This is a genomic window from Paenibacillus sp. LPE1-1-1.1, from assembly GCF_040676435.1.
GTDB lineage: Bacteria > Bacillota > Bacilli > Paenibacillales > Paenibacillaceae > Pristimantibacillus.
In genome coordinates this window covers 288,358-346,028 of sequence record NZ_JBEGHY010000012.1, presented here as the reverse complement: position 1 = coordinate 346,028, position 57,671 = coordinate 288,358, and the positions used below count along the sequence as shown (strand labels likewise).

The following is a 57,671-nucleotide window of genomic DNA, read 5'->3' as shown; positions in this document are numbered from 1 at the left end:
TGCGCTTACAGCGAACAACTATTTCCGATTTCAATAAATCGGGTGGCGCGCTGAGTTAAATCGTTTTCTTAGCGCTCCCCCCCTCTCAGCAGCCGAAACAATTGGCGAACTGCCAGCTCCAACAGCGCTTCTGCTTGATTTATGCACGCCTCCAAAGAGGCAGGCTCTTTCACGATCGAGAAGCAGCCGTGAAACCTCTTCTCCAGCTCTTCCATCTGCTCTCCCAAGCTTCCAGACAGGAGAATACAGCGCGAACCCGCTTCTTCGGTTACAGCCGCTACATGAATCGGCAGCTTGCCGTATAGCGTCTGGCTGTCGCTTCGCCCCTCGCCCGTCAAGACCCAATCGGCGCCGCGAACCCGCTCCCGAAGCTCTGCGACACTCATCAGCCAGTCCGCGCCGGATTCCAGTACTCCGCCGATCGCCAGCATGGCGAAACCAAGTCCTCCGGCTGCTCCCGCACCCGGCTTCGATTGCCATGAGGCACCGGCAGCCGCTTCGATAAGCGCAGCGTAACTGCCCATTCCCTTGTCGAGCATGGCCTGTTGTTCGGGACTTGCGCCTTTCTGCTTGCCGTATATCATCGTAGCTCCGTCAAGCCCGCAAAGCGGATTGCCTACATCCGTCGCAACCGTGATGGCGCTGTCCGCCAACCGAGGATCGAGACTGCTCAGCCGGACTGAGACCGCTCGTTGCAATTCGCCGCCGCAACCGGACAAGCTTCGGCCTTCGCTATCACGAAAAACAGCGCCAAGCGCGGCCAGCATGCCCATGCCCCCGTCGTTCGTCGCGCTGCCGCCGAGACCAACGACGAACCGGCGGATGCCGCAGTCAAGCAGTTGCATGATCGCTTCGCCGACGCCGCGCGTGCTGGCACCAATCGGATCAAGCCGGCCGGCCGGCACCATCGTAATTCCGCATATCGATGCGACCTCCAGCACCGCAGTCAGTTCGGCTGACTGCCTCTCCCGAATCAAGCCGATTACTGCCGAAGCCGGTTCTCCTAAAGGCCCGGTAACTTGCAGCGTCTCGTAGGTTCCGGAAGCTGCATCCACCGCAGCGACGACCGTTCCTTCACCGCCGTCTGCCAGCGGGATAACGTCACATATTGCATCCTCGAAGACGGAGCCGATCGCCCTAGCGGCCGCGGCGCCCGCCTTGGCCGAGCTAAGACTGCCTTTAAATGAATCGAATGCCAGCACAACCTTCATACGGTATAATCTCCTTTACGCATAAATCCCTGTCTAAGGTTGCCTTAAATACTGGCTACATCGAGTAAAGTTCTGACAGCTTTACCCTTGCCCCGCGCCTTGAGCTTTCGATGGCGCCCAGCATCATCGCAACGCTGTGAATATTGTCATGAATATCCGTCTCCGATCTTGTGCCGTTACGATAGGAATCGAACATTTCGTCTAGGCAAGCATCGCGCCGCTCAGCCCCACTCCAGCGGAGATCACCGTTTATACTTGCAAGGCCGCCTCCGGCTCCTTCATTCGCCGTTTGAAAATGCGGCATGTTGTCGCCGTCCCAGATAGCTGTTCCTTTGGAACCGCTGAGCCGCCAAGAACCCTCCCACGAGGTGGGAAACCCTTGCGCGCTCCAACTCCCGTTATATGAGAAAGCGGCTCCGTTCTCGAATTCGAAAAAGCATGCTGCGGACGATGCACCCCGATACCAGGAACCCTCCGGATTGAATTCATGACAATAAACGGCAGTTGGTCTCGCGTCAATCAAATATCTAGCCGCATCGAATGTATGAATAGCCATATCAAGAATAAGCGGATGCTCCATCGTTTCCCGAAAGCCGCCGAAGCGCGGACCGAGGAAGAAGTCGGCTGCAACATAACCCGGCTTGCCGATTATTCCTTCATCTAGCATCGCCTTAAGCGAACGGATTTCCTTCGTAAACCGCCGGTTCTGCATCACAGCGCAAAACGCGCCTGTACGCTTCGAAATGTCAATCAATCGCTGCGCATCCACCATTGTCGTAGCCATCGGTTTCTCCATCATGACGCCGGCGCCCATCTCCATTGCGACGCACGCATTACTGGCATGGGCATCCGGAATCGTGGTATCAAGCAGCAACACGGCTCTCGTCTCCCGAATGGCCTCCTCTACCGTAGAGTAGACCGGAAGCTTCAAGCCAAATCGATCATTCATAGCCGCAGCGCTTGCCGGCGCAACGTCGACAAGTGCGACCGGCTCTGCGTCCTTTCGCTGGAGCGCATAATCCAGCCATCTCCCGCCCATTTGTCCGCAACCAGCCAGCACTAGCTTAATGGTATCCATTCCTCGCAGCCCCCCTTCGCGCTATAGCTTCCCGTTTCCGTAGCGTATACGGGGATTCGACACATACTCTCCGCCGCGGCATCGCTTCAAATATTGCAGCGCATAGACCTGCCCGCTCATCTCTAGTTCGTCGCGGTACACCGGATCATGCCGCCCTTCAATGTCGATGCTGCCTTGATACCCGTGTTGCATCAAAATCGTAATAACGTCGGCCCAATTCGTATCCCCGAACCCCGGAGTCCGATGCCAGACGAATGGTTGCGGACCGTGAATGCCGTGCTCCCGCACCACATCCCAGGCGATCGTCGCATCCTTGCCATGGACATGAAAAATTTTCGTCGCCCATTTGCGTAGCTGCGGAATCGGATCGATTAAGCTAACCATCTGATGACAAGGCTCCCATTGCAGGCCGATATTGTCATTTGGCAGCGCGTCGAACATCATTTCCCAAGCTATCGAATTATGCGCGATGTTCCAGTCCCCTTTATCCCATGTCCCGTTCATATCGCAGTTTTCGAAGGCAAGTCTAACGCCTCTAGCTTCGGCACGCTTGGACAGCTCGCCGAATACCTCCTTATACTTAGGCAGCGACGCGGTGATCGGTTCATCCGTCAGCCTGCCGGTAAAGCCTGTAACCAAATCCGTGCCGAACAGATGGGCGTGATCGATTAACCGCTCCCAGCTCTTCAAAGTGTCCTCGTTATCTCCTTTACCCGTTAACGGATTTCCGAACACAGTCAAGCTGGATATTGAAGCGTTGCTTCCCTCCAGCAGCGCGCTGACACGCTTCGCCTGCTCGGCCAGATCGATTGCCCCTGTCGTCTGCCAGTGCGTAAGACCGAAGCTTTCGAAGCCATGAGCCAAATAATGCGGAATCACTTCTTCGGCGTATACCGCCTTTAGAAGTGCGCCGATCGGTAAATGCATCATCCTTTTCACCTCTCCCTGTATGTTTCTTTGCTAATCCCATGCTTGGAATAACGCATGGGTCCCTTTATCGGCAAGACCCGCGGCCGCGATACGCTCGTACAGCCCTTTGGCAAGCGTCAATCCCGGCAGCTCAATGTCCATTTCTTCAGCAGCGTCAAGCGCGATCCCCATGTCCTTAATAAAATGCTTCACGAAGAAGCCCGGCTCGAAGTTGCCCGCTATAATACGCGGCGCCAGGTTGCTTAATGACCAACTGCCCGCCGCACCGGACTCGATGCTGGCCAGTACGCTGATCAGATCGAGACCGGCATGTTTCGCGTATACCAAAGCTTCGCAGACGCCTACCATATTGGAAGCGATAGCTATTTGGTTGACCATCTTCGTATGTTGACCGGCGCCTGGTCCGCCCTGAAGCACGATGTTTTTGCCCAGCAACCGCAGCAGCGGCTCTACCGACTGGAACGCTGCCGAGTCGCCGCCGACCATGATTGACAACGCTGCGTTGCGCGCTCCCACGTCGCCCCCCGACACCGGAGCGTCGAGCGCGTGCAGACCTCTTAAAGCAGCTGCTTTCTCAATCCGCTCAGCAAGCTTTGGGCTGGACGTCGTCATATCGAGCAAATACGCGCCCGGCTTCGCGGAATCCACGATGCCGCCTGCTTCCAAATAAAGCTTCTCCACGTCTTTCGGATAGCCAACGATCGAGAGGATGACATCGCACGATGAAGCCAGATCACCAGGCGTATCATGCCAGATCATGCCAAGCGCAAGCAGTTCTTCAGCCTTGGCTTTCGTTCTCGTAAAGATATGAACCTCGCAGCCGCCGTTCAACAAATTTTTAGCCATGCTGCTCCCCATTACGCCGGTGCCAATAAAACCGATTTTCAACCCTTTCACATCCAGCATGCTCTTATCCGCTCCTCGCACTTTATTTTTATTGTTCGACTATTTTGACAACTTCCCACACTTCGAGCTTTGGAACGGTGAAGCGCAGCTCCCCGCTCTCTATGCGAAACGGAATATCGCCGCACTCAAGCAGCCCTTTTACGGCCGAAACACTCTCTCCCTGCAGCGCTGTGAGCGGAATGGCTGCTTCGATGTGATACAAAGGAATCGTCGAAGTAAGCGGCCTTCTGCCTGTTCCATTCACGAAATGAATAAGCAAACCTTCTTCGTTACGGTATAGCGTGGCCTGCAAGCCCGTTATAGACGTAACATGCAGCAGCCGCTGCTCGCCAAGAACGAAATCCAATGCATTGTCCAGCAGTTGGTAATGCTCGCCAAGCTTAAATTCATTAATGAGCTGACTTAACGAAAACGGAATATAGAGTACGCTTCCGTTTCCTCTCGTATGGTGAATCGCCAGCGGAATGTCGGTGTGCTCCACAGAAAGCGACGCCCTTTCAGGAGGCGCTCCGACGCTTTCGAGCGGCGAGAACGGCGGCACAAGCGTTGCATACACAACGGCTCCTTCCACCGGCTTGCAATACGCGACGCGTCCGCGGTGCGGAATGAGCTCGGTTTCTTCCAACCCTCTCTGCAGCGGATTGCCTGCGCCGCCTTCAAACCGAAGGTAGCTGGCGACGAGCGATTCGCTGATCGTGACGGAAGGTCCGATGCCAAGCAGCTCATGCAGTTCTACGCGTACGGCTGCGCTTGCATTCACGGCGCCTTCGACAATAAGATTCCCGCCCTCTTCCACATAGGTCCGCCAGCGGGCAACTTCCGCTTCGCCGACCGGATAATGCTCCGGAACGATTAGGGCACGGTAACGTCGTAGCGTGTTCAACTCCGCCTGCTCTTCTGGAATAATGTCGAACGGAATTTGGCGATTGATTAGTCCGTCCGCCCAGCCCTCCGTAGAAGGCCGCGCGCTCCACAGCAGCGCCGCTCCTGCAAGCGATTCCGCGCCATTCATTTCGTTTTCGATTTTTGCCGCTTGGCTGTTAAAGCGAGTAACCGTTTGTATAATCCTTTTATCACGAATCGTATCCGGAATACCTGTAAGCGAGTGCCAGATTTGACCGCCGTATGCTGGAATTTGAGTCAGCCAAAACGCGTAATCAGCCGGAGGAAGGCCTGTGTGCCGCCAATCCATGCCGGGGCAGGAATGCACGATGCCAAGCGGCGCCGCGCCGCCCGATCTGGAACGGCCGAGCTTAATGCTGAGGGCCGGCTTCCAAAACTCAGGAATATTTTTACTGCCTTGGGACAGTACATTCTGCGGCTCGGTGCACAGCAGATCCGCTGCCGCTTTACGATCCTCCAGCCGTTCGTTAAATAGATTGTAATAGCTGATGACCGGCACATCCGGACGAATCGACTTGATCGTTCCGCCCAGCAGCTCCATGTTATGCTTCAAGCAGATCGAACCCCATGAGCGGTCAAAGTCCGCGGATTTCGCAGGCATCGGAACATCGAACAAGTCCATGTACTTGTCGCGGCAACGCCCGCATTGGCATGGGATTGTACCTGGATTGTTGAAGAAAACTCCGTCGATATCGTATTGGCTCAGCATCTCAGTGAGTACGGGCGCCGCCACGTCCTCGTTGCGGTAACCCGCGTTAATGCAAGTCGACATCAGCAGCGACCAATTGCCAGGTCGATTCGCGCCGATTATCTCCGGCTCGCCTTCGCTGTTTCTGACGAACCATTCAGGCCGCATCTGGTAAACCGAATCGTCCGCTTTACTGAAATCGACGCGCGCGACGAATTTCAAATTGTCATGATGGAAAGCTCGGATAACCTCATCCAGCAAATCCATATGTTGCGGCAAATATTCATTAACATGGTGAAATGGAACATGCGACGGATACCAGCCGTATATACCACCGACATTGAATACGATTGTGTTGGCTCCCATCTCCTTCAATTGCCTCGCTAAACGCTCGGGATCGATAAGTGCCGTATCCTTAACCTGCAAATTTGGTTGAATAATGCGAAGCGGCTGCTGCCACCATACTTGAGAACTCATGCTTCCAACCTCCGTTTCAAAATAAATAAGCAACATTTTACATGAAATGATAAGCTCCGTAAGCGTGCAACTCAGCGATACGAACAACGACGCGCTGCTCTCCTCGAATGTCCAGACTTGCTTCGGCTGACTCGCCAAGTCTCTTAACAAGGCTTATGTTAGGTGATCCATAAATTTCCACTTCAATGCCGGTCATAGGAATCGGAGCATCGTAAGTGACTCCGTTAAATCCGGATAAATTAATCAATTGCAGTAAACTCGTGCCGTCAGGCAGTTGATTATAAGTGATTTCCACACTGGAATGCGCATTTGTTCTCAACCGTCTATCACCGCTAAGCAAATGATCCAGTATGCCCGTAACGAGCTCCTTATGATCCGCAAAGCCGTGCAGACAGTACAGTTCGCCTGCATTGAAGCCAAGGTAGGCTCCTCGTCCCTTTCCACAATCTGAACACGGATTTGTAATACCCAGACCATAGCTTTCGGTCACCTCATGTCCGTAAGCGCGCTCAGGCGGACCAAAGGAAGCCGGCGCTATAAGCGGCAAATTCTTTATCGTATCACCGCTATAATTAATTAAAGTAAATGCGCCGTTTACGATGACCCAATCGCGCTTTCGCAGCTTTGGAAACATCGATTTATTATCGACGAGCACATAACCGGCTGTCGTATCATGCATTACGCCGGCCAGCTTCGCCTCGAACAGCGCCAGCAGCGCCTCTGGCTGCTCCGCCAGAGAGCCTCCGGTCGCCGCAATATGGATGCCGCGATCGCGCAGTACCTCCAGCGCTCTCAGCTCATCGTCTGCAAGCTCCGCGATTCCTGGTAAAATGACGACCTTTGCCTCCGTATCGGCAACAATATGCTCCAGCCTTTCTTGATGGACGACATCAAAGAGCAGATGCGATTCCTTCAGCATTTTAAACACACCAAGGTATTCCTGCCTGGAATTCCGCTTCATGGACGACGACGGCTTCACCAATACGATGTCCGCGACGGAACGGAATTGTCCGAACAGCTCTTCATTCTCCCGATGGAAGCGAAATACCTGCTTCACTTTCTCTATATTCGCTTGATCCGGATACCCCTTAAACGCTCCGATAATGCAAAAGTCGAGCCCCGAGCCGTTCGCGATATTTTCATACAGCCGAATTTCCGTTTCATAATCCGACACTCCTGTGAAGCGATAGGTCAGGTCGATTGCGTTTATGGAGCAATTGCTTGACAGCTTATCGCTGTAACTGCCCGCAATCGGCATGACATTCTCGGCTGATGAATACAGCCACTTTGGATGCGGGCGAGATAGCGCTGTATTCGACTCATGTCTGACGATATCAACCTTGTTAGGATGATAGGTGCAGATCGCCGCCTCCGGTTTCAGCCTCTTGACAAGCCCGTGTATTTGATCCAATATAGCGACGGATGTCTTCTCCTGGAACTCACGGTACTTTTGATACACGGCCGAGTCTTTATCCTCGTTATCTGGAAGCTCCAAGCCGTACATCTCCATGAACCGTCTGCGGCAGCTGGCGCAATGGCAAATACCGTAGTAGTTGCCGCTGTAATCCCAGTTCTGATAACCGAACATATTGAAAAACACGCCGTCGACATCGTAATCCCGCAGTACCTCCTCCAGTATTTCGAGCGAATAATGCTGCTGATAATATCCGTTCAAGCAGGTATGCACGATGCCGTTGTAGTTGACCTCTCTTCCTTCCTTGTTACGATAGAACCAATCCGGCTGCTGCAGGAAAATCGATTCATGCGCCTTACTAAAGTCGAATCTTGCAATGAATCGGATGCCGTTCGCGTGGGCCTTCTCAATCGCCTCCCCGAGCAGGTCCTTCGTCAAATAAGGGGTAACGTACTGGTATTGTAGTTTGGAAGGGTAGAAAGCGAACATGCCGCCGGCGTTCATCATCAGAACATTTGCTTGAAAAGCTTTAAGCTCCGCGATGAGTAAATCTACGTCCAAATCGGCGTCGACTTCACGCAAATTGTTTTGCACAAGCCGGAGATTATTTCTTGACCACCATGTCATCGTCATGCTCCTTCGGTTTATTATTCGTAAGCGGCAGGTTCTATCGACTAGTTCCGTCCGATATCCCTGTTGCGGTATTGCTGAGGGGTAACTCCGAAAATTTTTTTAAATTGCTTAATAAAATAATGCGTCGTCTGATAGCCTGCCTTCTCCGCGATTTCATAGATTTTCCCGTCGGTTTGCTTCAGCAGTTCGGCTGCGTGCTCCATGCGCTGCTTAAGCAAATAATCGCTTAACGTCTGGCCTGTCTCGACCTTGAACGCATTCGACAAATACGCCGGATGAAATCTTAGCTCCTCCGAAATCATCTGTAGAGACAGATCTTGGTCCAGATTGCGCTCAACATATTGCTGGATTCGACTGGACAGCGACTGCGAACGGTTCATATTCGAAGCCATTTGATCGGCGATTATACTGTCTAGCGACTGGAAAGCCCATGCGCGGAACGTTCCCAGATCCCAGCTTTCATGCTTTTCAAGCATCTGTTTATATAACGGCCCGATCACGTCAATCAGCTGTTTGCCTTGCTTGTGCGAGACGAATTGGTAGGTGCCTGCAATGACAAAAAACACTTCTTGGGCATACTCGGTCGAATCGCTCCACTTGCTCTCCAGTTCGAGGAATATTTCCGACAGCCTCGCCTTCGCCTCATCCCATCTGGCCGTCTCCATGAAGCTTGCAAATGTCGGAGTCTTATAAAGCGAATGGATCGATCCCGTTAGCTTAGGAATTGGCAGATCCGTTATCGTAGCGAATAAACCAGCCACCTTATCCTCGCGGTTGCGGAACAACAGCATGCTCTTCTGATATGCCTCCTGCAGTCCGCTTGGAAACAGCACCGTACTGCTCACGATCGCAACCGATATCATATGCTTCAAATAACGATATACACTGCGCTGCAGCTCCTTCGCCCTCCGCTCCAGCCGATCGGGCGCATGCTCCCGCTTCCGCTCTTGCGGCTTCAGTACGAATACGAGCTGCCGGTTAGATACAGTCGCATGAAGCATAAAGAACGAATCGCGAAACAGCTCTTCAGCGATATTGCCAACTGCATAACAGATCAGTGACTTGTCATTCTCGTTATAACCCGACAGGTCATCTTCCAGTTGGACGGCGAAGAACAACGCCTCATCCCCGTAAACGAACGGCAGCTCCATGGACTCCATACGCTGTTCAAGCTCTCTTCTTGTAACGGATCTGCCTAGAATGAGATCGAGTACCAGGTTGTTCTTCATGATCGGCATATTCTTCCGCATTACATGAACAGCCTTATCGTGCTGCTGCATATTTTGACGTTCTTCGGCAATTTCATCGCGCAGCATTTCTAGCGTGCCAATGAGATCGGCCTCGACAACCGGCTTCATTAAATATTTGGACGTCTGGAGCTCAAGCGCCTTCTGGGCATATTCGAACTCCGCATAGCCTGACAACAGAACGCATTTCACCTTCCGCGACGCTTGCCGAAGCTTGCCGATCAGCTCAATCCCGCTTATCTCCGGCATACGGATATCGGTGATAACGATGTCCACTTTATGTTCGTTAAAGCATTCTAATGCCTTTTTAGCGGAATATGCCTTATAAATCGATGAGATAAAAGGCAGCTTCGCCTCTGTCACGACATGTTCAATGCTGTTCGCCTGATAGGGATGATCGTCTACGATTAGCAAAGTTAACATCATAATCCCTCCATGATATCCTTGTCCATGCGCGTACCGGCCTCTTCATATCCGATTCGGAAGCGCAGCTCCACCTGCAGCCCGCCAAGCGGCGACGCTTTGAATTTAAGTCCTGTTACATCACCGTTGTATAACATAAGCCGCTGATGAATGTTCCACAACCCAAAGCCGTTCTCGTCCTCTATCGGAACAGACATCTTTCGTTGCAGCTTCTCCAGCTCGTCCTCTGCCAGTCCAGCGCCGTTATCTTCGACGGTGACGACCATATAGCCATCTGATTGCTGGCCCGATACACGTATGAAGCCATCCTCCAGCATCGTTTCTATGCCGTGAACGATCGCATTTTCAACCACCGGCTGAATAATGAGCTTTGGAATTGTCAGATTCAGTAGATCCTCCGGCACTGTCATTTCATAGGTGAGACGAACGATTTGCATTTTATGAATCTCTAAATAGTTTTGCACTAGCTGAAGCTCTTCTGCTATCGCCGTCATGGAAGATTCGGTTCTGGTCGTATAGCGGTAGTATTGGCTCAAATGCTGAGTGAACACAATAACAGCTTCCTTGTTACCCATTTGTGTCATGCCCTGGATAAACGCAAAGTTGTTATATAAAAAATGCGGATTAATTTGTGATTGCAGCTGTTTCAGCGTCGCATCCCTCACCCTAAGCTTGCCGACATATACCTTTTCGATCAATTGCTGCGTTTCCTCCGACATCCGATTAAACTCAGAAAACAAGTAATGGAATTCGCTCTCGCCCTTGATCGCGATCCGGAACGAATAGTTGCCCTGCTTCAAGCGGCGAACCCCTTTGATCAGCTCGACAATCGGTATTTGTACGCTTCGGTAAATAACGACCGCGAACGCAACCCCAATTAACATGAGCAGCGCCATGATAAAGTAAAACCAGCGCAAGCTATGATTAAGCGGCGCGACTATCGTCTTCAGAGGAACGAAATCGACCAAATACCAGCCATGCCAGTTCGACTCCGTATAATTCATGAGGTAATTATGTCCGTCTACTTTCGTAATCTCGTGACCGCTCGACTCCAGCTTAGCTGTCCTCAGAACTTCCTTGTACAGTTCGGCGCTTGCCGGCTCAGTCTTGCTGCTAGCAATTATGCCGTAATCCGGATGATAGAATAGAGGCTCGGCAGTCCGGCCGAGAGAGAACTGCTCCATCAGGCCCGCAATATTGCTAGCCGGTATTGCAACCTCCAAGATCAGGCCAAGCTCCTCTGGCCGTTGATCCAACGTGAACGGCTTTGTCATATGCCGAATGAAATAGTATGCTTTCCCGCCTCCCGGCGCGTCCAGCTTCTGATAGGACCAATCCGTATAAAAATGATTTTGAAAATATGAAAGATCATACTTTCGATTCGAGTTGGTTGCGATGACCGCGTTTGTCATCGGTGAAAACAACGCAAGCTCATATTGCCAATAAAACGACGTGCTCTGCAGCCGTAAATGATGCTCAAGCGCATCAATGATTCTGAAGTTCTCGAACCTCGGAGCAGTAATCGATTGGCTTTGCAGCATGAGCGCGTTCGGATCGGCAAGCGTCATATAAGCGGATCGACCTAACTGCTCGCTGATCATATCGAGTTGCTCGACCAAAAAATGTTGCTGGTTCAGCGTAAGCTGGATCAACTCCTGCTGAATGATTTTCGTGTTAACACGGTTGGAGTAAGTATAAATAACGATGACCGGAATCAATAAAATGGCAAGCATAAAGATTATTTTTTGAAACGTATTCAGCCTTTTAAGCATCTGCCGCGGCCCCCTGCTCACTTGTTGATCAATACCTATAGTATAGTTTACCTTGAAAACGAACAAGGAGCAGATTCTGCGGACTTTTTATCCTTTCACCGAGCCCATTACGATACCCTTCACGAAATATTTCTGTAAAAACGGGTACACGAGCAGGATCGGCAGCGATCCAATAAAGATTTGCGACGCTTTGACCGTACGGTTTGAAATTTGGTTAAGCGCAGCCAAATCAACGCCGACTTCCGTAAAATTTTCCTTTACTACAATCGTATGGAGAAAAGAAGCGAGCGGATAATCATGAATCTTCGTCATATAAATAATGCCGTCAAACCAAGAATTCCAGTGCATGACCATTGTGAACAGGATAATCGTCGCCACCGAAGGCATCGACACCGGTATGAAGATCGAGAAAAGAGTCCGAAAATGGCCTGCTCCGTCGATCAAAGCCGCTTCCTCCAGCTCTGGCGGCAGGTTGCGGAAGAAGTTGAGCATCAGAATCATATTCCAAACGTTGACGGCGGACGGAATAATTAGCGCCCAGATCGAGTCCATTAGTCCTGTGCCGGACACGACTAGATAAGTCGGGATCAGGCCGCCGTGGAACAGCATGATGACGATGAAATACCAGGAATAAACATTTCGGCCGCGAAAGCGAAAATTGTCCTTCGACAAGGAATAGGCAGCCATCATCGTAACCGCTAGCGACAGCAATGTTCCGATAACCGTCCGCTGAAAGCCGATGCTGAGCGCCCGCAAAAAGTTGTCGTTGCCAAGCGTCTCCTTATAGGCCGCAAAGGTAAGATCCACTGGGAAAAAGTTGACGATATTGGCTGTTGCCGCATCCTTCGAACTGAGCGACACCGAAAAAATATGAATTAGCGGCAAAATACAGGCAAGGCTTAGCACCGCGATCAAAAAATAATTGAGTGTTTGGAACGTTTTGTAAGACTTGGAGTAATACCTCATTTGCCTTCCCTCCTGCTAGAAAATGCGATAACCGGCCAGCTTATAGGCGAGGCGGTAGCTAATAATAATCATGATGAAGCCGATCACCGATTTGAAGAAGCCGATCGCTGTCGCGAAGCTGTATTGGCTGCCAAGCAGTCCGATACGGTAGACGAACGTATCGATTATATCGCCTTTATTGTAGACAAGCGGATTGTACAGGTTGAAAATTTGATCAAAGCCCGCATCGAGCACCCGTCCAAGAGAAAGCGTTGCGACAACGATAAAGATCGGTATAATGGCCGGCAGCGTGACGTGAATAACCTGCTGCCAACGATTGGCGCCGTCAATCTCTGCCGCCTCGTACAACGCCGGGTTCGTCGCAGCAATCGCCGCAAGGAAAATAATCGCGGAGAAGCCGAAGTCCTTCCATGCGTCCGAGACGATAACCGTCACCCTGAACCAATTGCCGTCCGACAAAAATGATATCGGATCAATGCCAAACAAAGCTAAGAAGCGGTTGACGATGCCCCCGCGAATGGAAAGCACGTCGACGAATATGCCGCCTAAGATGACCCAAGACAAGAAATGCGGCAAATATACGAAGGTTTGAGCGGTCCGCTTAAACCAGTTCACTCGAATTTCATTTAGGAACAAAGCAAACAACACTGGAAAAATCATATTCGTAATGATTTTCGCGAATGCGATGAACAGCGTATTTTTGATGATTTGCATACCGTCCGGATATTCGAACAAATATTTAAAATGATCAAAGCCAACCCATGGCGATTTCGTAAAGCCGAGCCATGGCTTGTAATCCTGGAACGCAATGACGAGTCCCATAATCGGGATATAGTTGTAAATCAAAGCGATGACGACCGCGGGAAGCAGCAAAACATGCAGCGGCCAAGTTTTTTTCCAATAAGATTTGAAGCTTTTTTTCATGGGATGAATGGATGCTTTAACTGCTAATGTTGCCGTTTCACTCATATTCCCTACTCCTTCCGCCAAACCATTGCTTGAGGGGAGGAGGGATGCGAACATCCCTCTTCCAAACTTACTATTTCTTCACGCTTGCATACCACTCATTGACTTCCTTCGTTATTTCATCGCCGCCGTTTTTCTTCCATTGCTCAACGAATTCATCAAAGTAATCGACTGGTTCGTTGCCGTAAATGATTTTAAGATACGTTTCGTTAGTCAGCTTGTTCAGCAGCTCGCCTTTCGAAATCATAGTCTTGGTCGGCGCAGCACTAAAATAGTTCACAACCGTAGACTCATTCTGCGAGATGCGTACAAGTCCGGCTTCCAGCATGCGCGGATCTGCTTTCGAAACGCTGATTTCTGTTATATTGGACGGTTCTGCGTCAGGATCATTTAGAAACTTCTCGAACGCGGTATCGCTTTGAAAAGGCACGGTGCCGTTCAAGAACGGAAGACTCAGGCCGTACGTGATCGTGTCGTCGCTTGCGTTTGGCCACTTCTCCTTCGGAACGTCATGCTCGCCGAAGTTGTTGCGGTACACTTTGCCCTCGTGAGTGACGTAATCGTAGCCTTCCATCCAACCGCTTCTTAACGCTTCATCGAAGTAAGGATCAGATTCGCCGAAGCTTGCGGCATAGATTTTGTTGATATAACCAATAATCGCATCAACGTTTTTGAAGTCTTTATTGAAAAGCAGATAATCGCGCACCATCGTTTTTTCCGCACGCGCCTGCTGGCCGTCCGCGCCAGCAGGCAGCGGATAAGCCTTAAAGCCAGGTACGCCGCTGAGCGGATAACCATTCATCCAAGCAGGGCCGAAAATGATGCCTGCTTGACCGCTTGACGCCATTTCGCCCGCTTTACCCGGGTCCTTAATGCCCGCTTCCGGATCGACGTAGCCCTTCTCGTGCCACTCCCTCATTTGAGCAAGGAAGCTTTTGACGCTCGGCTGAATGCCGTTGTAAATGAGTTGTCCGCTTTCATCCGGATTCCAATACTCCCAGATGTACTTGGAAGGCATCGCATTACCAAATGCACCTACGAGTCCGTCGCCGCTGGACATCCAATTGTATGGGCCTTCTTTTAACGAAATGGCTAGGCCGAGAGTGTCCTTGACGCCGTTACCGTCAGGATCTTCCTCAGTAAAGGCGCGAATAACCTCCGTGAACTCGTCGATCGTTTTCGGAGCTTCGAGCTTCAGCTTTTGCAGCCAATCCTCGCGTACCCACATGACCGTCCCTTCATCCATCGCATACAGATTCGGAAGGCCGAAGATTTTGCCGTCGCGTGTCACTGGATACAGAACGTCCGGGTACTTCTCGTAAATCGCTTTCACATTGTCAGACAGGTATTTGTCGATATAATCATTAAGCGGCTGCACTTTGCCTGCAGTGATTAGATCGCTCGCCATCTCAACCTTTGACGTGAACACGTCCGGCAGCTTTTGGTTGCCGGCCATCATCAGCCTTAGCTTTGTCTGGTAATCCTCCAGATTCGGCGTTACGAAATCAAAGCTCAAATCGATGCCCATGCTCTCCCGCATCCAGCGGGTATGGAAGTTATCCTCGATCGTTTCTCCCTCTTTAAACTCGTTTTCCCCTTGCGCCGTCCAGCGATAGCCCGTCGTCACCTTAATCGGCGGATCAAATTTGAAGTCTTTCGGATTCGTAAGCACTGGGCTTTCAGCATTCGCCTCTTTATCGTTATTCGGCGACTGGTTTCCGTTCGAATCACCCGCGGCTCCTGAACAGCCTGTAATCGCAAGTATGACCCCTAACGATGCCAACAATGTTTTTGCTGCAACTGCAGCTTTTGCTTTTGATGCCAATGTTATTTCCCCCTCTTTGACTGATTTGCTATTGCACCCTTATTGTAGACTCGCCCCTAACTCATTCCCATACAACAGTTTTTAGATTATAACAGTTTTTTTAGACGGATTCGTACGATTAGCAGGACAAGGACATAACGATTTCGAAAAAAGAAAAGAAGCTCCTTTGCGCATATCAATATGCCTCAAAGTCGCTTCTTCCACACCTTATTCGGTTAGGTCCCCTAAATTAACTGCAATCTACTGCCTGTAAGCACACTCCTGTGCTTACAGGCATCCCGTCGGCGCCGGGGCCGGCAAACACAAAAAAGAAGTACTGCCCAGCAACGGATACATCCGCCGTGGAGCAGTCCTTCTATTTTCGAAACCAGCTTATTTACCGTTGATCAAGGCCAGGTTTTCCTGCCATCTTGCCGTACGGAATTCGTTCACCTTGTCGAAGCCAAGATCCGTCGTTGTTTTCTTCGCTTCTTCAATGAGCTTAAGCACCTCATCATCGCTTTTTGCAAACAGGATCTTGCCGAAGTATTCGTTTGCGATCTCGCCTACCTGTTGATTGATAATGCCTTCATCCGTCTCTGGAGCCGGATCGATGTTGTTGTACTGCGTCATGTTTTGCGATGTTTTCCAAGCAATGTTCAGCTGTGCCAAAGAGCCCCAATTGCGCTGTTCTTCCGGCAAGGTTTGCTCGATCTTTTGTTTGCTCGTATCGACAAATGTAGCGTTGCCTGCCCATACGTAGGCTTCCAGCTTATCCTTGTCTTTCTCCTCCTGCGGAGTGCTGAACCATTTATCGTTCGGAATCGGCGCGCCGTCCGCGTCGAAATCATCCCAATACAAACCTTGAGGTCCAAAGAACATTACACGCGTGCCTTCTTCGCCCGTCATCCAATCCAGATATGCGAAGATCGCTTCCGGATTTTTCGCGCTGGTCGTAATTACGTTAACGTTCCAGCCAAGTGCGTTATAACCATTTGGATATACTTTATTTTTATCCAAGCCCGACTTCGCTACCGGCCAAATAAACTCGTAGCCCGCATTTGGATCCTGCGCTTTCAAAGCATTATGGCCTTCACGGCCCATATTCGTCGCGTTGCCGCCAACGAATACAGCGACTCTGCCCGTTGCCAGCTTTTCTTTTACTTGATCATCCTTTTGCGTCATGGCATCCTGCGTCATAAGGCCTTCTCTAAACAGCTTGCTAGCATACAGCATCGTTTCTTTCCAAGCTTCGTTATTGTAAATCGTATCGAATTTGTCGCCGTTCGGAAAAGCCTTCATCGCATGGAATGCGCCAGCCGCGCCCTCTTGGAAGCTCGGGAACATTACCTCAACGCCCGAAGCGTTGCCGCCTACCTCTAAAGGCACGACATCAGGGTATTTCGCTTTAACCTGCTGCAGGTAAGCATACAGATCATCCGTTGTTTCAAGCTTCGGCGAACCGAGCTCGGCATAAATTTTCTTATTTACGAACCAACCGCCGTTACCCGTAGGAGCGGCCGTATACCAGTTCGGGAACTGATAGATTTTGCCGTCGCTGGAGCGCAGCATGTTCAAGGTTTCTTCGCCCGCCCATTTCTTCAGGTTCGGATATTTATCGATATATTCATCAAGGGGAACCAGCGCTCCCGCTGCTCTCAAACGTTCTACTTCTGGTCCGCGGTCCATCATGATCGCGTCGGGAAGCTCTTTGGAAGCGATCATCGTGCTCAGCTTTTGCGCAGCCGCGCCGCCGGATTGGATAGGCTCTACGGTGACCTTCAGGTTATCCTGCACCCATTTGCTGTTTGGATTAGCTCCCCAAGGCTCCGTAGTCCACCAGTCATAATGGACATAATAGGAGAATGATACCGGTGTTTCACCCAAAACAAACCCATCGCTCTTCTCTGTTTTATTAGAGCCGGTATTGCCTGCGTTCCCTGCATTGCCTTCACTAACAGAGTTTCCGCCATTATTGCCCGAGCATCCGGCAAGCAGCACAGTGCCGGCAAGACCAACGGTCATAAGCGCGGTTAGCAGCTTTTTTCCTTTCATCGTCGTACGCCTCCCAATTTTTAATATATATACTCAAACCCTCTCGCCTAGGCGGTGAGGCCGAATACCGAGATTACTCCTTTAAGGAACCGATCATGACGCCTTTCACGAAAAAACGCTGAACGAACGGATAAACCAATACAATCGGAATCGTCGCCACCATCATCGTCGCCATCGTGAGCGACTTGCTCGTTACGCTCTGCATCCGGCTGAGCGCATCCGAAGCGGCACCGCTGCCCTGAGAAGCGATAGACAGCTGCTCGCTCATCGTGTTGGAGTTCATAATTTGCTGCAGGAACGTCTGAATCGGATAAAGCTTAGCGTCGTTAATAAAGATCGTGGCAGTGAACCAATCATTCCAGTGGTAGACCGCCGTGAACAAGGACAGCGTAGCGAGTACCGGGCCGGATAAAGGAAGCACGATTTTGAAAAAGATGCCAACCGTGCTTGCCCCGTCGATTTTCGCGGATTCCTCCAGCCCATCAGGCAAGCCCATAAAGAAGGTGCGGAAAATAATCATGTTCCATACGCTGACCGCGGTCGGAATCACCATGACCCAGAACGTATCCATTAGGCCCAGCTCACGGTTCAGCAGATAAAAAGGAATGAGCCCGCCGCTGAAATACATCGTAATAATCGCGAAGATCATATAAAATTTCTTCCCGATAACGCCCTTAACGGACAAGCCGTAGGCGAAAATAGCGGTGAAGAAAATCGATATTACAGTACCTGCAATCGTCCGAAAAACAGAGATAAGAAAAGCGTCGACGATCCGCTCGTTTTGGAACACAATACTGTAATTGTCCATTGTAAAGGCTCTCGGCCATAACGTGATCCCGCCTTTGGCCGTATCCAAACCTTCGTTAAAGGAAATGACTGCCGAGTTCCAGAACGGATATAACGTTGCCAGCCCCAGCAGCACCAGCAGGATATAAATAACCGTGTGCAATGCTTTATCGCCGCTGCTCAGCTTCACTAGGCTTCACCACTTTTCTGCATATTCGCTAGCTTGATAGGCTCTACCATAGGCTCGTACCTGCTCTTCTAGCTAAATAATTAGCCATCGTCAGCAAGCCCACGCTAATGATCGCTTTAAACAAGCCGACCGCAGCCGCATAAGAAAAGCGATTATTAATAATCCCGATCCGGTAGGCGTAAGTGTCGATCACCTCTGCCACATCGCGGAGCATCGCGCTCCTGCCGAGCAGCAGCAAATCATCAAAGCCGGCATTTAAGAGGCTGCCAATGTTCAGAATGAGGAAAATGACGATAACCGGCGTAATCGAAGGAAGCGTTATCAAAAAAATCTGCTTAAACTTGCTCGCCCCGTCGATGGACGCCGCTTCGTATAAGCTCGGGTTCACGCCCGCAATGGCTGCCAAATAGACGATGGTCGCAAATCCGATTTCCTTCCACAAATTCGTGGTCACGATAATTCCCCAGAAATACTCCGGAAGCGATAAGAAATTTATCGGCTTATCGATCAGTCCGAGCGCCTGCAGCGAGATGTTCAGGCTGCCGTTATCGACGGACAAGATGGAGATCGTAAAGCCCGATACGATAACCCAAGATAAGAAATGGGGCAAATAGCTGATCGTTTGGATGATTTTTTTGAAAGCCATATTTCTTACTTCATTCAGCATGAGCGCAAGCAGAATCGGTGCTGGAAAGTTAATGACCAGCTTTAGCAGGCTGATGACGATCGTGTTCCGGATGACGCGGTAAAAGTCGAGCGAGTTAAAAAACATTTCAAAATGCTTGAACCCCGCCCATGGGCTGCTAAAAAAACCTTTAAACAAGCTGTAGTCCTGGAATGCCATCAGCACGCCGTACATCGGAAAGTAGTTAAAGACCAAAATAAAGACTAAAGCCGGAAAAATCATGAGCTGTACTTGCCACTGTGACAAAAACCGCCGCCACAGCGGTTTTTCTCTGCGCGCGATCGTTTTCGCTGTTTTCGCTGTAACCGGTGTTTGCACGCTGCCTCCGCCTCCCTTTTCTGGCTTTGCCTAACCTTTCACTGCTCCCGCGGTAATCCCGCGTGACATCTGCTCGGTGAAGAGCAAATAAATGATGACTGTCGGCAGCGCGATCATCGTCATTACCGCAAACTGCGCGCCATAATTGGATGAATATTGCCCCGTAAACTTCATGATGGAGAACGGCAACGTTTTGAAGGTTTCCGAGGTCAGGAACGTATTCGCCATAATGAATTCATTCCACCAGCTTATGAAGTTCATAATGCATACCGTCGCAATCGCGGGTTTGGTAATCGGCATGATGATGCGAAATATCACGCCAAAGACGGAGCAGCCGTCCATGACCGCGGATTCTTCAATGCTCCTCGGGATCGTCTCGAGAAAGCCCGATATAATGAGCAGGCTGATCGGCAAGGAAAAAGCAATGTACGGCAGTATCAGCGACAACGGATTATCGATCAGATTCAGCTTGTCGAACAGAATAAAATTCGGGAGCAAGGTTGCGTGGATTGGCACGATCATCCCCAGCATAATAAAGGCCATCGCAGGACCGCGCAGCTTCCATTCCATCCTCGTAAAAGCGTAGCTCAGCATCAACGCCAGAAAGGCAGCCGCCAAAATCGTTACGGTCGTTATAAACACGCTGTTCAAAAGAAAGCGCGGAACACTTCCGTATGTGAAAGCATTCACATAGTTATTCCATTCAAATGATTTAGGCCATTTCAAAATCCCGCTCCCGAAGAAATCCCCGCTCTTCAGAAAGGAATAATTAATGAGCCAAACAAGCGGGAAAATTTGTAGCAGCGCCACTCCCCACAGGATGATGTGAAGAATGACCTTTAAAGCGGGCGAGGCGGCATCCTTCTTCTTGCCGTTATTTGCCTCCCGATTGGTCTTAGCTGCAAGGGCCTCCACTGGCATGCCTCCTAAAGAAATTCATGTCATGAAATGACTCATTCGCGATGTCTTTTCAGCTTAAAACTCGCCGACATCTTTTTTGAACGCCTTGTTCATCGCCATCGTAATGACGAGGCAGATGATTACGAACACAACGGATATCGCGTTCCCATAGCCGTAAAGCGACGAAGAAAACGCCGTTTTGTAAAGATAGTTCCCTATAAACTGCGTCGTATTGGCGGGTCCGCCGTTCGTCATGAGAAACACGGTCTCCATCTGCTTCAAGCAAGCGGTAACCGCTATGACGACCGCTACCCGTACCATTGGCGAGAGGAGCGGAATAATGACTCGCGTATAGAGCTTCACTCTGCCTGCCCCATCGAGCTCGGCCGCTTCATACAAATCCTTCGGTATGCCCTGCAGCCCAGCATAATAGAGGAGCAGCGCGTAACCAAAGCCCTGCCACATGACGACGACAATGATGCACCAGATCGCAATATGCGAATCGCCTAGCCAATCCTGCTTCCAAGCGCTTAAGCCTGCACCCTCGAGCAATTTATTTAACATCCCGAAATTCGGATGAAATACGCTTACCCACATTTTCGATGTTACGACGATTGAAATCACAGCCGGTATAAAAAAGATGGCTCTGAACCATTTCTCAAGCTTTCCTGCATGTGTCACGAATATCGCGAAAAGCAGCGCAATCGGATGTTGAATTAGAAGCGTGGCTGCCAACAGCAGCAGGGCATTTAACAGAGACCGCCAAAAAACGCTGTCATGGAACAAAATGTTCCTATAATTCTCGAGCCCAACGAACTCGTATGCACCGATTCCCGTCCAATTCGTCGTACCGTAATAAGCGCTCATCACAATCGGAAAACAAACCATGAAGAGAAACAGCATAAACCCCGGTGCGACTAGCCAAAAAATGGTGATTCGATTGCTCATCAGTTTGTGCATGGTTCTCCCCGCTCTCTATCTGTAGAAGGGGGCAGGTTAATGGGATTCGGCTGCCCCTCAGCTATCAGGTTAATCTCTTACTTCAATACAGCGACTGCCGCATCCATCTCCGTTAAAAATTGCTCCGGCGTAATTTGCTTGCCGAACAGCTTCTGATGAGCTTCCATCACCTTTGTTTTGAACTCATCCGTGCCATTATCATGGACCGGTGTCCCGCTGGAAGAAGTCATGGCGCTGAAAATATCAACCAATTGTTTTTGCAGAGCCGTCTCGTTGCCCGTCAAAAATTGATCAAACTTTTGCGCCGGCGTACCGGAGCCTGTTTCCCAAACCTGCTTCGCCCAGTTCTCAGGCGCGAAGAAATATTTCAGGAAGGCTACCGCTTCTTCCGGATGCTTCGAATTTTTGGATACGGAATATCCGCCGCCGTACCATGCCGCTACGTCTGTGGCTTTGCCTTTATCGGACGCCGGATACGAGATTGCGCCTACGTTATTGCGGAACTCCTCCGGGAAATTCTCGTCTGTTGCCAGGCCGGCTTCCCAGTTGCCCATCACATACATTGCCGCTTGGCCTTGGCCGAACAGGTTGCGGGATGTGCCGTAGTCCGCTGTCATGAAGCCGTCCGACAGTCCTTTGTTATCTGCCAAAGCCGCAATATCCTGCGCCGCCGCGAGGAAGTCCGCATCGCCGGAGAATTTGCCTTCGCCGTTCAATACCGCATCCATTTTGTTGAAATCGCCTGTATGGCGCTGTGCCGCATATTCGAACCAGATCGGCAGCGACCAGCCTTCCATAGCGTTCGTAGCCATCGGGTTAATGCCTTTTGCCCTTAGCTGCTTCGATACTTCAAGCAGCTCTGCCGTTGTTGTCGGCACCATCAGGCCATTGTCGTCAAACAGCTTCTTGTTATAGTAGATAACCAAGAAATCGGTACCGCGCGGCAAGCCGTACAGCTTGCCGTCCTGCGAGAATCCATCCTTCGCGCCCGGCACGAATTTGCTGCTCTCGAACTCGGCTTCGTTCAGCTCCAGCAGCATGTTGTTATCGATAAGCGGCTTGATGAAGGAGGTCTGGCCCCATGCTTGAATAATGTCGGGAACCGCATCGGTCGATGCATAAACCTTGATTTTTGCTTTGTAAGGCTCATCTTGCAGCGCTTCGACTTCGATTTTCACATTCGGGTTTTCTGCCATATAGCTATCGATAATGGCTTGCTCGATTTTACCTGCTCCGTTAGAGCGATCGGCCAGGGCCGTAAAAAACTTAAGCGTGACCTGCTCGGCATCCTTGCTTTCATTCGCGGCTGCCGTTTCCTTCGCTTCATTGTCCGGGCTTGGCGCCGTGCCCTTATTCCCATTCGCGCCGTTATTGCCGGAGCTGCATGCTGCCACAGTGAAAACCATGAGCACCGCAACGAGCGTAATCCATATCTTTTTCATCGCTACCCCACCTTTATTTAGTTGACCAGGCGTTCCCTGTTCTGCACCCATTATAACGTGTAACTTAGGTGCCAAAATATGAGCCATAATTTAGAATAGATGCCTCATTTTTTGGATCATGGGCAAAAACCCCCTGCCTGGATTTAATTCTTGGTATACTGAAATCACAAATTTGAATGGCTAAAGGGGATAGGCATGAAGGCTCTTTTTCCTCCATTTCGACATATTACGCTGCAGCGAAAATTGCTAACCTTAGTGATTCCCCTCTTGATCGTTACCGTTGGCATTACCGGGTTATATTCGTATTTCATCGCCTCCGGAGAGGTCGTGGATAAGCTTCGCCAATCCCAATTAAATATGGCGATCAAGACAAAGGACCAGCTGGACTATTTTGCCAAAAGCACATTGAGTTTCTCCAATTATTTGTTTTTGAATCCGACGGTTCAAAGCATGGTCATGAACGGGGATACGCCCCAGCGCCGCGACCAGGTGTTCAAAAATTTGCTGCCGCTCATGGTTACTGACGAATCCATTCAGTCGCTCATCCTTTATCCGACAACGCAGGAGGTTGGATCGGGGCAGCCGTTTGCCATTACGCAAACCGGAATTGCAAGCGCTATCAGCTTTGAAGGTTTTTCCAAAACACGCTATTACGAACGATTGTCGGAGACGCCCTCCGGGCAAATCTGGGATATGTTCTATCCCTCGGATTATATTTTGCCGGGTGATTACCATCACAAAATCGTCTTAATCAAGCCCTACAAAAATTATTACAACTATGCGCGCAGCGGCCTGCTTGTCATAGGGATGGATGCGGATAAGCTGAGCAAGACCTTGTACCATGACAATGAGGACGCCGCGCAGTTCATCATGAACGATCAGGGCATCGTCCTCGCCGCGACCGATATGCAGTGGATTGGCAAGCCCATCACGCTGCTGCCCGTTTTCGACCAGGAGGATACGGCGACGGTTCATCCTGAACGAGGCCTGGCCGTATTAAAGAAAAACAAAAAATATATCGTCTCCGACTCCGTTTCGGATATTACCGGCTGGCATACCGTCGTCATTCAGGATCGCAGCAAGCTGGTGCTGGAGCTGAAGCATATCGGCTCTGTCACCTTCTCCATTATGGCTGTCGTCACATTGATTACGGTCATCGTCTCTTGGGTCATCGCCCGCATTATTACGAATCCGATGAAGAAGCTGATGTTTTCGATGAGGGCGCTTCAAACGGGAGATTTTACGCAGCGGGTCCACTTTAACGGCAACGACGAGATCGGCAGGCTTGGACATCTGTATAATACGATGGTTGGACGAATTAAGACCTTAATCGATGACGTTTATGCATCAAGGCTGAAGCAGAAGGAAGCCGAGCTGAAGGCGCTGCAATCGCAAATCAATCCGCATTTCCTATACAACACCTTGAACATGATCAATTGGAGCGCCGTACAGAAAGGTGATAAGGAAATATCCGAAATGGTCGTTTCGCTCTCGCAGGTATTCCGTTTAAGCCTCAACAGCGGCAATGACCTGGTGGCGCTGGAGCATGAAATAGAGCTGGTGCGGAATTATTTGTTTTTGCAAAAGAAGCGCTTCACTTCACGGTTCAATTTCGAGATTGACTTGGAGCCGTCCATCCGGCATTTCCGCATGCCGAAGCTGCTCCTTCAGCCCTTAGTTGAGAATGCCATCATCCATGCGATTGAGCCTTCCGGCGGCAATGGACACATTCACGTAAAGGCTTATAAAGAAGACTCGCTTATTATTTTTGAGGTCTCGGATAACGGTCCCGGCATGCCGGAGGCCCAGGTCCAGCGCTTAAATCAAGCGCCGATCGATGAGCCGATGCAGGCTTTGCAGACGAACGGGCCGCACTCGGGGATGGCGCTCTCCAATATTAAAGAGAGACTCGCTTTATTTTATGAGCATGCGGAATTCGAGATCGTAAGCCGGGAGGGCCTCGGCACAAGAGTCCAAATACGAATCAAACAAGGGGGCATGTCACATGGCGCTTAAAATGATCATTGCAGAGGATGAGCAATCGTTCCGGGAAGGTATTCTTACCCTTGTCGATTGGAAGCTTTATGGCATAGAAATTGCCGGCGAAGCCGAGAACGGCCGTCAGGCTTTGGAAATGATCCATAATAACCCGCCGGATTTGCTGCTGACCGATATCCGCATGCCCCACCTAAACGGCCTTGATTTGATTAGGGAAGCCAAAGCCGCCGGGCATGATTTCCGCTCCGTGCTGCTTACCGGCTATGACGAGTTCGAATATGCGAAGGAAGCCATCAAGCTCGGCGTATCGGATTATCTTTTGAAGCCCTGCATGCCGCATGATATCGTACGCGTTATTTTGGAATTGAAGCAAAAAATCGAGGCCTCCGAGAATGAGGATAAAGCGGTTAACGCTCTGAACCAAAGCTGGAACCGCAATATCCATCTGCTGAAAAATCAAATATTGTCCCAGTGGATTCAGCAGCCTTTAATGCCGCTTGAGAACCGCCTAAGCGTTATGAACGAGGTCGAGATGGCCCTCCTGTCCGGGAAAATCCAGGTTGGGATTATTCGGATCGATGCAAGCAAGGGGCCTAACGCGGCAGCCTCCAAACGGGATTTAGAGCTCATCCGCTACGCGCTGCTAAATATTACGGGCGAGACGCTTCGCCCTCTATATGATGGGAACCTTGAAGTATTCCGTCACGGCGACGAAATGCTGTGGGTCGGCAATTTACCGGACCATGCCACGCTCGAAGCGATCGGGAGCGCGATGAAGCTGCTGCAGAGCAATCTGGAATCCTATTTAAAGCTATCCATCAGCATATCGATCAGCGCAGCCCAAGCCTCCGTCGATTTTGCCCATATCGGCTATCAAGAAGCGCTTGAGGCGATGGAAGGACGATTCTATCAAGGACGGGGCGGCATTTTCTTTTATGCGGGGGCAGACAAACAACAAACCTCGAAAACCTCCATTCTGGATGATCCTTTCCTTCATCGCATGGAGAAGGAATTGCTCGTTTCGCTGCAAAATGAGCAGTATGAGCAGACAGTCGATGCCATTGAAGCGAGCATGTCCCATATCCGGAGCAATTCCGGCTATACGAAGGCCGAGGTCCATTTGCGGTCAACAAGCTTGATCCTCGAGCTGCAGAAGTTCGCCAAGGAACGCAAGGTTGCTTCTATTGAATGGCAGGACAGCTTCGTAAACTGGATGGAGCAAATCCCTAACATGGAGACGCTTGACGACTGCTCCGTCGTATTGCAAAAAATAGTGCAAAGCATCGTCGAGGCGGTGTCGAACCAGAAGTCGCTTCATCGCACGGTTCACGCCACGATCGAGCTTATCAAACAAAGATATAATACCAATCTCACGCTCGAGCTCGCAGCCAAAGAAACCTTCGTCAGCAATTCTTATCTCAGCTCGCTCTTCAAGCAGGAGCTTGGCGTTAATTTCTTGGATTACCTGCACCAATACCGCGTAGAGCAATCCAAGGAGCTGCTGCGTCAAAGCTACAAAATTTACGCCGTATCCAAGCTGGTCGGCTACCAGGAGGAGCGCCACTTCAGCTCGACCTTCAAGAAATGGACGGGGCTGACGCCGCGCCAGTATCAGAAAAATTACAATGCGGAATGAACAAGCGTAAACGGCTGACGCCGTCCTTGGCGGCAAAAGCTCGTTTCGCGGTGAAATAAAAGCATCGTATAAGGTTCAAATTTATACTTTCTTATATTTTGAAAAAAGGGCTGTCTCAAGGTTCTAGACCTTGCGATTTAGCCCTTTTTTTACAATTTCTCATAATTTGTTAATGAAACAGACTTGTAAGCCGATAAATAGATTAGGTCATTAGACCTAGCAATTTTACAGCTTCAAGGAGGTTATGCCATGCCGTTTCGTTTCAAATCTAAACTAATGACCATTATGGGCATTTTCAGTATTTTATTGACGCTCAGTGTGTCGCTGGTCGACCAGCATCGTTTAAAAGATAACCTGATAACGGGCTATAAACGAGAATCCGCTTTGGTAGAAGATACGGTCGTTTCCGCCGTCTCGGCTGCAGACAAGGCATTCCAAATTTTTGATCAAGACATTGAGAAAAAAATGAAAACCAACTCCGATTCGCTGCTTCAAAAATACCAAGGCAATCCTGATTTGGCTTCCTGGGATTACCAAGAGCTGAAAAAAGAAGCAGACGGCATGGATATCTACATCATTGATACGACGCATACCGTCCTATACAGCAGCTTTGTTATGGATATCGGGCTGAGCTTTAAAGACGAGAGCTCATTTTCCAAACTTCTGAAGGAGAGGCTGCAAGGGGATCAATTCGTAGCAGACGGGCTCGATCAAGAAACGAATACGGGGAAAATTAGAAAATACAGCTACGTCCCTACCCCCGATCATAAGTATTTAATCGAGCTTGGCGTATATCTGGAAAGCAATCCAATCTTCCAAAGCTTTAATTTTCTCGATATCAGCAGCAGCCTCATTCAAAAATATAGCTATATTAACGACATTACTGTGTTTACGACAACGGGCAAATCGATCGGGAAAATGGGCGAAGACGGAAGATCCCTCGTCGTATCGAGTGAAAATATGCCTGCCTTTAGCAAAGCATTCAACGAAACCAAAGTACAGGAAATTTCCGGAGTACGGGACGGTTACCCGGTTACCTATCGCTATGTGCCCTATTCTATCGAATATGACGACGAGGCGACCCGTTTTACTGATCAACGAATTATTGAAATCGTTTACAATGAACAGGAATTGCAAAACCAATTGAATCAAAACAAGCAGGTATTCCTGCTTCAGCTTTTAGCAACCATCGCCATAGCGCTCATCATTTCTTACATCATCACTAGGCTGGTAGCAAGACCCATGTACTTAGCTTCCCATGATTTGCTGACGGGACTATCCAATCGAGCGGCTTTTGAAAGCTCTCTTATCGCGAGTATCGAGAAAAACAAGAAAAAACAGAGAAAAACAGCGCTGCTGCACATCGATCTGGATCATTTCAAAATGGTCAATGACACCCTTGGGCATGATGCCGGCGATATCTTTCTTAAAGAGGTTGGCAAAAGAATCCGCTCTGCGGTCACGAGTCCAACTGCCGTGGCAGCACGCTTAGGCGGCGATGAGTTCGTCGTGATTCTGAACCATATCGAAAATACACAGGAAGCTTTGGATACGGCCAGCCATATTATTGACGAGCTGAAACGGCCTTGCGAAATTCAAGGAATGGATGTCGTAAAAAGCTTGTGTATTACGGCCTCCATTGGAATTGCGATTTCGCCTGAACACGCCGAGGACTCTGAACGGCTTTATACCTGCGCAGACCAGGCTCTTTACCATGCCAAACGCAGCGGTAAAAATACCTACAGCCTTTATGGCCGCGATACCAAAAAATCAGACCATACGTTAGCGCTGTAAACAAAACAACCTGCACGGGCATTGAGCCGTACAGGTTGTTTTGTTTACGCTTATTCCTTGCATTACACCATTACTTTACAGATATCATTCGTGAACGAAACCGGATCTTGAATCGGCAAGCCCTCGATGAGCAGCGCCTGGTTGTAGAGCAGGCTCGTATAAAGGCTGAGCTTCGCTTGGTCATTGCCATGGGCATCTTTGAGCGCTGCGAAAATTTCATGGTTCACGTTGATTTCCAGCACCTTGTCCGCTTTCACGTCTTGGCTGTTCGGCATCGCCTTCAATATTTTTTCCATTTCGATCGTAACCTCGCCCTCGGTGGACAAGCACACCGGATGCGATTTCAGGCGTTTTGACGCTTTAACGGCCTTTACTTTATCCTGCAGGATCTCTTTCATTTGCTCAAAGAGCTCTTTATGCTGCTCCTGCTCCTCCGCCGTTTCCTTATCCTTCTCGTCGGCTTCGATGCCTAGATCGCCGCTGGATACCGACTTGAACTCCTTATCCTTGTACTTCGCTACAACCTTGATCGCGAATTCATCAATGTCGTCCGTGAAATAAAGGATTTCGTAGCCTTTGTCGGAAACCATCTCCGTCTGCGGCAATCGCTCGATTCTCTCGATCGACTCGCCTGAAGCGTAGTAGATATACTTCTGGTCCTCGCTCATTCTCGACACGTACTCGTCAAGCGTAACCAGCTTCTTCTCTTTGGAGGAGTGGAACAGCAGCAGATCCTGCAGCACTTCTTTATTCATGCCGTAGTCGTTGTATACGCCGAACTTCAGCTGTCTTCCGAAACCTTTGTAGAAGGTCTCGTATTTCTCGCGGTCATCCTTCAGGATGCCAAGCAGCGCGCTTTTGATTTTGCTGTTGATGTTTTTGGCGATCAGCTTCAGCTGGCGGTCATGCTGGAGCATCTCGCGCGAGATATTAAGCGATAGGTCCTCGGAATCGACCATCCCTTTCACGAAGCTGAAATAATCCGGGAGCAGGTCCGAGCATTTATCCATAATCAGCACGCCATTCGAATAAAGCTCCAGCCCTTTCTCATATTCCTTCGTATAGTAGTCGAAAGGCGTATTTTCCGGAATGTACAAGATCGCATTGTAGACGACCGCGCCGTCCGCGCTGATATGCAGATGCTTGATCGGTTTATCGAAGCCGTAACGCTTCTCGAAGTAGAACTGGTCGTAGTCCTCCTGCGTAAGCTCGTTTTTGTTTTTGCGCCAGATCGGCACCATGCTGTTGACGGTTTGCTCTTCCTGGTATTCCTCGAATTCGTTCTCGCTGTCTGCCTTCGGACGCTGTCCCTTCACGTCCATCTTGATCGGATAACGGATAAAATCGGAATATTTTTTGATGATCGATTTTAGGCGATATTCTTCCAAGTACTCATCGTATTGGTCGTCCTCGGTGTTTTCCTTGATGTTCAGCACGATTTCGGTACCTGGCGAAGCCTTCTCCGCCGGCTCGACCGTATAGCCGTCCGCACCCGTCGACTCCCATTTGAAAGCTTCGTCGCTGCCGAAAGCCTTCGTTGTTACGGTAACGACGTCCGCCACCATGAACGCGGAATAGAAGCCTACGCCGAACTGACCGATAATATTATGGCCGTCCTTCAGCTCGTTTTCATTCTTGAAAGCAAAGGAACCGCTCTTCGCGATTACGCCAAGGTTGTTCTCAAGCTCTTCCTTGGACATTCCAATACCTGTATCTGTAATCGTCAGCGTCCGGTTCGCCTTGTCAGCCACCACTTTGACGTAATAATCCTCTTTGTTGAACACCAACTGCTCATCGGTTAAGGCTTTGTAATACAGCTTGTCGATAGCGTCGCTCGCATTGGAGATCAGCTCTCTCAGGAAGATTTCGCGCTGCGTATAAATGGAATTAATCATCATTTCCAGCAATCGTTTCGATTCTGCTTTGAACTGTTTTTTGGACATGGATAGATCCCCTTTCCATTCGTCGATTATAAAATCATTATGGATATGTGACAGGATGGCTTGGCCTAGCTTTGTTAAACCGTCATCCTATATATTAGCACTCAAACTCTCTGAGTGCTAATCCCTCTTTGTATATAACATAAACTATTTTTCAATGTCAACCCGCTTCCTTAAAAATCCATAAAAAGGAGCTGACCGCAGGTTCTTCACCTTTAGGCAGCTCCGTTCCATACTTAAAACAACTCCTCGTAAAACGGTTTTTTAAGCAGCTCGCGGTAACGATTTTGGTGCGTATAAAACTTTTCGCGGAAGCTCGCACAACACAATCTGCTTTCGGAAGCTCCGTCCCTTGCTACACTGCAGTTTGTGCAATGTAGTCAGCTTTTGGAGCACTTATCTCGCGCTACAGTGCAGTTTGTGCAATAGAATCTCGGTTTTCAAACGAAATAGCTGGTTAGTGGCGGATTACGTTGTATTTTCTGCAGCGTAGCTTCTTCGTGCGGTGGTATGTAAGGTTTCTGTTGTACTTTCTGCAGTGAAGGCTGATAGTGCCGCTAACAGTAGGCACTGGGCACTGGGCACTGGGCACTGGGCACTGGGCAATGGGCACTGGGCGATGGGCGATGGGCGTGACGAGCAATCTAAAAAAACTATTATGCCTCCCTCCAGCTACATTGCAGTTTGTGCAACTTAATCAGCTTTTGTAACACTTTCCTCGCGCTACAGTGTAGTTTGTGCAGCAGAATCTCGGGTTTCAAACAAATTAGCCGGTTAGTGGCGGTTTACGTTGTATTTTCTGCAGCGTAGCTCCTTCTGGCGGGGGTTATTAAGGTTTCTGTTGTATTTTCTGCAATGTAGCTCCTTCTAGCGGAGCTTATGTAAGGTTTCAGAGTACTTTCTGCAATGGCCGTAGCTTGTGCTACTGCCTTTGTCCGATAGGGGTTGTTGCCCTTGCGCGATAGGGCGTTGCTCCCTCGCTACACTGCAGTTTCTGCGATGAGCCGATGTCGAATAGGATGCGACGCAGCTGGCTCAAGCATCAGGGGGAGCTTGGAAAAGCTGCGCAAAAGAAAATAAGCTGTCCCGGAAGGCGCAACGCCTGCGGGACAGCTTATTTTCACTTGCTAAATTTGCTACTTGTTATAAATCGCATACATAATGACAGCCGCTTCCGCGCGGGTTGTATGGCCGAGCGGGTTCAGCTTGGAGCCGTCGCCTTTTACGATACCGTTCGCGACAAGCAAAGCGGCGCTATCTGCTGCAAACGGAGCAAGCTGCTTCAAATCCGTAAAGGATTTCAGCTGATCCACGCTGCCTGCTTGCAGCTTTTTGCCGGAAACGTTTAATGCTCTGGCTGTCATCGCGATCATTTCCTGCCTTGTAATGGCCGCATTCGGGTCAAAAGCGCCGTCCGAGCGGCCTGTCACGATGCCCAGCTTCTTCGCAATGACAACCTCGTCGTAATAGTAAACGTCCTCCGCCACATCGGTAAAGCTGCTGCCCTCAACGGCTGCGCTTAGACCGAGCGTATGAACAAGCAGCTTAATAAAGTCTGCGCGCTTCACCTTCTGCGCCGGTGCGTAAGCTTTTTCGGACACGCCGTTTATGACGCCCTTGGAAGCCATCACTTCAATCGCTTGCTTCGCCCAAGCATGCTTTCCTAGGTCATCAAACGATTTGTTCACGAGCACAACACCATAGCTGCTGAAATGGTTGACCGCAAAGGTTACAGCCCCCTGCTCTTTCACATATTTTCCGCTTGGCACTGCGATAACCTGGCCGGCAGCGTCAACGTACCATACCGTAATATGCTCGCTCACCGGCAGTTCCTCTGCGCTTGGGCTGTAGCGGAGCGATACGTTTACGGCAGCTTCCGGATTGCTCCATTCCGTTTTCACGCCGTTCACGTAAAGATTCAGCTCGACCGCCGGACGGCTGCCGATTGCGCTGCGCGCTTCTTCGCTAAGCTTCGTTTTGTCCGAATTCGCGATCACAAGAGATACGTTTGCCGCGTCCGAGGCAAGCGGCTTCAACATATGGCTAGGAACGATGATGGTGCCTGTTCCCGTTTTAATCTCAAACCGAACCGTAAGCGCAGCCTCGCTGATCGCCGCCTTCGGCAATTGCACCTCATAACCGTTTGCTTCGCTCACACTCGGAACCTCGATGGTAATGGTTTGAACGGTGGCGCTTGGCTCTTGCCCAGGCTTCCTTACGCCGTCAATCATCGCCTGGCTGATTACGGTTTTGCCTAAACCGCTTGAAGCATCCACTACCGGTGCCGGTGCGGCAATCGTTTTGCCGTCCGTTTCATTTCCTGAGCCGGTCGGCGCGGTTGGCGCCGGTGTTGCTTCAGGTCCCGGAGTTGGCGTCGGCGGTTCCTCTCCAGGCGTAATCGCATACGTGAACGGTGCGATAAAGCTGTCTTTCATGCCTTCTTTAATTGCGATTGTACGAAGCACGGTCAAATCGTTCAGCTTAAGCGGAGCGCTATAAAGCGTACCGTTCGTGCGGCTTGGCAGTGAGCCGTCTGTCGTATAGTAGATGGCAGCCCCTTCCGTTGCCGATGCCAGCGTTACCGCTTTTGGCCCAGTGTAGGCGCCTGCTTTAAGGGAAGCTGTCGGAAGCGCGGCAATGCCTGTAATTGGCGCAACCGCCTCCGTTTCCTCCAGTACGATCCAATCCAGATTCGCTCCGTCATTATTGCTTGTGAATTGCAGCGTCTGCGCGCCCTCTGCAAGCTGGACAATGCCGGAGGTTTCTACGTAAGCATCCCAACCGCCGCTTGCGCCTAGCGGTGTAGCCGACAGCTTGCTGCCGTTCACCGACAGCGAACCGCTTACGCCTCCTTGCGGCGTCGCGTAACGGTAAGTCACTTTATAGAAGCCAGATTTTGCAATATTTACGTCAAAATATAACGAGCCTGCCGCGGCGATAAAGCCCACGTTTTTGAACAAGAGCGTTTCTCCGTTCATGTTGCTTTGAACGGCTGCCGCATCCGCACGGCTGTAGCTTTCCGCTTCGATTTTCATGGCGGCGCTTTGATCCATCACTTGTACCGCGTGCGGCTCAAAATTAATGCCTCTCAGCTCATAACCGGATGCGCCGGATGCGATGCGCAGCTTCTGATCGCCCGCATTCAGCTCCAAAACCACGCGCATTTCCACCACTTGATTATACAAATTCGGTACGGTCAGCGTTTTCCGGACCGCGCCATTCTGCGCCTCCAGCACGATTCCGTTTACAACCTGGCTGTTTGACGTCACCTTGAAGGTTGCGACATAGGAGCCGGCTTCCGGTACATTTACCAAATAATCCGCGTAATCGCCTGAATCGATTTGCGATAATTTTGCTGAGCTGCCTGTTCCCGTGACCGCATACCCTTTTAGCCTGTTGAACTCGGCAAGCGAATCAAAGCTCAGGAGATTCATCGGTGTTTTTACGTTTTCGGTTCCCCGCAGAGCCGTTTTTGCCGTTAGCGTCGTTCCGCCCGTTGAATCATCGTAGGCCTGGACAGGAACGTTAACCTGAAGCTCCAGCTCATTGTAATAAACGGTTTCGTTCCAATTCAGCGTCAGCTTCACGCTTGTTGGGCTGAGAAGCTCTGCTCCGCGGAGCGATACGCCGCCTTGCGCTACGGCTGGTCCCGATAAAGCAATCTTATCCAGCTGGTCTGCCGCAAAGCTTCCGCCAGCCAGCGTAAGAATAAGCTCTTTGCCATCCACGCCGTAAGCAATCGCGTTTTCGGACAGCGACAAGGATTCCGCATCATCAACGGCCTTAAAAATAACCCTGGAGCTCATCGTTCCGCCTGCGCCGCCAGCTGCCGCTTCATATACGCTCGCCGTAACGGTTGCCGTACGGTCAGAGTCATAATCGCTGGCCGACGCTCCACCTAAAACCAGCCTAGCCGTATCGTCAGCTTCGCGATAGACGCTGTCTACCACCGTTCCCGCAAGTCCTTCGATCGACCAATTCGATACCGTTAATTCCTCTTTGTAAATATCGTTAAGTAGTTGAACGATTACTTCTTGCCCTGCTTCCGCGCCTTCCGAAATCACAGCCGCATCCGCAAGGATAGCCGGTCCGACAGCCAGCGCGTTCAAATTAAAGCCCTTATCGACGATCCGAACGCGCAGGTTGTGAATACCCGCGGTTAAGTTGACGGTATCCGCCGCCGTAGCCCATGAATCCCAGCTTGCGGTTTTTGGAAGCGCAGTCGTAGAAAGTACCTCGTCTCCGATCGAAAGCTCCGCTTTAGCACCCTCATTCGTTGTCGCATAGTGATACGCGATGCCGTAGCTGCCATCCGCCGGAACCTGTACCTGATACTCCAGCCAATCGTTTGGATCTGCGTAGCTCACCGCCGAACCATTTACGAGCACATTTAAAGATGCCTTGAATTTGCTTGCCTCGATAAGTGCCGGGAGCTGAATCGGCTCCGCATCCGCTTTCGAGAACGTAATGCTCTTGATGTTGTAATCGTTTTTGCCAACCGTCATCGTTAATTTATGCGTACCCTCCGGCAGGGTAACCCTCGTGCGTTGATTGGCAAAATATTCCCATTGGTACGTCGTCTGCTTTACCGGAAGCGTAACGAGAGGCTCGCCATCCAGCTTAAAGCTTACCGAGCCGTCCGTTTGGTAGCCCGCCAGCGCCAAATCCAAATCATAGTCGCCCGTTTCCGCGACATGAACGACATAGTCAAACGAAGCTGTACCATCTGCTGCGAAGGAGCCGAGGTAACCGCTTGGATTAACCTGATATTGACCCTCTGCCGAAGCAAAACGCGTTGCGTCGATAGCTGCCGGCACGATTGTAATCTGCGTACGGTCCCAGCGATAGGTTGCGGTCGATTTCGCCGGAATAACCGCATTGATTTGCAGTCCGTCAACCAACACCTTGAATGGCTGCGGATCATTCGTTTGGTTGGTGACAACCGTGACGATTTCTTTGCCGTCCGGGCTTGCAAAAGCAACGTTCGTCACGGTCGAAGCCGATCCGTAGTTGCTGTCAATGCGCACATAACCAGGCCTCACGAACTTTGTGTATTGCCCCATCAAGTAATACTCGGGCAGCAGCCAGTAGTTATCCGGATTCGAGGAATCCTGCACCACCGGTGTCGGATCAGGAATACCCACCCATTGATGAGTTGAAATATCGCTGTCCAGCATCGTAACCCAGCTGTTATAGCTCTTTGCATAATTGCGGAAATATTGCGCGATCCGGTCGGCGCCTGCTGTGCCCCAGACGGCCCGCTCCGTCAAATATACGCTTTTTTCCGGGAACAGCTTATGAAGCTCTGTCATCATGGACAGCTCGCCTCCATAATCATGGAATGCCGTTCCTTCGATCGCATCGTAAGCGCCATCCACGGGATTGCCGAGAATTTGCGCCGGATAAGCCATCGTGTCGCCCGGGTTGTGGTCGAACATCCACAGCTTCACGTTTTTGATCTTGGCGTTGCCGTGCTGATCCAGCTTCGCGTGCAGCAGCTTCGAAAGCCTAGATGCTTGCTGCCATGACATGGCCGTGCTCGGATAATCAATTTCGAGAAGCGGCTCGTTTTGCAGCGTCATGCCTTCGAAGTAGATCCCCTGCTCCGCGTAAGCCTCAAGATACTTCACGTAATAGGAAGCGAGAACCGGAAGATACTCTTCCTTCACCTGCCCTCTAACCATACTGTCGGTTGTTTTCATCCAGCCCGGAGGGCTCCATGGCGAGGCAAAGAACTTCAGATCCGGATTGATCGCTTGCATCTTCTTAACCGTTCCGATGATACCGAAATCAATATCCTTCTGAATCGAGAATTTCTTTAACTCAACATCGGTCTCGCCCGCAGGCAAATCATCATAGGAATAAAACTTTTGTGCCGTAAAATCCGATGTTCCTATGGTCAGACGAATCATGCTCATGCCGATGCCGTTATCCTTGTCGATTAGCTTGCGAAGCAATTCCGTCTGCTTCTCGGGCGACATTTTGACCAGATTATGAATCGTTGCTTCTTCCATGGAAGATCCGATACCGAGCATCGTTTGGTATTTCTTGTCCGGATCAATCGTAATCGTCGTTGCCGCGCTGTCACTCGGGAGCGTCAGGTCAAGATTTGCCTGCTTCTCCAGCTTCTTGTCCCCATCCAAGTAACGGTCGGCGTAATACCATTTGCGGTCGCCCGCGTCACGCTCGCTCGAAATCCAAGCTTCAACAGCCCCGTTGATCAGCGATGGTTCATTTCCTCCGCCATCCCCCGGATCTGTCGTGCCGCCACCGCCGCCGGCTGGCACATCGCCCGTGCGGGTGAACTCCAACCAGTTAAAGTTGATATCTCCCGCAATAAACTCTAATCTTAGCTTTTGCAAGCCTGCTTTGCTCAGTACGATGTTTTCAACCTCGGCCGTTTGCCAGTTCTGCCAGCCGCCGGTTGAGCCCACATTCAAGGTACCCGCCGTTGCTCCGTCTTCCGTTTTCACTTTGATGCCAGTCGCGCCCCCGTTGCCTGCATAACGGAAAGCCGCTTTATAAGTGCCTGGCTCACTCACCCTAACGGTGTAATCCAGCCACGCGCCTCCAGAAGTCCAACCGACGTTTTTGCCGCCGCCCGTATCCTGCGTATCCTCAGTGTTCAAACCGCTGCTCTTCGCCGCAAATGCCTCAGCCTCGATTTTGCCCGGTACCGGAAGCGAAGGCAGCTCCGGCTGCACCGGCTTCGCCGGCAATGCAGGCGTAGCTTGGCTGCTTGTTAAGCCGTAACCGATAGGGAACAGCAGATTCGTGCTATCCTCAGTCATAATCGGATAATTGGTCAAATAAAATGGCCATTTGATCGGATTTTTCCCTTTGAATTCTTGATCCCCAATCAACACATCCGCAACGCCCTGCCCTTCCGTGCCCGGCAGCCATGCTGCCACAAGCGCATCCCAGTCATCCATTTGATCCGCGATCGTGAGCGGACGGCCGGATACGAGTACCACGATGACAGGAATGTTCGGATCGGCTGCCCGAATGTTCGCAATCGTCGCCAAATCCTCTTCATCGAGATTGAGGCTGGTCCGGTCTCCCGTTGTTTCCGCGTAAGGCGTCTCGCCTACAACCGCGATCGCGGCATCATAGCCCGCCGCTCCCCGGCCGTGCTTGTTGTAGGTTACCGTTTTGCCCGCGCCGGCGGCCTCTTTCAGTCCTTCATAAATCGTCGTTCCGGTCGTTATCGCCCCGGAAGCGCCCTGCCATGTAATCGACCAGCCGCCTGATTGGTTGCCGATATCGTTCGCGTTTTTGCCCGCTACGAAAATCTTGTCCATGTCCTTTAGCTGAGACATGACCGGCGTACCGTTCACGACGTCATTTTTCAAAAGCACGAGCGACTCCGCAGCCGCTTGGCGCGCCAGCGCACGGTGCTCGTCTGCGCCGAGGTAGCCTGCCAAATCGGCATCCGTCTTCGGATTTTCGAACAGGCCGGATGAAATTTTTACCTTCAAAATACGCAGCACGGCATCGTTCAAGCGTTCCTCCGTAATGCTGCCTTCCTTCACCAGGTTAATCAAATGATTTAGGCTGGCTTTCCAATCGCCCGTCAGCATGAACATATCCACGCCGGCGTTAACCGAAGCGAGCAGCTGGTTTTTCAAACCGCTCACTGCCTTGCCCTCTTGATCACGCGTAATTTGCTGAATGGCATTGTAATCCGAGATAACAAAACCCTTAAATCCAAGCTCTCCCTTGAGCACATCGGTAAGAAGCCGCTTGTTCGCATGCATCTTCAAGCCCTGAATGCTGTGGTACGAGGCCATGACCGTTTGCACGCCGGCATCTACCGCTGCCTTGTACATCGCCAAGTCGCTAGCGAGCAGCTCATCCTCCGTGTACTTCGTCACATTCCCTTGGTTCGTTCCGTTATCCGTATAGCCTTCGCCGATAAAATGCTTCGCGGCGCCAACGACATGGCTCGTTAGGCTGCGCTCGGCTGCTGTTTCTCCTTGCAGCCCCTTGATATATGCCGCGCCCAGCTCCTTGGAGATCGCTTGGCTGCCGCTGTAGCCTTCATAGGTACGGCCCCAGCGAATATCCTGCGGTGCGGCAATGGTCGGCGCAAAATCCCAATTCGCGCCCGTCGAACGAATTTCCTTCGCGGTTGCGGCGCCGATCCGCTTGACGAGCTCCGCATTGTTCGCTGCTCCGAGACCGATATTATGCGGGAACAAAGTCGCTCCCTTCACATTGTTGTGGCCATGGACACCATCCACGCCATACAAAAGCGGAATGCCAAGCCTCGTTGAGAGCGCCCCGTCCTGATAGCTGTCTATGAGCGTCTGCCAATTCTCGCGCGTGCTGTCCTGCTGCTTGCCATTCGGGAAGGAACCCCCGCCGCTCAGCACCGAGCCGATAAAATACTGCTTAACCTCCTCCGGCGTAATATTGCCCTTCTCCGGCTGTATCATTTGTCCTGCACGTTCTTCTAGTGTCATTCTAGCAAGCAAATCCGCTGCCCGGGCATCTACGCTTTTGGACGGATCCAAATACGCCGGAAACCCTTCTCCGGACTGCGTCAATGGCGTCGCACCAACCGAAAAAAGGCTCGTCATTAGCGATACGACCAAAAGCATTGCCGTCATCATCGACATCTTTCTTTTCAAACCAAACCCTCCTCAAAACTTTAATACCTACAAGTATAAAATTGATAGGGCTTTGAAAATATGGCGCATTCTTGTGATTATGTGCGTTGTTTTTTGGCAATTTGCAACCGGTTCCACCGATCGCTTCGATATCGCTTAAGCAGGGAATCAAGTTCTCTTTTCGAAGGAAGAGGGCTTTATAAAGAATGCGCATAAAAAGACTTTATTCCGCAAAATTTGCTAATTACCCCCATAAGTATTTACAATAGAGATATACCAAAAAAATTCCAATACGGGAGGCTGAACAAAATGAGTTCATTTACATCATGGCTGACAAGTACCAAACAAGGCCTAACTGATCAGGTCAAAAAATTAAAAAATAAAGATTTCTTGGATGCGGTCGTTGCAGGCTGTGCCATCGTAGCAGGAGCGGACGGCTCCATCAACGCGAACGAAAAGCAAAAAATGGCGGGCTACATCAGCCGCAGCGAAGAACTGAAGGTTTTTGATATGAGCGATGTCATCAACCGTTTCAACCACTTTGTAGGCAATATCGAGTTTGACGGCATGATCGGCAAGCAAGAAGCGCTTAAAGCCATTGCAAAATACCGCAATAAACCGGAGGTTGGCCGGGTAATCGTAGGAGTGTGCAGCGCGATCGGCGCGGCAGACGGCGATTTCGACGCGAGCGAGCAAGCTGCCGTACGCGATATCTGTACGACGCTTGGTCTGAATCCGGGCGAATTCAACCTATAATGCGCTAACGACGCAAAAGAACCTCCGGCACCGCTGCGAATGCGGGACCGGAGGTTCTTTGTATGCGCCTATTAAATTGATGCGGCCTTTCGGGTGCAGGCAGCTTTAAGTTAGGCCTTGCTGCGGAACGCCTCATTGTAGCAGCGTCTGCAGACCGGCTTGTAATCCTCATTCCCGCCGATCTGAATTTGCGCGCCGGCATTCATCGGCAGCCCGTCATTAAAGCGAATGACCATCGTTGCCTTCCTGTCGCAATACCAGCAAATGGTCTTAATTTCTTCAATTTTATCTGCTTGAACGAGCAAATTATAGCTGCCTTCGAACAGCTGGTTCTGAAAATCATTTTTTAACCCGAAGGCCATGACCGGAATGTTAAGCTCGTCCACGACCTGGGTCAGCTCCAGAATATGATGTTTTTTCAAAAACTGCGCCTCGTCAATAAGCACGCAATAAATTTTGGACGGCACCGCTGCCGCGACATGAGCCTTCACGCTCTCATAAAGGTTCGTATTCTCCTGGACCGGAATCGCATCCCGCTCGAAGCCTACGCGGGAGCCTACGCGATCAACGCTCCCTCTTGCGCTGACGGACGGCGAATAAATGAGCACCTGCTTGCCTTGTTCCTCGTAGTTATGGGCGACTTTAATGATTTCAAAAGATTTGCCGCTGTTCATCGTGCCGTATTTGTAATAAAGCTGTGCCAATCCAATCTCCTCCAAAAACAGTTCAATGCTCCTATTATACAGGAAGCGGCGGCGTTATTGTATCGCCATAAGCCTTGACTTCGCCTCGCCGTAGGCTTTGACGATTTGCTGTATTTTTTGGAATTCGGGATCGGTTGGACCTAAATCAGCCATGAACATCCGGTGTAAAATTTGATTGTACATATTTTGACGCGCTTCGATTAGCCCAAGCTCCAGCCGGATCAGGTCCTCCAGCTCATTTTCCTCGATTAATTGATCGATATCGACGTCTTCATGATTAGAGGGGCCCCGCTGTTCGTCGAACATCCGATCCGAGCCCCGTCCAATCCGAGGAAGCTCCTCGTATTCCTCTTCAAACTCCGGCTCCTTTCCCAGCGGAATCGATGTATTCAGCTCCGATAAAATAATGCCTTCTTTGGCCAGCATAACCTGAAAGGGTCTATGCTGTATCAGGTCAGTGATGACAAGCCTGCTCATATCCTTGTTGCGGATGAGGGATGAATCGAACGGGTGAAGCACCCACTGGCCTTCCCGGTTAAACAGGTTGAAGGTAAACCATTCCCCGCCATATATAAACCGAATATTGATATTGGTCTCCGAAATAATTTCATAGGTAAACTCCAAATGGAATACCTCCGATCCGTCAGTATAATTTCTTACTATTATACCAAATCAGAGATAAACGAAACTAGCGATTACTTCATCTCTTGCAAAATCGCTTCCGTTCGTTCCGAGCTAGCAACGACAATCAACACGATAATGAGCGCTGCCAGGGCTATGCCGCCAATCATAACAGGATCACCTCTTTTTTTCTTTAAAGCTATGCCGGCGATCCTTGGATTATGTGCGTTTCATGCGGCATTCGGACGATAAAATAATATACGGGGTCCTTAAGAGAGCCGTGAGTAAAGGCGGCTCGGTCCGCAAAAATAATAAGCCCCTCATTTGACGCGTTCCTGCTAGACAGCATCGAGAAGCACACTAACGCTAGCTGGCCCCGTTAGCGGCCCACAGAATAAAAAAACAGCGGCCGCCAGGACTATAAATTCAAGTCCCTTGCGGTCGCTGTGCGTTTTTACCGTGTGCTTTATATGGCGGGCTTCTATTCCAAAAAGCCCTTGGCTGACGATGGCGGCAGTTCTGTCTGGCCAGCCGCAGAGCCGGCTTGAATGCCAAGGCGTTGTCCAACCTTTTGGTTGATTTGGGTCATCTTCTCCGTTTGCTGCGAAACGGTTTGAATGATCTGGCGGTTGGAATTCTCGTATTTATCCATCGCTGAGAAGAGATCCGTCATCGCCCGCTCTACAAGCTCCATGCTCATGGCCGGCTTAGTCAGCGCTTGATTCGCTTTCTCGCTGGTCTCGTTCAAGAGACGAGCATTCTCGGCAAATTGGTTGCCAAGCATCTCATTCGTGGAATTGACCGCTTCGATCGCTTTCATCTGATCGTCAATCGCGCTGGCAATCAATACCGATACCGACATCAAATGCTGCGTTTTATCAATCGAGCTGTCGAGCGCGTCCATCAGCTTATCGTTCGTGTCATTAATAATATCGGTTGCCGCAATGGCCTGCTGATAAAGCATAATCATTTCCGTGTACGTCTGAAGCTTCGTAACCACCTTCCGAAGCCCGCGCTCCAAATACGTTTTCCGGTGTTCATTCTCCGGCTTTGCGATCTCGTCCTCGAACATTTTTTTGAGACGGTTGCCGTATTCGACAAGCAGCTGGAGATCATAGACGTTGTCTAGGCTGCTGCGCTTGAGGTTTCTCATATGCACAACGTTCTCTTCGAGATTGTCACGGCCGTCGCGCAATGATTTCACGATAACCTGCACGTTCGACTTAGCGGATTGGTATTTGTAAATGTAGGCCTTCATCGGCGCCTTGCGCAGAAGCTTCTGCACGAGCGTAAGCTGCTTGCTTCGGCTCAAATCCTCCACCTCGCTGCGCAGCTTGAGCATATTGTTCGCAACCTCGGAGCGCTTCCCTGACATCAGATCCGACAGCGGCCGCTCCAGCATGGTTAGCGTCTGACCCGAGCGCTCCAGCGTCTTTTGGCCTTTTTTCGTAATCTCATCCATCAGCGTGTCCAGATGCATCGCATCCGTTGTCGCTACCTTCTGCATCGTAACTTGCACTTCTTGCTCCAGCTTCTGGAGATCTTCACTTTTCAATTGCACGAGTTGTTGTGACACGGCTTATTTCCCCCTTATATTAGTCGGTAAGGCGATAACGTTGTTGAATTAATTCAGCCTTCGTACGCAGCTCCATCAGGTCCTTCTGTTCAATCGTTTTCGTATAAAAGGTTAGCTTCGAATCCACGTCCTTAATGCCATCGAGCAAAAGCCGCCTGTTCTGGCGCTTCGCTTCGCCGCTTAACCGCAGAAAGGGATTAATCGTCGAGTTCAGATCCTTCCTCACCAGCCGAACGATATTGTGGTTAATGCTGGCGTCGCCAAGCTCGACTAAATCCGGAATCAACCGATTCAGGCGCGAGAGCAAAGCAAGCGTCTTCTGCACGATTTCATCGTCTAAATTGTTTTGCTTGCCTTCGAGTAAAATCATATCTTCGATAATTCCGATGTATTCTAGCGCAGAAGCCAGCTCTGGATCCAATACCGGCTGCGTGCCGGAAGCTGCCGGAACAGCTTGTACAGCCTGCGGCACTGGAGCTGGTGATGCGGAACCTGCGCCTTGCTGTTGGATTGGCGGGTTTTGCGGTCTGTGCTGAAGCTCCGGCTCGCGAGAGCTATCGTTGATTTCTTTCCTGCCGCGCTGCCTTAATGACAGGGCGACTAACAAACCGACAGCGGGTATGGCAATCGCTATATAGGGAGAAGTAACCCAATAAACAACAAGTCCGACTGCATAGGTGCCGACCGCGATGCCTAAGGTTTTTTTCATGCCACTCATTGCTGCACCTCCATGTTAAGCTTGCATAGTACGATGTTTAAACGCGTTGGCTTTATCTAATTATCTCGTTTTTGGTACATAGAAGTCAATTTTTAAAATAGACCATCCATTATCGTTTCATGCTGGTTTATAACCATTCTCTCTCCGATATTTTAGAATGATCTCCTGCTATTAATAACGAGGCTTTCTTGGCTATTTCCTCTTTATCAAACGTTGTATACCCAGAAGCCCATAAATATCCAGCCTCGTGTATTAATATGTGATCTAAACTTTTCAGCAAATAATTTTTTAACTCTGTTAACATTTTTTCTTTCAGTTGAGGAGCAAGGCTTAAATAGCTGCGGCGGCATTGAATATTCGGTTGTTGATGAAAATCACATACAGCTAGAACAAGTTGAATGATAAGGTTCTGATCGAACTTTACCACTCCTAATGTGCGTTTCTCAATCACAGCAGCAGCCGAATCATTAATAATGTAATCCAACAATTCGTACTTGTCATTGAAATGTGCATAAAAAGTAGCGCGATTCACCTGAGCTCCATTTGTTATATCTGCTACATACAAGCAGGTACAGCAGGCGATCCAGACTCCATTGCAGAAGCTTGGTATAATTTATACGCAGATAAGAATTGCTTTGAAGAAACATTCCCAAAAGGGATTGATCCCACTAAACTGTCATCTTAATATTAAAGCGATAAGATGACCATTAAAATGGCAGTCTTATCGCTTTTTTGGCATCAATAATGGTCCCATGTTAATGGATAGGTTTGTCATGACCGCTCTCTAGTATGAATTTGATTTTTTTCAAATCCTTATTGTTGGCCCTTTTCATCATCAAAGACATAAAAGGAGAAAATAAAAGCGAGAAACCGGCTGGGTTGCCTTTATTTCGCAAGGTCATACGCGTGGTTTGTCCATCTTTTGATTCCCATGTATACGTCGTCTCCATGGGAAAAGGTCCGTCAGACGTTCTCATGACAAGCTTTTTTCCCGGTATATATTCCGCGATCTGATATACGTAGGAAAGTTGTTTTCCAAGAAAATCGGCTTTAAAAGCCACTTTAGATCCAATCCCAAGCGGCTTTGGCGTCTGCCATTCCGCGGAATTGATATTAACATACCATTCAGACGCATGATCTGGCTCAGCCGCATATTCCGATACTATATGACGCGGGCAATTTATTGTTATTTCTGTCAATACGTCTACCAAACCTCATACCTCCTTGAAAAAATAAAAAGCGCGCATAAATATCGCGCGCTGCTTCCATCAACTAAGCCAATAGTTTCTGTATCGGCTCCCAGTAGTTCGTGTGCCAGCCGGATGCAAGATGCTCGCCTTGCCCCTCTGGGAAACCGATATGTTCAAATACCAACACGGTTTCTGTGCCTTGCTCCTTGAGCTCGAATTTGGCTATGGAGTACACGCCTTCCTCCCAATTCGCTACGCGCCATGCTTGTACAATACGTTTGTTAGGTACGAGCTCGATGTTACGTCCCAAAATCATGCCTCCAAAGCAAGAGAACATGCCGCCTTCTTCTGGACTAATATCAGTCGGGGCGCCGCCGACAGCTTTACTAAATAACTCGCTGCTGGTAAGAATTTCGTAAACACGCTCAGCACTAGCTTGAAACGTGATTTCTTGTTTAATCGCTGCACTTGTTAAAGTCATTTATTTCATAATCTCCTTTAATTATCTTTATCTTTGATCGTAACATTAATGCATAGCTTGTTCAGACCATGGATCGACACCCGGATCTTGACCTTGGGCTATCATCTGCAGGCGGGGCATGTAATGCGACCATCCTTGTACATGTGAAGCCACTTCCGCTGCCGGCAGATTGTAATGCGTCAATACCAACAGAGTGCCGTTGTCTTTTGGCGTTAATCTAAATTCAACCGTACTGGATCCGGGAGGCACCGCCTTCGATTTCTCCCATCCCCATGTCATGACGATTTTCTCGTTCGGAATGATTTCCTTATATTCACCCATTGCAATGTCACTTCCGTTAACATCAATGCGGTATTTTCCGCCAATACTTGGATCGAGTAATACTTGGCGCCCCATCCAGCGAACTAATTTAGCAGGGTCAGTAAAAAACGAGAACAAGGTCTCTGGACGGCATTCGATAAATATTTCTTTCGTGATCGTGTCACTGCTGTTGATTGAAGTCATGATTTTCTCCTTTCCTCTTCTTCCGCGGCTTCCTTCAAGCGCAGCAAGCTGTCATCCCAGAAGCTCTCGATGTACTGCATCAATTCGGCAAACCCTTCCCTCCTAATGCCATAGAATCGTTTGGTCCCGGCTCGCCTCACAACGACGAGTCCCGCTTCTTCTAGAACTTTAAGATGCTGCGATATGGCAGGTGCTGAAATATCAAAATGCGATGCGATGGCGCTTGAGGTCAATTCCCCTTCACGGACGAGATGTAAAATATCTCTGCGCCTAGGTTCGGTTATGGCTTGAATGGCTTTATCAATCATGTTGTTAATTTAGCACACACTTAATTAAGTGTCAACTTAAATTAAAAATTTCCATATAACCTCATTTACCCTATTCTGACCTGCGGCCTCTAAACTAATCCGCATCTTTTTGTGATATTTCCGTTGATGGAGGCATTAGGGCTTGCTGAGGTCGAACACAATCCGAGGAACAATCGCATGAGGGCACTGTAACCAGAGCCGATCATAATTAAAAAAGCTGTCCCGCCGTCAGTTATTCCGACATGTGGGACAGCTTTTTTTATTTAACCATTTAAACGGACCGCTAGATTATCGCCAATCGGATACAATTCACGTCCGTTTTCATAATAAATGCAATTCCATTCTTTGTATGGATTAGTATCTAACATTGCTACGATTTTCAAAGCGGTTTCCTTTAGTTCAATGATAGAAAGCTTAGAATCTTCGGAAGTCAGCAGCCTCTTCTTTGCGGATAAAAACATTTCCTTTGATTGTTCTGCATCGAAATCGATAGAATAAAATCCCATAATCTCCTCTTCCATACGCTCGAAACTAATAAATCCGGAAGAACTAAGGGGTAATATCGTTTTAGCCGCATTTATTCGCCATAAATCAATGACTTGTCCGACAGGCAGACCAAGTGTCTTATGCTCATCCGTCCATCCTAGAGCGGCTAAAAATGCGGCATATCCGGCTGAATTCCAGTAAATCGTGCTCGCATTTAACCCGCCGGCTGCTTCCACACTTATATCATATCCCTCACTGTAAGGCTCTTTCCAAATCACAATATCATCTTTCTCAAAAACCTGGACATATCCCGTATCCGTACAACCGGAATTGAAGCATTCTCCACAAATATCGATCTGAATAAGTTCTTTGCTGTCTACGATAAAAGGCAGGTTCTCGGATACACAATTACCGTTAAGCATTAATTTGTTACTGGGTATGCCGTTTAATCCCGCGGATGTGTGAGCCGAACGCCATGGAATCACTTCAAATGTTTCGACCCTCATCATTTTCCCCTTCCTTTAGACCGCCTTATTTACAATCGTTATCCTTAAGCGGAAATCTGTTAGCCAAAAGATTCCGTCATTTTTTTACATTTAACGAATTTACTAAATAAAAATCGAACTAGCGGTCCCATAATGATAAGCTGCAAAGGGAAAGCAAAAATAAAATTATTAAAAACGAAAGAGAAGTAAGTTTCAAGTAATGGTTTTCCCGCCAAACCGTTAGAAAAGTAAGCAGTTACCAATCCATAAAGTGACATACAAAGAACCATTCCAATCACCATACAAAATGAAATGGATAAAATCACAAATACCTTTTTTGATTTATCATAAGGTAATGACAAAGCAATTTTCTTTGCCACTGGACCTACAATAAATAATTCTAACAAGAAAGCAGTTATAAAGCCCAGAACGAATTGCATAAGCAATCCTTGCAAGGGTATCGTTCCGATCAAGCCATTTCTAATTAAATTATAAAATGTCATGACTACGACCATCCCAAAGCACATCATCATCCCAAAATAAAAATCTTCTTTCTTAGTTGTTGGCAATTTCCATCTTCCTTTCTTTTTCCATTTGTTATTATAGAGGCAATGGAAAGCTCTTCATAAGTGAACAGTCTGTGAACATTTTGACATAGAAGCCTTTCAACAAAAACGAAGGGCTGCCTAGCGGCAGCCCTTTCGTGTTTATCTATTGTGTCCGTTAGCCGAATAGCTGACAGTACCTTCTCCTTCTGACCCCTGTTTCGCATTTTTTGCGGAATTCAAAATAAATACTCCCCCGACTATCAATACCATCCCTATTAACGTAACTAGCGTAAACGGTTCGTTCCATTAAATTTTATCATTAGTAAATTTATCTGGCAGCGCCTTAATGATTTCTTCATATTGCAGGGCTACTGCCACCTCTAAAATATGGATAGGGTTTTGATGAGCGTAGGCTACAAGCAATTCTTTCGTAAACTCATCATCATTTAATTTTAGACTTCTTTTTACTAATTCCATCATGGCTCTTTGATTACGAAAATTAAGCTGCTCGATCTTTTCCATCGCTAATTCAATATCACCCTGCATAGTACACTCCTAATAACCGTGATCAGTATTTTTTTCAACTTACCGTAACGAAATGTTCTTAAATATAATATCTATTCGATACATTTCCATTCTTTCAGGGGGCGGGCAGATGAGAAAAACTTAACAAGATTATCCTATTCATGCTGTGCTAGAATAAACGCTCTAAGCTATACAGTATTTTACCTACAATTTGCATACGGAGGGATTTAACATCATGTACAGATTTTTAGCGCTATTCGCTCTACTCGTGCTCGTTACAGCAACCGCCACAAATCACAAAGCAGATGCTTCGACTGTCTTGAAATACGGAAGCGAAGGACAGGCCATTCCGGATCTGCAGTTCCGGCTTCAGACGATGGGTTATTACAATTTACCAATAGATAGCAGTTTCGGAAAGGTCACCCGCAGTGCGGTTCAACGTTTCCAAAAAAATAACGGACTCCAGAGCGACGGCGTTGTAGGCCCGAGAACATGGGCGAAGCTCAAAAAATTGTCGGTCAACAAAAAAGAGCTCTCCATGCTTGCGCGTGTTATTTACGCCGAGGCCAGAGGCGAAGATTATAAAGGCCAAGTGGCTGTCGGTGCGGTCGTAATGAATCGCCTCCAGTCTTCAAAGTTTCCGAAAACAGTAAAAGAAGTGATTATGGAGCCCAATGCTTTCTCAGCCGTAAAGGATGGACAGTACTGGCTTATACCGAATCAAACGGCATTCAAGGCCGCTAAAGCAGCGGTAAAAGGGATGGACCCGACCGGTAATGCGTTGTTCTACTTTAATCCGGACATCTCCAAATCGAGTTGGTTCAAGACGCGTACAGCCACCAAGAAAATCGGGAACCATCTATTCACGCTGTAGAAATCGCCAAGAAAGAGCTATGATCCGGAACAGGAGAACAAATGAATGAGAAATGGAACCAAAGACCGACAAAAAGCGAGAGTTGAAGTGGTCATTGATATTATTAAAGAGATTACTAATAAAGAGACCGTTTCAGAAGCCTTTAAAGATAAATTATACGCAATGAGTTACGATGAGTTGGGAGCTTTCGTTATGGATCTCGTTAAAACCCGATCCTTTGATGAAAATCTTTAATTGCGTATTTGTTAATGCCCAAAAAAGTGTATCCACATTAAGCTTTGTGCCCTTTATTACAATAAATAGAGCAGGCGCTTCCGCGGCTCCTGCTTCTTTTTTCACATAAGTTACCCGTTAGCACAACTGCCCGTGCTGGACAGTCTGTATCCGGAAGGCATCAGTCAAGGCACGGTTGTCGGACACAGCGGCTCCGATCCCGGCGTGCTGACGATTACAATGTTCAATCCGGACAATAAGTCAGGACTGATCCTTTTCTTTAACCAGGAATTGGACTTGAACCTAAGAGCACTCAATCTTCATTCTATGGTCAAGCGGCTCGTGAAGGAAGCTGGCATGTAGCAGCAAAGCCCAACAACCTTATAAGGCTGTTGGGCTTTGCTGTGAGACTCCAGTCGGACCTGCTTCTCACCTACTTAGGCGCATGTTTACTCGTAAAAACACTTTGTTTATCGAATCAGCACTTCCTTTGTCACCCGTGCAGGGAGTCGTTTAATTACGGCGAATTATCCATACAGAACATCCGAAGCGGAGGGATCGAAATGGGTATTTTGAAAACGAAGGATGCCGCAGATCTTCTTTCTGTAAGTCAAACAACGATCAAACGTTGGGCTTCAACTTTCCCGCATTTTTTTCAAAAGGACCGATTTGGCCACTATATATTCTCAGAGCAGGACATGGGCCTGCTCATTCACATTAAAGACCGAATCAATCACGGGGAAACATTGGATCGCATTACTCTTGTGGGTACCAAGCAGCCGTCGGAGCCCCTTCAAGATGAGCTCCCCTTGCAAAAGCATGATTCGTCTATGGCAGATATGTTTACCCGCATCGAGCAGGTCGAACGCTCACTTGACCAGAAAGCCGACGAAGTCGTCTCGATACAGCTGCTCCGGCAGCGTGAGGAGCTCGAGGAGCTGCGCCAAATGGTCAACCAATTAGCCGCCTCCTTAGAATCTATTCAGGTTTCCAGCAGCAAAACACACCCGGCGCGCGATGAAATCCATCCTGCTGCTGTCGCCAAACTTCAAGCTCCAGCAAAGAAGAAAGGCCTTTTGCGTTCCCTTTTCTCATTCTTGTAAAGTGATGATAGGCAGAGGAGCCGTTCCAATGCCTATCGGACTTCAAACGAAAAACTCCGCCCACTGAGGGACGGAGTTTTTGGTGTTCTTGTTCTATTATCTATCGATTACAAAACTCTACGCGCGCTGACGTAATGGCTTGACCACCAGCCGGAGCTTAAGCTGCTAATGGCAATCCCATCGACAGACGGCGTATTATGAATAAACTTCCCGCCGCCCATATAAATGCCAACATGATTAATAGCGCGGTTGTTGCTGCCAATCGTATCAAAGAAGACCAGATCGCCTTTGCGAAGGTTGCTCTTGCTTACAGCAGTCCCTTGGCTTTTCTGAACTCTCGTTCCCCACTTTAGATCTACCCCAACCTTAGCGAAGATGAATTCCGTAAAGGAAGAGCAGTCAAAAATTAGACGGCTTTGATTTCTCGTGCCGAAGTCGTAGCTCACACGGCCTTTGTAGCTTTGAGCTAGGCTGATGACCCTATCGGCCTTCGAGCTTGAAGACGTTTGACTGCTGCTGCCGCCACTATAATTCGTATATTTCGAATTGGCCGATATGTAACCGGTTTTGTTATCTTTAGTGCTTACCTTCAGCCAATAGCTGTTGACCTTGGAGATGACGTTAATGCTCTCGCCTCTGGAGAGGAGACGGATCACTTTTCCGCTGGTGCTCGGCTGGGTTCTGAGATTTACCCCGATCTCGACTTTCGTCTCATAGGTCACGGCTGCTTCAACTTTAGAAGCAAAAGGCGCCGGTGCGATTCCTAAAGCACCAAACCCGATAACTGCACTCATCCCGACAATAACAATCTTCTTTTTCAGTAATTCTAGCTGCATTTATATGTTGCCTCCCATTCGTTTAGATAAGACTTAATATAGCAGGTATTAAGTTACCTAAATAATTCCTATGAGAGCAAAAACCTAGTATTAATAGGGGATTATATCTTTTTATTAAAAAATAATGAGAGTTGTTTAATCTTTATAAACCCTATAAAACGCTTACAAAAAATGCAAAAAAAAATTGATTATATATGGTCCCGAGTGCCTCATCGCCGCAAAATAAAAAACAAAAAAAGGGCCAATCGCGCGCCCTTTTTTGTTTGCTTATTTTTTATATTAGGTACCGCAAAAGGTTCGGTAAGGAAGATTGGATTGTCCGGGAACCGTGCAGTATTCTTCTTGTTCCGGAGCATGTGCGTAAGGGTTCGCCAGAACCTCAAGCAGCCTCTCCATCACACTGTAGTCTCCTTGTTTCACCGCGGCTGCTAAAGCTTCCTCCACCCGGTGGTTACGCGGAATTACCGCAGGGTTACTGTTTCGCATCAACTGCTGCGAGTCGGCTTTGGACTCCTGTTGCCTGCCAAGTCTCGCCTGCCACTGCTCATGCCACTGCTTAAATTCCGTGCTGCCAAACAGCACCGAATCCTCCGGCTTGTCAAAGGTTAAAGCCTTGAAGGTATTGGTATAGTCCGATTGATCCTTCTGCATCATACCGAGCAAACCAGAAATAAGGGTTTCATCCTCAGCCTCTTCATTAAAGATGCCCAGCTTTGCCCTCATCCCCTTGAGCCAATGACGGTGATACGATTCGCTAAAATCTGAAAGTGCATCCTCCGCCAGTTTGACCGCTTGTTCTTCGTTGTCATCCAGCAGCGGAAGGAGGGTTTCAGCAAATCTCGCAAGATTCCACACTGCGATAGGCGGCTGATTGCCAAAGGCATAGCGGCCATGAGTATCAATCGAGCTGAATACCGTTTCGGGGTCATAGACATCCATAAAGGCGCAAGGGCCATAATCAATGGTTTCTCCGCTAAGGGCCATATTGTCGGTGTTCATTACTCCGTGAATAAAGCCGACAAGCTGCCATTTTGCAATCAGCATGGCCTGACGCTTGATCACTTCCTGAAGCAGTGATAAATAACGGTTCCCCTCCGTGCCCACTTCCGGAAAATGTCTTCGCAAGGTGTAATCAGCCAGTTCCCGCAGGTCATCGGCAGACCCCCATTTTGAAGCGTATTGAAAGGTGCCGACTCGCAAATGACTTGCAGCGACACGGGTCAGTATAGCGCCCGGAAGCACGGTTTCACGGTATATGGATTCACCGGTTGCAACCACCGCTAGGCTGCGCGTGGTTGCAATACCAAGCGCATGCATGGCTTCGCTGATGATGTATTCACGCAGCATCGGTCCAAGCGCCGCGCGGCCGTCGCCTCCGCGGGAGTACGGCGTTCTGCCGGAACCCTTAAGCTGAATATCAAACCTTTCTCCTTGGGGAGTAATCTGTTCGCCTAGCAGCAAAGCCCGGCCGTCCCCTAACCGATTGAAATGTCCGAATTGATGCCCGGCATAAGCTTGAGCAAGAGGCAAAGCGCCCTCGGGAATCTGGTTGCCGGCTAACAAAGCCACGCCCTCCTTGCTCTGCAGCGCTTGAGAGTCCAGCCCCAACGACGCTGCCAACGGTTCATTAAAAATGACCAACTCAGGTGAGCTTACAGGGGGTGGCATCATCGTAGTGAAAAATGATTCCGGCAAACGCGCATAACTGTTGTCGAAGTTCCATCCTTCTGTCCTTGCTTTTTTATCTGTCATCGCAGCACCTTTCGTGTTCTTTTATAGGCATTATGATAGTTTTTCAGCTATCTACTTTCTAATCTACAACACTAGGCAGCCCTTTTTAGTGTTTGCTTTTTCCATTTTATTATACCATTTCCACACCTGGACAGCGCATGCCGAAGCCTTACTTTGCACTTAAGACAATTTCCGTATTTCTACGTACAAGGAGTAGACAAATGAACATGAGTAAAGCGCAAACGACGAGAATCCACATGGTTTTTGCAGCTAGCAAGTGATCCATGCCCCAGCCGATTAGCAACGGCAGCAGCGCTCCTCCAACTCCGCCCGATGCGATCAGAATACTTGTTGTTTGTTTCGTATTTCCGATAAACATCCGGTTAGCGAATACAAGTGCGATTGCAAAGATACCCGATAAAAAAAGCCCGATGATTAGTACGAACGCGAACGCCGCAATCGTGTTTTTGACTAGAGCAATGCAAATGAGAAACATAACGGCGCCTAAGGTACTGCTAACCAAAAATCGGCTATAATTGATCTTCTCCGCAATCATACCCGAAAACAATCTTCCAATAACCATAGCGATCCAAAAAAACGTGACCGAGAGCGTTGCGTCTGCTGTATTCAGACTAAAATGTTGTACGAATATCGACGGCAAGAAATTAATAATGCTTGTTTCAAGCCCGACATAGAGAAATACGAAACAAACAAAGAAAGCAAGCTTGGAAAGAAGAACTCGCTTTTTCCCCTTTTCGCTGAACGTTTCAACGTTTTTGGAAGGACTTTGATGAGCCGCATTACGGAGATCATGAGTCACGAATTTCTTGCTCCACAGCGCCAAGTTAATAATCGCGGCTGCGATGACAATGGCAAAAGACCAATTCCACGAATACTGCGCAAGGATGAAACTCGATAACAGCGGCATTGCCAAAGCTCCGATTCCAAATGATACCTCCAGCCGGCTCATCGTTACAGCGCCATTTTTATCGGATTCCAATAAAAAAGCCCCTATTGCCGTTTGGGTCAGCCCAAATCCAAATCCGTTTAAAGCCACAAGAAGCATCACCAGGTACCAGTGGGGGTGGAATAATAAAGCGCTGTGTACGATAACCAAACTGAGCACTCCCAGCATAATCGATCGCTGATACCCTAGACGCTGAGACGCCATCGGCGCCAAAACAACCCCAATAAAAAAACCTGCAAACTGAGTAAAAACCAATTGTCCGCCGCTGCTATAATTCCGGCCGTAATCATGCAGCATTTCCGGTAACAAAGCACCGAGCGCCACCGTTGCAAGTCCTATCAGAAAATATGCCGCGCAGCCTAACCAAACCATCCGTTTCATCCAATCAGCACCTTTCAAGACCTATCCTTTAATAAAAGAGCGGTTATATGAGATGATCTGATTAATCGCTTCGGCCACGGAAGGCACGACGGCACTTGCTTGGTTTCTAATGTCGATATGGCTGCCGCCCATGGCAAAGCTATGCTCGGTTACGGCAAACATGGATAAATCGTTAAATGAATCGCCTATGCACGCCACTTCATTTGGGCTGAGACCCAGCTCTTTGATCAGAAGCGTTAACCCGACCCCTTTCGAGACACGCAGCGGCATCACATCAAGGCAATCTTTGTCGGAAATAAACGTTTCTATTTCACCTTCAAACTGGCTGTTTAATTCTGTCTTCAATTGAATCAATTGCTCAAGTTCGCCAAAATATGAAAGCTTGCAGCAACTAATTTCATCCGCTCTTATCGCTTCTTTCAAATCAACACGTTCGGTACAAGCTGTCATAATGCGTGCTTCATAAGGATGGGAGACATCCGTACGTTTCTTGATATAGAAGGAATCATCCGTACAATGGACAAAATTAATAAAATGATCGTATGTGTTCGTTAATTGAAGTATTCGGGAGGCTGTTCCCGCATCAAAAACGGAGGAAGCCAAATAACCCGTTTCTTTCTTATGAATGGTGGCTCCGTTTTGGCCTATCGCATGATAACAAGAATTAAATTCCTGCATGATGATATTGATTTCCGAGTACATTCTGCCTGATGCAATGCAAAATTCAAACCCGTCGCCGATAGCTGTTTTCACGGCTTGGAGATCCCTATCGTTAATCCGGCGCGTATGGTCTAATAAGGTGCCGTCTAAATCACTTACAATCAGTTTAATCATCGCTTTCTCCCTCCGATACGACTAATAGTTCGACATGGTGCTCGGCAAGCTTCTCCATCATTTCCCGATTCGGTTTCTGGTTCGTGATCAACAAATCAACGGAATCCAACCCGGCTATTTTGTAAAACATCTGATCGCCGAACTTTGTATGGTCAGCCAGCACAATGACTTGATTTGCCCGTTTAATCATTTCCCGCTTCACGACTCCGTCTTCCTCATGGGGATAAGACAAGCCGTTAGCCGTAATGCCGCAGGCGCCAAGAAACAACTTATCCACTTGGTAATCGGCCAACTTATCAATCGTGGATTTCCCGAATAGAAAACGATGCTGAGAGTTTAGTTCTCCGCCTAATAAAAATGTCCTTACTGTTTTTTTTCTGGATAACACATCTGCGATATCTATCGAGTTGGTAACGACAACGACATTTTCGGACGATAAATTTTCCGCAGCGAATTGTACGGTTGTTGAAGCATCCATCATGATAAAATCACCGTTTTTAACGAGTGAAGCCGCAAAATGACCAATTTCATGCTTCTCGCCGGACTCTCTTACCAGCCGCTCCTTGTACTCGAATATTTCTTTTGTTTTTTTCGGCAAAACGGCCCCGCCATGCGTACGGATGATAAGGCCCAGCTCTTCCATCTTCAAAAGATCCCGCCTTGCAGTATCTCGGGATACCTCGAATTGTTGACAAATATCTTTAATATCGATTCGTTCATGTTGATTCAAATGCTCCATAATCGCGTTTATCCGTTCTTCTTGAAACATGCTCATCGCCTCCTCGTTCATGGCGGTATACTTAAGGAATATTGCATCTTTTAAGGGATTATACTTTATTATATAAGCGAATTCAATTATTTATCGTCTTTTATGCATCATTCATTCTGTTTAATCGTCATATGCTGGTGCCAAACCTTCTTGCCCGGTACTCTAATCACTTCCCTAGGCAAAAAAAAAGAACAGGCTGCCTTGCGGCGCCTGTTCAATCCTATCAACTTAATAAGCTAGAAAAAAATGAAGAGTTATCACGGCAACAGAGGCATGAAGCAACACATTCAACCATTCTTTACGAGACACCTTTAAATCTTGGACCAACATGACAATCGACCATACGAAAACAATGATAAAAGCAATTTGAACTAAAATAGCAGGCATACTATTAGTACCTCCCCCATCTTGTCATAGTTCAATATATTATGAAGATGCGGGAATCGTGCTTCTTTTTCCTACTATATTAGTCTAATTATAACGAAAAGAAAGCAGCAAGCCTCTGAAAGGATCAGAATGCCTGCTGCTTTGTCCTGCTATTCAAATGATAGAGCATGCTTCTATTTTGCCTGAATGTAACCTTCTGCTTTAAGCAGTTCCGCGATCAGAACAGCACCGCCCGCCGCTCCACGCAATGTATTATGCGATAGTCCTACAAATTTAAAATCGTATAGTGAGTCCTCACGCAATCTTCCCGCCGAAACACCCATGCCGCGTTCAATGTCGCGATCAAGCTTCGTCTGCGGTCTGTTCTCTTCTTCAAAATAAGTTATAAATTGTTTTGGTGCGCTTGGCAGGCCGAGCTCCTGCGGTCGTCCTTTGAAGTTCAGCCAGCGATCGAGAATTTCTTCTTTCGATGGTTTATTCTCAAACTCAACAAATACCGTAGCCAAATGCCCATCCAATACGGGAACGCGGATACACTGCGTTGTAATCAATGGTGCGCTTGCTTTAATAATTTCGTTATTTACCAAGCTGCCCCAAATGCGCAGCGGCTCCTGCTCGCTTTTTTCTTCCTCGCCCCCAATATAAGGGATGACGTTATCTAACATTTCAGGCCAATCGGTAAAGTTTTTTCCAGCTCCGGATATCGCCTGGTACGTCGAGGCCACTACTTTTGTTGGTTTGTAATCCAGCAAGGCATGCAGTGCCGGCACATAACTCTGAATGGAACAGTTAGGCTTAACAGCAATAAATCCGGTCGAGGTTCCAAGCCGTTTTCTTTGCGCTGCAATCACTTCAATATGCCCCGGGTTAATCTCCGGAATAACCATTGGAATATCCGGTGTCCAGCGGTGAGCCGAATTATTGGAAACAACAGGCGTGCCCGTCTTTGCGTATGCTTCTTCCAAAGCTTTAATTTCATCTTTTTTCATATCTACCGCGCAGAAAATAAAATCGACTTGAGCGGAAAACTCCTCCACTTTCGATGCATCCTGAACGACGATAGTTTTCACTGCTTCAGGAATCGGGCTGGACAGCTTCCATCTGTTTTGCACAGACTCTTCATACGTTTTTCCTGCCGAGCTGGCGCTTGCTGCAATTGCCGTTACCTTGAACCAAGGATGCTGATCCAGCAACTGGACAAAGCGCTGGCCCACCATACCCGTTCCTCCTACAATACCAACCTTTAACTTTTCGGTCATATGCTGTTAAATTCCCTTCTGTATCGGATGATCTTTCCTAAATATTTATTCAAACCGTCTAATTTAGTTTCCTTATCTTTAAGGTAACCTGTATTTCTTTCGCGTCAATATAAAAAAAATCCCACCCCCAAGACTTTGGTCAGTCTTAGGGACGAGATTTGTATGCTCGCGGTACCACCCCAGATTCGCCAATATGTCGCCATATCAGCCTCTTCAAGTACGGCATTACCAAGTAATGCTTATACTCTAGCTCTGTAACAGGAGCTCCTGACACAACATCCCCCTTATGCGGGTTCCGAGGTGCTGCTCTGAGACTTTTTTCAATAAGGAACTCTTACTCCTTTTCAGCTAACGGAGCTCTCTGCGAAAGAATTCTTTTATTTACTCTTCTCTTCGTCGCATTTAAATGTTGCGATTATATTATCAGAAATCTCTCGTTTGGTAAACATCATTTTTAAAAATTAGATAACATTTCATACCGAACATAATCTGATTACTCTATTGCGGCGCCGGGTTTCACTCTAATAGGCATAAGAGTATGTTTAAGGCAAATATTTGATTTTGGAAACAATCGGCGTTCTCGGCCTGGCAATAGGAACTTCCGCTGGGTAGCCCATTCCAAATACGCCAATAACATCGTATTCCTGGGGCACACCGAGAATGCTGCGGTTTTGAGGCGAA

The 57,671-nt window shown here is 48.8% G+C and carries 47 protein-coding genes and 1 other annotated feature (1 of these 48 running past the window's edge); of the genes, 9 read left to right on the top strand and 38 right to left on the bottom strand.

The genetic code is table 11. From position 1 onward, the window contains the following. Nucleotides 1-68 precede the first annotated feature (68 nt). The 17 genes from MRBLPE1_RS12210 to MRBLPE1_RS12130 form a co-directional block, all read right to left on the bottom strand. Nucleotides 69-1,211: a glycerate kinase gene (locus tag MRBLPE1_RS12210; protein WP_364145611.1), complete on the bottom strand. Its 1,143-nt coding sequence runs from the start codon at nucleotides 1,209-1,211 to the stop codon at nucleotides 69-71. 55 nt (nucleotides 1,212-1,266) lie between these two features. After that, nucleotides 1,267-2,289: a Gfo/Idh/MocA family protein gene (locus MRBLPE1_RS12205; protein ID WP_364145610.1), complete on the bottom strand. Its 1,023-nt coding sequence runs from the start codon at nucleotides 2,287-2,289 to the stop codon at nucleotides 1,267-1,269. Nucleotides 2,290-2,310: 21 nt separating this feature from the next. Next, nucleotides 2,311-3,219 (bottom strand): sugar phosphate isomerase/epimerase family protein, encoded by a 909-nt coding sequence (locus tag MRBLPE1_RS12200; protein WP_364145608.1) that lies wholly within the window; start codon nucleotides 3,217-3,219, stop codon nucleotides 2,311-2,313. A gap of 30 nt (nucleotides 3,220-3,249) precedes the next feature. After that, a complete protein-coding gene (locus MRBLPE1_RS12195) occupies nucleotides 3,250-4,146 on the bottom strand; it encodes an NAD(P)-dependent oxidoreductase (RefSeq protein ID WP_364145606.1) in 897 nt (298 codons plus the stop codon). A gap of 7 nt (nucleotides 4,147-4,153) precedes the next feature. Next, a complete protein-coding gene (locus MRBLPE1_RS12190) occupies nucleotides 4,154-6,193 on the bottom strand; it encodes an alpha-amylase family protein (RefSeq protein ID WP_364145605.1) in 2,040 nt (679 codons plus the stop codon). 37 nt (nucleotides 6,194-6,230) lie between these two features. Continuing rightward, on the bottom strand, nucleotides 6,231-8,234 hold the full coding sequence (locus tag MRBLPE1_RS12185; protein WP_364145603.1) for a family 10 glycosylhydrolase: 2,004 nt from the start codon (nucleotides 8,232-8,234) through the stop codon (nucleotides 6,231-6,233). Nucleotides 8,235-8,281: 47 nt separating this feature from the next. Continuing rightward, nucleotides 8,282-9,910 (bottom strand): response regulator, encoded by a 1,629-nt coding sequence (locus tag MRBLPE1_RS12180; protein WP_364145601.1) that lies wholly within the window; start codon nucleotides 9,908-9,910, stop codon nucleotides 8,282-8,284. After that, nucleotides 9,910-11,682: a sensor histidine kinase gene (locus MRBLPE1_RS12175; protein WP_364145599.1), complete on the bottom strand. Its 1,773-nt coding sequence runs from the start codon at nucleotides 11,680-11,682 to the stop codon at nucleotides 9,910-9,912. Before MRBLPE1_RS12175 ends, MRBLPE1_RS12180 begins: the two co-directional genes overlap by 1 nt. A gap of 87 nt (nucleotides 11,683-11,769) precedes the next feature. Then, entirely contained in the window at nucleotides 11,770-12,648 is an 879-nt protein-coding gene (locus MRBLPE1_RS12170; RefSeq protein ID WP_364145595.1) for a carbohydrate ABC transporter permease, read from the bottom strand. Nucleotides 12,649-12,663: 15 nt separating this feature from the next. Continuing rightward, nucleotides 12,664-13,572, bottom strand: coding sequence for an ABC transporter permease (locus MRBLPE1_RS12165; RefSeq protein WP_364147247.1), 909 nt, complete (start codon nucleotides 13,570-13,572; stop codon nucleotides 12,664-12,666). A gap of 115 nt (nucleotides 13,573-13,687) precedes the next feature. Then, a complete protein-coding gene (locus tag MRBLPE1_RS12160; protein ID WP_364145593.1) occupies nucleotides 13,688-15,439 on the bottom strand; it encodes an extracellular solute-binding protein in 1,752 nt (583 codons plus the stop codon). A gap of 372 nt (nucleotides 15,440-15,811) precedes the next feature. Then, a complete protein-coding gene (locus MRBLPE1_RS12155) occupies nucleotides 15,812-17,473 on the bottom strand; it encodes an extracellular solute-binding protein (protein ID WP_364145592.1) in 1,662 nt (553 codons plus the stop codon). Nucleotides 17,474-17,546: 73 nt separating this feature from the next. Then, the gene (locus tag MRBLPE1_RS12150) at nucleotides 17,547-18,449 is read right to left on the bottom strand and encodes a carbohydrate ABC transporter permease (RefSeq protein ID WP_364145590.1); all 903 of its coding nucleotides are present in this window, start codon (nucleotides 18,447-18,449) and stop codon (nucleotides 17,547-17,549) included. 43 nt (nucleotides 18,450-18,492) lie between these two features. Further along, entirely contained in the window at nucleotides 18,493-19,356 is an 864-nt protein-coding gene (locus tag MRBLPE1_RS12145) for an ABC transporter permease (RefSeq protein WP_364147245.1), read from the bottom strand. Nucleotides 19,357-19,482: 126 nt separating this feature from the next. Then, nucleotides 19,483-20,367, bottom strand: coding sequence for a carbohydrate ABC transporter permease (locus tag MRBLPE1_RS12140; RefSeq protein ID WP_364145588.1), 885 nt, complete (start codon nucleotides 20,365-20,367; stop codon nucleotides 19,483-19,485). Nucleotides 20,368-20,427: 60 nt separating this feature from the next. After that, nucleotides 20,428-21,312, bottom strand: a complete 885-nt coding sequence (locus MRBLPE1_RS12135) for a carbohydrate ABC transporter permease (RefSeq protein ID WP_364145587.1) — start codon at nucleotides 21,310-21,312, stop codon at nucleotides 20,428-20,430. A 77-nt stretch (nucleotides 21,313-21,389) separates the two neighbouring features. After that, the gene (locus tag MRBLPE1_RS12130; protein ID WP_364145585.1) at nucleotides 21,390-22,754 is read right to left on the bottom strand and encodes an ABC transporter substrate-binding protein; all 1,365 of its coding nucleotides are present in this window, start codon (nucleotides 22,752-22,754) and stop codon (nucleotides 21,390-21,392) included. Between the two features lie 195 nt (nucleotides 22,755-22,949). On the opposite strand from MRBLPE1_RS12130, the gene MRBLPE1_RS12125 reads away from it, so the two are divergent. From MRBLPE1_RS12125 to MRBLPE1_RS12115, 3 genes are all read left to right on the top strand, one after another. After that, nucleotides 22,950-24,770 carry a sensor histidine kinase gene (locus tag MRBLPE1_RS12125; RefSeq protein WP_364145584.1) on the top strand — a complete coding sequence of 607 codons (1,821 nt, stop codon included), beginning with the start codon at nucleotides 22,950-22,952 and terminating at the stop codon, nucleotides 24,768-24,770. Next, complete coding sequence (locus MRBLPE1_RS12120; RefSeq protein ID WP_364145582.1) at nucleotides 24,760-26,388, top strand: response regulator transcription factor; 1,629 nt, start codon at nucleotides 24,760-24,762, stop codon at nucleotides 26,386-26,388. The genes MRBLPE1_RS12125 and MRBLPE1_RS12120 overlap by 11 nt, the downstream gene beginning before the upstream one ends. Nucleotides 26,389-26,637: 249 nt before the next feature. Further along, nucleotides 26,638-28,182 carry a GGDEF domain-containing protein gene (locus tag MRBLPE1_RS12115; protein WP_364145581.1) on the top strand — a complete coding sequence of 515 codons (1,545 nt, stop codon included), beginning with the start codon at nucleotides 26,638-26,640 and terminating at the stop codon, nucleotides 28,180-28,182. Between the two features lie 62 nt (nucleotides 28,183-28,244). Here the strand turns inward: MRBLPE1_RS12115 and htpG are convergent, their stop codons facing one another. Further along, entirely contained in the window at nucleotides 28,245-30,125 is a 1,881-nt protein-coding gene (htpG, locus tag MRBLPE1_RS12110) for a molecular chaperone HtpG (RefSeq protein WP_364145579.1), read from the bottom strand. Nucleotides 30,126-31,258: 1,133 nt separating this feature from the next. Next, nucleotides 31,259-38,755 carry a glycoside hydrolase family 3 N-terminal domain-containing protein gene (locus MRBLPE1_RS12105; RefSeq protein ID WP_364145577.1) on the bottom strand — a complete coding sequence of 2,499 codons (7,497 nt, stop codon included), beginning with the start codon at nucleotides 38,753-38,755 and terminating at the stop codon, nucleotides 31,259-31,261. Between the two features lie 288 nt (nucleotides 38,756-39,043). Between MRBLPE1_RS12105 and MRBLPE1_RS12100 the strand changes: the two genes are divergently transcribed. Continuing rightward, nucleotides 39,044-39,490, top strand: coding sequence for a tellurite resistance TerB family protein (locus tag MRBLPE1_RS12100; RefSeq protein WP_364145575.1), 447 nt, complete (start codon nucleotides 39,044-39,046; stop codon nucleotides 39,488-39,490). Between the two features lie 110 nt (nucleotides 39,491-39,600). Here MRBLPE1_RS12100 and MRBLPE1_RS12095 read toward each other — a convergent pair whose 3' ends face one another. From MRBLPE1_RS12095 to MRBLPE1_RS12055, 9 genes are all read right to left on the bottom strand, one after another. Then, on the bottom strand, nucleotides 39,601-40,194 hold the full coding sequence (locus tag MRBLPE1_RS12095; protein ID WP_364145573.1) for a thymidine kinase: 594 nt from the start codon (nucleotides 40,192-40,194) through the stop codon (nucleotides 39,601-39,603). 54 nt (nucleotides 40,195-40,248) lie between these two features. Next, complete coding sequence (locus tag MRBLPE1_RS12090; protein ID WP_364145571.1) at nucleotides 40,249-40,818, bottom strand: hypothetical protein; 570 nt, start codon at nucleotides 40,816-40,818, stop codon at nucleotides 40,249-40,251. A gap of 478 nt (nucleotides 40,819-41,296) precedes the next feature. Next, nucleotides 41,297-42,391, bottom strand: a complete 1,095-nt coding sequence (locus MRBLPE1_RS12085) for a toxic anion resistance protein (protein WP_364145569.1) — start codon at nucleotides 42,389-42,391, stop codon at nucleotides 41,297-41,299. A gap of 19 nt (nucleotides 42,392-42,410) precedes the next feature. Continuing rightward, nucleotides 42,411-43,109: a hypothetical protein gene (locus MRBLPE1_RS12080; protein WP_364145567.1), complete on the bottom strand. Its 699-nt coding sequence runs from the start codon at nucleotides 43,107-43,109 to the stop codon at nucleotides 42,411-42,413. A 127-nt stretch (nucleotides 43,110-43,236) separates the two neighbouring features. Continuing rightward, nucleotides 43,237-43,641, bottom strand: coding sequence for a hypothetical protein (locus MRBLPE1_RS12075; RefSeq protein WP_364145565.1), 405 nt, complete (start codon nucleotides 43,639-43,641; stop codon nucleotides 43,237-43,239). A gap of 223 nt (nucleotides 43,642-43,864) precedes the next feature. Further along, on the bottom strand, nucleotides 43,865-44,320 hold the full coding sequence (locus MRBLPE1_RS12070; RefSeq protein WP_364145563.1) for an SRPBCC family protein: 456 nt from the start codon (nucleotides 44,318-44,320) through the stop codon (nucleotides 43,865-43,867). A gap of 61 nt (nucleotides 44,321-44,381) precedes the next feature. After that, entirely contained in the window at nucleotides 44,382-44,780 is a 399-nt protein-coding gene (locus MRBLPE1_RS12065) for an SRPBCC family protein (RefSeq protein ID WP_364145562.1), read from the bottom strand. Between the two features lie 45 nt (nucleotides 44,781-44,825). Next, nucleotides 44,826-45,284, bottom strand: a complete 459-nt coding sequence (locus MRBLPE1_RS12060) for an SRPBCC family protein (RefSeq protein WP_364145560.1) — start codon at nucleotides 45,282-45,284, stop codon at nucleotides 44,826-44,828. Then, nucleotides 45,281-45,592, bottom strand: coding sequence for an ArsR/SmtB family transcription factor (locus MRBLPE1_RS12055; protein WP_364145558.1), 312 nt, complete (start codon nucleotides 45,590-45,592; stop codon nucleotides 45,281-45,283). The genes MRBLPE1_RS12060 and MRBLPE1_RS12055 overlap by 4 nt, the downstream gene beginning before the upstream one ends. Before the next feature lie 111 nt (nucleotides 45,593-45,703). On the opposite strand from MRBLPE1_RS12055, the gene MRBLPE1_RS12050 reads away from it, so the two are divergent. Then, nucleotides 45,704-45,784 (top strand): DUF6855 family protein, encoded by an 81-nt coding sequence (locus MRBLPE1_RS12050; protein ID WP_364147242.1) that lies wholly within the window; start codon nucleotides 45,704-45,706, stop codon nucleotides 45,782-45,784. Between the two features lie 71 nt (nucleotides 45,785-45,855). Here MRBLPE1_RS12050 and MRBLPE1_RS12045 read toward each other — a convergent pair whose 3' ends face one another. The 3 genes from MRBLPE1_RS12045 to MRBLPE1_RS12035 all read right to left on the bottom strand — a co-directional run bounded on the left by MRBLPE1_RS12045 (nucleotide 45,856) and on the right by MRBLPE1_RS12035 (nucleotide 47,657). After that, nucleotides 45,856-46,584 carry a hypothetical protein gene (locus MRBLPE1_RS12045; protein WP_364145557.1) on the bottom strand — a complete coding sequence of 243 codons (729 nt, stop codon included), beginning with the start codon at nucleotides 46,582-46,584 and terminating at the stop codon, nucleotides 45,856-45,858. Nucleotides 46,585-46,643: 59 nt separating this feature from the next. Continuing rightward, nucleotides 46,644-47,132, bottom strand: coding sequence for a hypothetical protein (locus tag MRBLPE1_RS12040; RefSeq protein ID WP_364145555.1), 489 nt, complete (start codon nucleotides 47,130-47,132; stop codon nucleotides 46,644-46,646). A 285-nt stretch (nucleotides 47,133-47,417) separates the two neighbouring features. Beyond that, nucleotides 47,418-47,657, bottom strand: coding sequence for a hypothetical protein (locus MRBLPE1_RS12035; protein ID WP_364145554.1), 240 nt, complete (start codon nucleotides 47,655-47,657; stop codon nucleotides 47,418-47,420). A gap of 214 nt (nucleotides 47,658-47,871) precedes the next feature. Here MRBLPE1_RS12035 and MRBLPE1_RS12030 point away from each other — a divergent pair, with 214 nt between their 5' ends. The 4 genes from MRBLPE1_RS12030 (at nucleotide 47,872) to MRBLPE1_RS12015 (ending at nucleotide 49,826) form a co-directional block, all read left to right on the top strand. Continuing rightward, nucleotides 47,872-48,510, top strand: coding sequence for a cell wall hydrolase (locus MRBLPE1_RS12030; protein ID WP_364145552.1), 639 nt, complete (start codon nucleotides 47,872-47,874; stop codon nucleotides 48,508-48,510). 45 nt (nucleotides 48,511-48,555) lie between these two features. Beyond that, complete coding sequence (locus tag MRBLPE1_RS12025) at nucleotides 48,556-48,744, top strand: hypothetical protein (RefSeq protein ID WP_364145550.1); 189 nt, start codon at nucleotides 48,556-48,558, stop codon at nucleotides 48,742-48,744. Nucleotides 48,745-48,876: 132 nt separating this feature from the next. Further along, the gene (locus tag MRBLPE1_RS12020; protein ID WP_364145548.1) at nucleotides 48,877-49,086 is read left to right on the top strand and encodes a hypothetical protein; all 210 of its coding nucleotides are present in this window, start codon (nucleotides 48,877-48,879) and stop codon (nucleotides 49,084-49,086) included. A gap of 200 nt (nucleotides 49,087-49,286) precedes the next feature. Then, nucleotides 49,287-49,826 carry a MerR family transcriptional regulator gene (locus tag MRBLPE1_RS12015; RefSeq protein WP_364145547.1) on the top strand — a complete coding sequence of 180 codons (540 nt, stop codon included), beginning with the start codon at nucleotides 49,287-49,289 and terminating at the stop codon, nucleotides 49,824-49,826. A gap of 107 nt (nucleotides 49,827-49,933) precedes the next feature. Here MRBLPE1_RS12015 and MRBLPE1_RS12010 read toward each other — a convergent pair whose 3' ends face one another. The 7 genes from MRBLPE1_RS12010 to MRBLPE1_RS11980 all read right to left on the bottom strand — a co-directional run. Further along, on the bottom strand, nucleotides 49,934-50,662 hold the full coding sequence (locus MRBLPE1_RS12010) for a C40 family peptidase (RefSeq protein ID WP_364145546.1): 729 nt from the start codon (nucleotides 50,660-50,662) through the stop codon (nucleotides 49,934-49,936). A 279-nt stretch (nucleotides 50,663-50,941) separates the two neighbouring features. Then, nucleotides 50,942-52,414: a protein adenylyltransferase SelO gene (locus MRBLPE1_RS12005; RefSeq protein ID WP_364145544.1), complete on the bottom strand. Its 1,473-nt coding sequence runs from the start codon at nucleotides 52,412-52,414 to the stop codon at nucleotides 50,942-50,944. Nucleotides 52,415-52,562: 148 nt separating this feature from the next. Beyond that, nucleotides 52,563-53,741 carry an MFS transporter gene (locus tag MRBLPE1_RS12000; RefSeq protein ID WP_364145543.1) on the bottom strand — a complete coding sequence of 393 codons (1,179 nt, stop codon included), beginning with the start codon at nucleotides 53,739-53,741 and terminating at the stop codon, nucleotides 52,563-52,565. Nucleotides 53,742-53,762: 21 nt separating this feature from the next. After that, nucleotides 53,763-54,575, bottom strand: coding sequence for an HAD family hydrolase (locus MRBLPE1_RS11995; protein WP_364145541.1), 813 nt, complete (start codon nucleotides 54,573-54,575; stop codon nucleotides 53,763-53,765). Continuing rightward, nucleotides 54,568-55,344, bottom strand: a complete 777-nt coding sequence (locus MRBLPE1_RS11990; RefSeq protein ID WP_364145540.1) for a DeoR/GlpR family DNA-binding transcription regulator — start codon at nucleotides 55,342-55,344, stop codon at nucleotides 54,568-54,570. The genes MRBLPE1_RS11995 and MRBLPE1_RS11990 overlap by 8 nt, the downstream gene beginning before the upstream one ends. A 560-nt stretch (nucleotides 55,345-55,904) precedes the next feature. Next, on the bottom strand, nucleotides 55,905-56,990 hold the full coding sequence (asd, locus tag MRBLPE1_RS11985; protein ID WP_364145539.1) for an aspartate-semialdehyde dehydrogenase: 1,086 nt from the start codon (nucleotides 56,988-56,990) through the stop codon (nucleotides 55,905-55,907). Between the two features lie 144 nt (nucleotides 56,991-57,134). Continuing rightward, nucleotides 57,135-57,396, bottom strand: a binding site (T-box leader). 136 nt (nucleotides 57,397-57,532) lie between these two features. Beyond that, on the bottom strand, nucleotides 57,533-57,671 hold the end of the coding sequence (locus tag MRBLPE1_RS11980; RefSeq protein WP_364145538.1) for a nitroreductase family protein. 347 nt of this gene lie beyond the right edge of the window; 139 of the gene's 486 nt are visible here — the last part of the coding sequence; its start codon lies beyond the right edge, outside the window — the gene reads right to left on this strand; its stop codon occupies nucleotides 57,533-57,535.

What these genes read in the sequence shown, in the direction of transcription:
- MRBLPE1_RS12210 (WP_364145611.1), bottom strand. Translation starts at nt 1,211, where the DNA reads ATGAAGGTTGTGCTGGCATTCGATTCATTTAAAGGCAGTCTTAGCTCG.
- MRBLPE1_RS12205 (WP_364145610.1), bottom strand. Translation starts at nt 2,289, where the DNA reads ATGGATACCATTAAGCTAGTGCTGGCTGGTTGCGGACAAATGGGCGGG.
- MRBLPE1_RS12200 (WP_364145608.1), bottom strand. Translation starts at nt 3,219, where the DNA reads ATGATGCATTTACCGATCGGCGCACTTCTAAAGGCGGTATACGCCGAA.
- MRBLPE1_RS12190 (WP_364145605.1), bottom strand. Translation starts at nt 6,193, where the DNA reads ATGAGTTCTCAAGTATGGTGGCAGCAGCCGCTTCGCATTATTCAACCA.
- MRBLPE1_RS12185 (WP_364145603.1), bottom strand. Translation starts at nt 8,234, where the DNA reads ATGACATGGTGGTCAAGAAATAATCTCCGGCTTGTGCAAAACAATTTG.
- MRBLPE1_RS12180 (WP_364145601.1), bottom strand. Translation starts at nt 9,910, where the DNA reads ATGTTAACTTTGCTAATCGTAGACGATCATCCCTATCAGGCGAACAGC.
- MRBLPE1_RS12175 (WP_364145599.1), bottom strand. Translation starts at nt 11,682, where the DNA reads ATGCTTAAAAGGCTGAATACGTTTCAAAAAATAATCTTTATGCTTGCC.
- MRBLPE1_RS12170 (WP_364145595.1), bottom strand. Translation starts at nt 12,648, where the DNA reads ATGAGGTATTACTCCAAGTCTTACAAAACGTTCCAAACACTCAATTAT.
- MRBLPE1_RS12165 (WP_364147247.1), bottom strand. Translation starts at nt 13,572, where the DNA reads ATGAAAAAAAGCTTCAAATCTTATTGGAAAAAAACTTGGCCGCTGCAT.
- MRBLPE1_RS12155 (WP_364145592.1), bottom strand. Translation starts at nt 17,473, where the DNA reads ATGAAAGGAAAAAAGCTGCTAACCGCGCTTATGACCGTTGGTCTTGCC.
- MRBLPE1_RS12145 (WP_364147245.1), bottom strand. Translation starts at nt 19,356, where the DNA reads ATGATTTTTCCGGCTTTAGTCTTTATTTTGGTCTTTAACTACTTTCCG.
- MRBLPE1_RS12135 (WP_364145587.1), bottom strand. Translation starts at nt 21,312, where the DNA reads ATGCACAAACTGATGAGCAATCGAATCACCATTTTTTGGCTAGTCGCA.
- MRBLPE1_RS12130 (WP_364145585.1), bottom strand. Translation starts at nt 22,754, where the DNA reads ATGAAAAAGATATGGATTACGCTCGTTGCGGTGCTCATGGTTTTCACT.
- MRBLPE1_RS12125 (WP_364145584.1), top strand. Translation starts at nt 22,950, where the DNA reads ATGAAGGCTCTTTTTCCTCCATTTCGACATATTACGCTGCAGCGAAAA.
- MRBLPE1_RS12120 (WP_364145582.1), top strand. Translation starts at nt 24,760, where the DNA reads ATGGCGCTTAAAATGATCATTGCAGAGGATGAGCAATCGTTCCGGGAA.
- MRBLPE1_RS12115 (WP_364145581.1), top strand. Translation starts at nt 26,638, where the DNA reads ATGCCGTTTCGTTTCAAATCTAAACTAATGACCATTATGGGCATTTTC.
- htpG (WP_364145579.1), bottom strand. Translation starts at nt 30,125, where the DNA reads ATGTCCAAAAAACAGTTCAAAGCAGAATCGAAACGATTGCTGGAAATG.
- MRBLPE1_RS12100 (WP_364145575.1), top strand. Translation starts at nt 39,044, where the DNA reads ATGAGTTCATTTACATCATGGCTGACAAGTACCAAACAAGGCCTAACT.
- MRBLPE1_RS12080 (WP_364145567.1), bottom strand. Translation starts at nt 43,109, where the DNA reads ATGAGTGGCATGAAAAAAACCTTAGGCATCGCGGTCGGCACCTATGCA.
- MRBLPE1_RS12065 (WP_364145562.1), bottom strand. Translation starts at nt 44,780, where the DNA reads ATGACTTTAACAAGTGCAGCGATTAAACAAGAAATCACGTTTCAAGCT.
- MRBLPE1_RS12060 (WP_364145560.1), bottom strand. Translation starts at nt 45,284, where the DNA reads ATGACTTCAATCAACAGCAGTGACACGATCACGAAAGAAATATTTATC.
- MRBLPE1_RS12055 (WP_364145558.1), bottom strand. Translation starts at nt 45,592, where the DNA reads ATGATTGATAAAGCCATTCAAGCCATAACCGAACCTAGGCGCAGAGAT.
- MRBLPE1_RS12045 (WP_364145557.1), bottom strand. Translation starts at nt 46,584, where the DNA reads ATGAGGGTCGAAACATTTGAAGTGATTCCATGGCGTTCGGCTCACACA.
- MRBLPE1_RS12035 (WP_364145554.1), bottom strand. Translation starts at nt 47,657, where the DNA reads ATGCAGGGTGATATTGAATTAGCGATGGAAAAGATCGAGCAGCTTAAT.
- MRBLPE1_RS12030 (WP_364145552.1), top strand. Translation starts at nt 47,872, where the DNA reads ATGTACAGATTTTTAGCGCTATTCGCTCTACTCGTGCTCGTTACAGCA.
- MRBLPE1_RS12025 (WP_364145550.1), top strand. Translation starts at nt 48,556, where the DNA reads ATGAGAAATGGAACCAAAGACCGACAAAAAGCGAGAGTTGAAGTGGTC.
- MRBLPE1_RS12015 (WP_364145547.1), top strand. Translation starts at nt 49,287, where the DNA reads ATGGGTATTTTGAAAACGAAGGATGCCGCAGATCTTCTTTCTGTAAGT.
- MRBLPE1_RS12010 (WP_364145546.1), bottom strand. Translation starts at nt 50,662, where the DNA reads ATGCAGCTAGAATTACTGAAAAAGAAGATTGTTATTGTCGGGATGAGT.
- MRBLPE1_RS12005 (WP_364145544.1), bottom strand. Translation starts at nt 52,414, where the DNA reads ATGACAGATAAAAAAGCAAGGACAGAAGGATGGAACTTCGACAACAGT.
- MRBLPE1_RS12000 (WP_364145543.1), bottom strand. Translation starts at nt 53,741, where the DNA reads ATGAAACGGATGGTTTGGTTAGGCTGCGCGGCATATTTTCTGATAGGA.
- MRBLPE1_RS11995 (WP_364145541.1), bottom strand. Translation starts at nt 54,575, where the DNA reads ATGATTAAACTGATTGTAAGTGATTTAGACGGCACCTTATTAGACCAT.
- MRBLPE1_RS11990 (WP_364145540.1), bottom strand. Translation starts at nt 55,344, where the DNA reads ATGTTTCAAGAAGAACGGATAAACGCGATTATGGAGCATTTGAATCAA.
- asd (WP_364145539.1), bottom strand. Translation starts at nt 56,990, where the DNA reads ATGACCGAAAAGTTAAAGGTTGGTATTGTAGGAGGAACGGGTATGGTG.